We start from the raw sequence: 55682 nt of genomic DNA, 5'->3' as shown, positions 1-55682 counted from the left end.
CATCTGGATCCTCTCGGACGACGTCTATGAACGGCTTTGCTTTCGGCCTGGCGAGGCCGTCGCACCCTCGATGCTGCGCCTCGCCGAGCCCGAGGATCGGCTGATGGTGGTCAACAGCTTTTCAAAAACCTGGCGGATGACCGGCTGGCGCATCGGTTGGTTGACCATGCCGGAGGAGTTGATGGCCGACCTGCCCAAGGTCATCGAATACAACACCTCATGCGTGCCCGGCTTCGTGCAGCGCGGCGCCGAGATGGCCGTTTCGGATCCACGGGGCGAGGCTTCGGTCGCAGCGCTGCACAAGGAACTGGTCGCCTCTCGAGCGATGCTGCTCGATGGCCTCAATGCCATTGGCGGCATTGAAGTGCCCGATGCCGACGGCGCGATGTATGCGTTCTTGCGCATCGAGGGACGCGCGGACAGCCTAGCGACCGCCAAGGCGCTGGTGGCGGAGGTCGGCCTTGGCCTCGCGCCCGGCAGCGCTTTCGGCAGCGAAGCCGAGGGATGGCTGCGTTGGTGCTATGCGGCCGAGAAAAGCAAAATCGCTGACGGACTGGAACGGCTGGGGCGCTTTCTCGGTTGAGCTGTAGCCGCTCTCTCTAACCTGTTCGTCAACACCGATCATATGCGGGGTGCGCGGCTGGGAAGGATGCCATGTTCACAGATCGCCGCGAGGCCGGACGACTGCTGGCACAACACCTCGAGGAGTTTTCGGGCAAGGATAGCGTGGTCCTCGCTCTGCCGCGCGGCGGTGTTCCGGTCGCGGCGGAAATCTGCGCCGCCATCGGCGCACCGCTCGGGCTCCTACCGGTGCGCAAGATCGGCTTGCCGGGGCAGAGCGAGCTGGCTGTCGGCGCCATCGCCCGCCACAACAAGGAAGCCCGGGACATCAATGCCGATATCCTCGCCGCGACAGGCCTTGGCGAAGACGAGATCAAAACGCTTACCGAGCGCGCCCGCCAGGAACTCGAAGTGCGCACCCGCAAACTCTTGCCCGACGGTGCGGCTCTACTCGATCCAAAGGGGAAGACGGCGATCCTTGTCGATGACGGGATCGCGACCGGTGCGACGATGCGCGCGGCGATCGAGGCCATGCGGCTTGAGGGCGCGCGCGAAGTCATCGTCGCCGTGCCGGTCGGTGCCCCGGACGTCGTCGCCGATATGGCAAAAAGGGTCGACAAGATCGTCTGTCCGTCCCAACCTCGGCCGTTCCGATCGGTCGGCGAACACTACCTGCAGTTCGGCCAGGTCGAGGATGAGGAGGTGCGCCAGACGCTCGATCAGTTCAACCGCCGCCAGCAATGACGCTCGCTTATCGCCGCGGATTGTCGCGAAAAACCGGTTCCCATCCCGGATCAAGTGCGGGCCAGGCGTTTTTGCATCCCGCTCGATGAATCCTGCGCACATCAGGCGGCGTGGGCGAGCATGAAGCGACCCCGACCGGCCTGCTTGGCTTTGTCCAGCATGGCCCGGGCCGTCCTCAGATAAGGTTCGATCATCCCCGGGCGTGTCATAGTGCCACCGATGCTGACCGAAAGTGCGCCGATGGTCCGCTGATCGCTGAGATAGATGGTGTTTTCGACGCTCTCGCAGATGCGTTGCGCGATCTGCTCCGAATCGGCGTCGTTCGCGCCCTTGAGGTAAACGGCGAACCGATTGGTGGCGAGGCGGCCCACGAGATCATCAGCGCGCACCGATGTCCTGATGGTGCCAGCGATCAGGCGCAGGGGCTCGTCGCGGCTGGCGATGCGATTGTGCGGCCGGCGCACCGAGAATTGCGTGGCATCAATCAGCAGCAGGGCGCCCGGTCCCTTGCCCAATTCATCGCCGACCGTGGCCATGAATGCCCGGGCATTCAGAACTCCGGTCGCCAGATCCAAGTTGTCCTCACTATGGGTGGGCTCCGGAGCGTTACGCAGGTGCAGAAACCGCAGACCTGCACTGCCACATCGGCGGTTGCGCACGAAAAGGAACAACAGCGCGGCGAGAACCCCGACAATCGGGAGGACGAAGACCACCTCAGACAGATAAGCGGGCGGAACACCACCCAGAGCCAGGTAACCGACAATCCAGAACATCGCCCCGCAGCTGGCGAGGGCGAGGATCACCAGAACAACCCGGACAGATACACCGGACATCGTTTGGTTTCCTGCAGTTCGAAATGAACCATTACTGCAACATGGGCGTCAACATAGGGTATCTGCGCGTGCCGCAATTTAATCGATCGCAGAAAACCTAGCGCTGTGTTTTGAAACTCGGCAGGCGGAGCGAAATGGCATTTATGCCGGTGGCATGCCTTACCACCCATGCCAGCGCAATGCTGCGGCCGGCCAACGCGAGAGCAGTGCCGACGGCGGCTCCGAGAAGCCCGAAGGCGAGCACGAGGGCGACGGTCAATGCGATGTTGAGCGTCAGCGCGACGAGGCCGAGCAGGATGCTTTCGCGCTGCCGGCCGGCAACGATCAACAGCTCGCCCGCCTGTCCGCTCGCGGCACGGGCGACGTGGCCGACGGCGAGGATCGCCATTACCGGATAGGCAGCGACGAAGGCCGGACCGAAGGCGCGCAGGAGCAGCGGACCGGCGGCAAGGGTGATTGCGACAGCAGAGATCGTCAGCCAAAAGGTCAGGCGCGAGGCCTCGCGAACCGACTGCTGGAGCCGTTGCTTGTCGGCGTCCGCCATGTCGAGGGCGAAGCGTCGGCCGGAAACAAGATACATGGCGTAATAGACGAAATTCGTCAGCGCCAGCGCCCGCGCGGCCGCGAAATAAAGACCGACCTCCTCTCCGGGAAGCATGAGGCTCAAGATCAGCACGTCGCAATAGGCCAGCAGATCCTCGAGACCGGACACCAGCAGCAGTGGCAGCGACGCGCGCAGCCATAGGCTGCCGCTCCCGGGCACGGGCTTCTGGGCGACGCTCGTACCGCTCATCCTGCGCGCAAGCAGGAGGGCGAGCCCGCTCGAGACCAGCGCCATGGCGCCGACCACGGCGGCACCGACAACCGGCAATGTCAGCGGCACGCCGGAAGCATATACGGCAAGACAGATCGCAGCGATCAGCAGCGGGCGCACGATATAGACGGGCACCGTCGTCAGCCGATACCAGCCGAAGCTGCGCGCCACGCCTTCGAGATAGTATTCGACAGCGAGGAACGGCAAGCCGAGGGCGATGTAGAGAATGATGAGGCCGGGCTCTGTGCCGGTATCGAGAACGAAGGCAAGGATGAGAGCGAAAAGCGCCAGGCCCAGCGATCCCATCAGCACCGCGCGGAACCCGTAATGCCAATACGCACGCACCTGTGCCTCGCGCCCGCGTGCCCGATAGCGGGGAAGAAAGCGCACGCTGGATTCGGCAAAGCCCAGTGCCGCAAAACTGCCGACGGCGAGAAGCCAGGTCCACAGCGTCACGAACCCGCCATAGCCTTCGAGCGGCATCAGCCGGGCAAGCAGCACCTGCAGCCCGAAGACGAGGCCCGCGCTGAGGACACGAATGCCGAACGCTATGGCCGCGTCGAGCATTGAATTGACATCACATACAGAGGATCAGGCACCCGACGCCCTGCCCGAAGATCACCAGCCGGCGCAGGCGCGCGGACACGGCCGTGTAGACGGTCTTGGCGGCCGGAAGCATCGGCAGCCAGGCGTTGAGATAGAGCCGGCCCTTCCAGCTCAGGGGCGCGGCAAAACCGAGGAGCCGGATCGCGGTATTGCTCCAGCTCTTCTTGTAGTCGGCGGGGTTGGCAAGAAGGTCGTAGGCGGTGACGCCGTTGTCGATCAGCCAGCAGACGGTCATCTCCATCTGCACCTTGCCAGGCGAGAGTTCGCGCAGCTCCCAATCGAACCCGCCGATATAGGCGTAGTAGGCGCGCTTGTGGATGAAACCGAGCTCGACCGCCACCACGCGTTCGCCGGCGCGCAACACTGAGAGGCATGCGCCCTCGAGCCGCTCGCGGTCGCCCGAGAGGTTGGCGAGAAAGTTCTCGTACCCTTTCATGGCGAAGCCGGTGCTGTAGCGCCCGGTCTCCTTCAGCCAGCGCCGCTTCATCTGCGTGCCCGCCGCCACGAGCGGGGCGAAATCCTTGTGGTCGGGCCAGATCACCTCGAAGGAGAGCTCGCCCAGTCGCGCCAGATGATTGCGCCGCCGGTTGCGATTGCGCTTTTGCAGTTTGCCGAGGCCCTGCACATAGGCGTCCGAGGAGTCGAACGCCGAAAGGTCGAGGATCGAGGATTCGTTGTCATAGCCGGCAATGCGCGGCACGTCCCCGAGCGCTGCAACGAGCGGCGAGCTCTCCGGGATGGGCCGGAAGAGTGCAACGTCGCACCTGCCTGTCTCCAGCGAACGGGCGAGAAGTGAGCGCACTGCATCGGAGTCGCCGTGATCGGGATTGCAGATGGCATTGCAATATTGGGAATGCGGATCACCGAGCGCCACGATCTTGCGGATGCCCCAGCGGCCGGTCAGCATCAGCGGCCAGACCGCAACCAGCGTGTCGCCGCGCCAGGCAGTCTGGATAATCGGCTGTCGTCCGCTCGACTTGCCGGCAAAATGCGCCACCCAACTGCGGCACCAGGCATAGGTCTGGAAATAGGACAGGGCGTCGGTGGACGCGGCCTCGAGGGCGCGCCAGTCTGGAGCGACCGCCTCGATGTCTTCGAGCGTGCGGACCGTTCTGACGGTCAGGTCCGGCTCCTCCATGATCGTCGTCATCGCCCCATCCCTCGGCGCGGACTTCTGCCCGTCCATCCTGGCCACAGTGTTAGCGTCTAACAATGAATAACCCATTGCCTTCCCTTGCTCAGGCAACAACACGGCGCCGCGCCGCGGCGGCGAGCCCCATCACCACCACCCAGACGAGAGCCGCGCCCGCCGCGACGATGGCGACGGCAGCAAGGACCAGTCCGGTGCGCGGCGAGATCGTCCCGGACGCCTCCATCGCGTGGGTGACGATGCGCATATCGGGCAGCACCCCGCCCGTTGCGGCCAGCGAGCGCGCCGCATCGAGCCGCGTCAGATACTGTTCGAGGAGGCTGCGGCCGGCGGCCGCCTCGCGCTCCAGCGCTGCAAGATCGACGCTATCGACGATACCTTGGGAGGCCGATCGCTGGAGCGTCGCCAGATCCCGGCGCAGTGCGTCCGCCAGCCCCGCGTCGGCCCCTGCATCTCGCCTCAGGTCCCCGGCGATGCGCCGCCCTTCGGCAACGACCAGTTGGTCGATCTCGTCGACGCGGGCGCGCAGGGCAGCGAGCCGGGGGTGATTGGCGAGCAGCGTGCTCGCCTCACGAGCGAGCTGCACCTGCACATCCGAACGCTGCCGCAGGAGTCCATCGACGGTCGGGTACCGCGCGAGCTCAGCCAGTCCGTCGATCGGCGCACCGGTTTCGATCATGCGCGTAAGGACATCGGCGCGAGCGTTAAGCGCAATGCGCCGCTCGCTGGCGGCCGCGATGCGTTCCGAAAGGCTCGTCATCTGCTCATCGACAAGGCTGCCACGGGCCGTTGCGCCCAGCATGTCGCGGTCGATCCGGTAATCGGCGACCGCCGCCTCGGCGGCACGCACACGCTCGGTCAGGTCGGGTAACTCGCCTTCCAGCCACTCGATGGCGCGCCGCGCGTCCTCCACTATGAATTGCGAGCGGCGGGCGATGGCGGCTTGCGCCACGCCGTTGGCGATGTGCATGGCCAGTTCCCCGTCACGCGAGCGTGCCCGGATGTAAAAGACCGCCGTGCGCCGGTCACCCGCAACCACCACCTGGTCGGAAAGCGTCGCAAGTGCCGCTTCGAACGCGGCGTCCCCGGTCTTGCCGCCGTTGAACTCGGGCAGCTGCGCAAGACCAAGTTCTTCGACAACCATGGCGAAGGTTTCCGGCGCCCGAGCAAGCTCGAGGCGACTCGCCACCAGCGATCCGGTCACTTCCCCCACCGCCTCGCCGGGCCAGAGATAGATGTTGGAGCGCGGCTCTACGAGCATGGTCGCGAAGGACTCGTAAAGCCGCGGCATGCGGGATACGGCGAAATAGGCGATAGCGAGCGTCAGTCCGAGGACGAGCACGATCGAAATCCCGCGCGACCATATGGTGCGCAGGAGCTGATAGAGATCGATTTCGGCGTCGTATCGGGGCAAGTCGGCGGCCTCTTCGTCGGCTTGCGCGAACCTACACGGCAAGTCTGCCCGCCCGGTTAATCGAAGAGATAGCTTTCTATCGCTTCGGCCTGAAGGTTGTCGAATCGTCAACGCGAAGCGGCCATTTGTGCCGCTGTTTGGACGGATTATTCATATTTTCGCGCCACCCTGCGCCGCGAAAATCAGGGGGCGGCATGCATAGTCGGCGCATAGCGATTTCGGTGATTTTGGGCGGCCTCGCCCTAGCGTTCCTCGCCGTCCTCGCGCTCGCGGTACTGCGTGAAGCGCCGGGCACCAACACCTATGCCCAGCTCGCCGCGTCGTGGCTGGAGGGCAGGCTAGACAGTGCTGGTCCCTGCTTCGACAACGACTGCGCACTCTTCGAGGGGCGCACCTACATCATCTTCCCGCCGATGCCGGCGGTGATCACGTTGCCGTTCGTGGCGCTCTTCGGGATCGACTTTCAGTTCTTCGTGCCCTTGAGCCTTGTCGCCTTTGCGCTGACCGGCCTCATCTGGTGGCGGATCGGTGAGCGCGAGACGGGCAACGAGCGCGACCTCACCGCGCTCGCAACGCTATTGGTGCTCTTTGCAACGCCGCTGGCGTTCGTCACCTTGCGCGGAGACCACGTGTGGTTCTTCGCCCAGAGCTGGGGGATGCTGTTCTCGTCGGCGGCGATCTATTTCGCGCTGAAGCGCCAGGTGCTGGCGGCGAGTCTCTTTATCGGCATGGCGTTCCTTTGCCGGCAGATGACCATCCTTTACCTGCCATTCCTCTACGTGCTGCTGCTCGATCGGGAGACGCCGCTCTTCCGGATCGACCTTGCCGCGCTGAAGCGCGGCTTCTCGCTCGCGGCAGTGCCGATCCTCGCGGTGCTGATCTACTTTGCCTACAACTATGCGCGGTTCGGCTCGATCGGCGAGACGGGCTACAGCTACATCTTTCCACCCGAGTTCGACCCGGCGGTCGCCACAGCGGGCGATTTCCTGCAATATCGCGTGCGCGAGCTCGGTATTTTTGCGCCCGATTATTTCCTGTTCAATTTCATCTACATGTTCATCGCCGGCCCGCATGTCGAGTTCGCCGGCCGCTACATGACCGAGCTTGCTGCCTTCGACATCAACGGCGCCTCGGTCTTCCTTGTCACGCCCGTGCTGTTGCTGGCGCTGCTCGCGCCCTGGAGCCGGGCCTTCTGGTTCGGGCTCGGCACCTGCGCACTGATCCTCGGCCTGACCCTCTTTTATCATTCCAACGGCTTCTCCCAGTACAGTGCGCAACGCTATGCACTCGACTGGCTGCCGGTGCTGCTGGTGCTGCTGCTGCGCGGCATGAAGCGCGAGCAGGTGCCGATCCTTTCCATTCTCATCGCCTATTCAATGATGGTGACCCTCGCCATGATCGCCTTCGGCGGCATCCTCGGGAACGCATGAGATGCTGGCAGACCTCGAAACGCTAGAGGCAGGGACAACCCTGCGCGCGCCGATCTGCATTATCGGTGCCGGAGCGGCCGGCATTACCATGGCGCTGGAATTGGCCAGGGCCGGCGTCGAGGCGATCCTCCTCGAAGGCGGCGGGCTCGAATTCTCCGACATGTCGCAGGCGATCTATGAGGGGCAGGTGACGGGTGAGGGCCACACCGACATCGCCTTCTCCAGGCTTCGCCAGTTCGGCGGCACCACCGGGCACTGGACGGGGCTCTGCGCACCGCTGGCGCCCATAGACTTCGAGAAGCGCGAGGGCGTGCCGCACAGCGGCTGGCCGATCACGCGGGCCGCCCTCGACCCGTTCTACGAACGTGCCCAGTCTTACCTGCAGCTCGGCCCATTTGCCTATCGGCCGGCGGACTGGGACGAGCTCCTCTCGGGCACAGCCTGGCCGCTCGACAATTCCATGGTCGAGCCGGCGGTCTATCAAAGCAGCCCGCCCACGCGGTTTGCGGAAACCTATCTGCAGGCGATCACCGATGCACCGAGCATAAGCTGTCTCTACCACGCCAACCTCAAGAACCTGGAGCTTGGCGACGGTGGTGCGGTGACGCGGGCCGAGGTCGCTTCCTATTCCGGCAAGACGATCTTCATCGAGGCAGAGCGGTACGTGCTCGCCTGCGGCGGCATCGAGAACGCGCGGCTGCTGCTCAATTTCGACAGCCAGCGCACGGACGGCATCGGCAACGAGAACGACCTCGTCGGGCGCTATTTCATGGACCACATGAACTGCACCCTCAGCGAGCTGGCGCCGGCCGATCCGCAGGGCAATATCGACTACTACCTGCCGCACGAGACCGATACGGTGCCAGTCCACATCGGCCTCAAGCTCACCGAGGACCTGATGCGGCGCGAAGGTCTCCTCGACAATACCGTGTTCCTCGATCCTGTCTGGGAGAGCGAGAGCCACAACGACGATTTCCGCGACCACGCCTGGCTGGCCTTCTCGGCCATGGCGCGCGCCTTCTCGCGGGGCCATGTGCCCGATCAGTTCTGGGCGCGCACCTGCACCATCGCCGATGCGCCGGGGGCGGTGTTCACCGGCGTCTACCGGAACATCAGGCGCCGCTTCGAGCCGCCAGGGACCGTCACCACCATCCGCTTCCGGCAGGACGCCGAGCAGGCGCCGAACCCCGACAGCCGCGTGACGCTCAACGGCGAACTCGACCAGTTCGGCATGCGCCGGGCAACCCTCGACTGGCAATTGAGGGAAGAGGATCTGATCTCGCTGCGGCGCACGCATGAGCTCATAGGACAGGCGGTCGGCGCGGCGGGCATCGGCCGGGTGCGGCTGGGGCTCGACATCCCGCCGGCGTTCGATGCGATCTACACCGGCTACCACCATATCGGCACGACGCGCATGCACGATGACCCGCGCCAGGGCGTCGTCGATGCCGACTGCCGGGTACACAGCGTAGAGAATCTTTACATGGCCGGCAGTTCGGTGTTCACCACCAGCGGCACAGCCAATCCGACGCTCACCATCGTCGCGTTGGCGATACGGCTTGCCGACCATTTGGCCGGCGAAGGGAAAGGGAGGGTGTGATGGTCAGGATCAGCCGCCGCAAGGTGCTTTTCGGCGCCGTCGGCGTGATGTCGGTGCTCGCCGCCCGCGACTTTTTTCTCCTCTACTGCCGAAACGTCTCGCGCAATACGCCGGATTTCTTCGCCAGCCTTGGCGACGAGAGCGTGTTCGGTGCGGCAAAGGCAGTCGGACGACAGGTCAGACGCCTCCATCCGGACTTCGGCACGGAGACCATGCTCGCGCGCTTCTATGGTGAGCGGCCGCTGCTCGTCGAAGCGGCCGAAGAGACGTGCCTCGACACCAGAAAGGCCATGCTGCAGAACCAGTGCGCCGAGGACTTCGCCAACGGCCGCTGCCTCGTGATCGATGGCTGGGTGATCTCGGAGACCGAAGCACAGCTCTGCGCCGCGGTGGCTTAGAGCGCTTTCAAAACGTAGCGCCCGTTCGCTCCAGAGCGCCCATCCGCCCCTTTGGATTGGCGTTGACCGTGATGCCCCAGATAAGCCCGACGACAAGGAAGTAGTGCCGCCAGTGGTCTGTGTCGATGAGGCCTGACTGGATGGCGAGCGGGATATAGACGGCGATGACCGGGATGAGGAGCGCGCGCTTGGCCGGATCTCGCAGACCCGAGATGCCGCGCCAGAGGGTCGCCAGCACCAGCAGATAGTAGCAGATGCCGCCGCCCCAGCCATAAGCCTGCAACACCGTCACGTAGGTGTTGTGCGGCTGCTCGCTGATGAGGAGGTTCTCGAACTCGGTTGGCCCCAGACCCCAGGGATGGGCCAGTGCCAGCTCGAATGCGTAGCCCTGGCGACCGAACCGGCCGGTCTCGCCGGTGTCGTATTCCTGCGTGGCACTGGCGCGCTGTTCAAAAAGGGCACCGACTTCGGGAATGCTCACGAGCCCAGCGAGGGCAATGAGGATGACCATCAGCCCGACAAGGGCGAGGATGATCATGCGCACCTTGTCCCGCGCGTGCGCCTCCAGAAAGAAGGAGAGCCCGAAGACGAGGAGGCCGGACGCGGCGAAGTGCCCCCAGGCGGCGCGCGAGAAGCTGACGAATACGCCGACCATCACAACGAGGAAGGCTGCTGCCGCAAACAGCAATGCGCGCCTGTGGCCGAAGAACACGTCACGCAGCAGGAACATCGCGGGCAGGATCAGGAATGGCCCGAAGACGTTCGGATCCTTGAACATTCCTTTGGCGCGGTCGAAGCGCAGGAAGAACTCGGCATTGGGAACGAGCCCGAGATAGGCGAGCGTACCGACGCCGGCAGAGACCACACCAATGGCGATATAGGCACGGCGGATGACGGCCATGCGCCGGTGCGGCGCCTCTCCGACATAATTGGCGAGAAAGCACGAGGTCAAAAACAAAAAGACCGTGACGGCGACAAAAAGAAACGCCTGCGTTAGCCCGGTGTAGCGCACCTGGAATGCGCCGATCATGGCAAAGCCGGCGAATATGACGGTCAGGGCAAGGAGCGGCATGGTGGAGCTGTAGATGCTCATGCCGGCGGCCACTGCCAGAACCAAAACGAGAATGAAGGCAAACTCGTAAAGCGATGGCTCGAAGAGGATGATGCCGCCGGCAAAGATCCAGAAGGCGACGACGGAATCGAGGAGCGACGCGGTACGCGCGCGCAGGACGGCGCGGCCAAGTTGCCCGGCCCGGGTTGCCGCGAGGGGAGCGAACGCGCCTGATGTTCCTGCCATTGCCGGATCCTGCTGGCGGCGAGCCGGCGCCGCCGATATGGATGCCAACATAGAGAGGCCGCCGTGAAGGAAATGCTAAGCCGCTGGCGCGACTTTGCCGGATTTCAGGCCGGGCTGCCGTTCTTGAGGCGGAAGGTCAATGTCTTGTGGCCGACGAAGTTGACGACTGAGCCGATACCGATGGCAAAGCCATGGGCGAGGCCTTCCCTAATGAAGGCCGGATAGGAAAAGCCCGCCTGCGCTTCGATCAACGCATAGGTCAATGCCAGGACGACGCCCGCTCCGACGAGATTGACGGCAAGAAAGATGAGGCTCTGCTCGAAGACCGGCCGCGTGGAACCGGGAAAGACGTATTTGCGGTAGAGCGTGAAGCCGACCGTCATGCCGATGACGTAGGCGAAAATGATGGCGAGGCCCATCGGCAGCACAGCCGAGAGCGGGAAGCGGACCAGCCAGTTGACGGCCGCGGCGAAACCGCCGAGAGCCAGGAACCGGACGATCTGGTTGCCGGCGAGTGCCTTGATCTGCGCGACCATCAGAGCAACCATCCGCTGAGGAAAGCCACGCCCATCAGGCCGCCGAGCCCGATGCTGACGCGGTCGCGGATAGCGAAGGCAACCGGATCGTCGTGGAGTTCCTCGCGGTGGCAGAGCAGCCAGATGCGCGAAACCCACATGAAGAGCGCGGCCGGAAACACCCAGAGGAACAGTGGCTGGCCATAGAATTCGGCGCTGTAGACGTCGTTCATGATGTAGAGGACCATGATGGTGATCGCCGCCATGGCCGTCGCCACGCCCATGGCCACCACCAGGCCCGCGTCGCTCCCCAGATAGCCGCGCCCGCTGACCGAAGTGCGCCCCTTGGCGACGCTCTTCTGGATTTCCGTCTGCCGCTTGGCAAAGGAAAGCGATGTGAAGAGGAACATCGAGAAAACCAGGAGCCAGGGCGAAGGAATGGCACCGACCGCCGTGATACCGATGCCGAGACGCAGCGTGAAGAGCGCAGCCAGCGTGAATGCGTCAACGATCGGCTGACGCTTCAGATAGAACGAATAGGCCAGGGTCGTCGCCATATAGACGACGAGGAGGGCGAGCGAAGGCAGGCCCAGCGTCGCGGCGGCGAGAAGACTTGCGCCGATAAGACCGGCTGCGGCGGGCACACCGTGCTTGATGCGCAGGGCCCCGGAGGCGAGCGGGCGGTCGCGTTTCGTCCAGTGGACGCGGTCATCTGCAAGGTCGGAGAGATCGTTGAGCAGATACGTCCCAGAAGCCATCAGCGACATGGCGACGAAGGCGACGAGCGCCTGGACGACCGCCATCGGCTCGTCAGCCATGCCCGAAAGGATGAGCGGCACGAAGACGAGTGCGTTCTTGGCCCATTGGTGGACGCGCAGGGCCCTCGCCCAGCCCTTGAGGCCGAGGGCGGGGCGCACGAATTCGGCTTCGACCGGCTTGCCGAGGGCTTTTGCCTTGCGGGCGGTGGCGGGAGCGGCGCCAGCCAGCACGATGGACTGTGCCTTCGACCACACCTCGAGATCCGAGCGGCTGTCGCCGGCATAGGCAAAGCCGTTCGGCAGGCGCTCGGTGAGGGCCCTCGCCTTGCAGGCGCCCTTCATGTTCTCGACGCCGTCGCTGGCGACGACGAAGTCGACGAAGTCGAAGCGCCGGGCAAGGCGGAGCGTCAGGAGTTCATCGGCGGCGGTGGCAAGTCCCACCTCCCGGCCTTGCGCATGGGCTTGCCGCGCGAATTCGACAAGGTCTTCGTTGACCGGCAGGTTGTCGACGTCGAGCGGCACGCTTTCGCTGAGGCGGCGCTTCAGCGTCGCCTTGCCCTTGAGCAGCCAGACAACGAGGTTGAAGATGCGCAGCGGGTTGGTCTTGATGTAGGCCACGGCCGTTTCGTGCAGCATGTCGGTGCGCAGCAGCGCGTCGTCGACATCGAGCACCAACGGCAGGTCGCTGCCGGCGAGTTGTTCATCGGAGTGCTTGAGAGCGACACCCGGCAGGGGAAATGAACTCATCTGAAAAAAAGCCCCCGATACTGAATCGGGCCACTAACTAGCGTAAGTTCATCGCCCGCGACAGTCACCGTCACACGATATGGTCAATATGTAAAATTGCATGTAAAATAGTGTTAAGTTGTTGTTCAGTATTCGCCGCAAGCCCACCTGCGTCAGGCGAGCTTTCTACCGAAGACCACGCCCGGCAGGGCCTCGAGGCGTGAAAACCCGACATGCTGATAAAAGCCGATGGCGCGGTGGTTGGTCGGACTCACCCCCAGATGCACGCCCGGCACGCCGGCAGCGCGCTGGCTGTCGAGCTCGGTTTCGATCAGCTTCCTGCCCCATCCGCCGGACTGGACGTGCGGCAGGATGTTGATGTGAAGGTGGCCAGGGTACTCGCTTTCGAGCCAGGCGTCGGGAGCGGGCGGATTGCGGATATACTCCAGCACCCGCACGTCATGCGGGGCCTCCGACACGCGGCCAGCGAAGCGCTCACGCCATTGCGGCCACCATTCGGCCTCGAGCCGCTTGGCAAAGCGCGCCGAGTCCGGCGCTCCGACGATATAGCCGACCACCCCATCGGGCCCGGCGAGCACGAAGGCATGGCGCGGCTCCAGTTCGAGATAGGGCACCGACCAAATGACGCCCGGATAGAGGGGATCGCCATAAAGCGCGGAGGCGTCCTTGCCGGAGTCAGCTGTCCTGAGGCAGACGTCGAACAGCGCCTGTCTGTCAGCAGGCTCGGCGGAACGGATGGTGTAGGACATGTGGTCATCTCCGCGGGGAAGAAACGGGCGTGCAGCGGACTGCCGCACCAAAGAGGGTGGTTCCCGACAGGGGCAGATTACTGTTATCGCGGCGGGCGTTGAAGCCGCGGCGATTCCCATCTCGCTTCAAAGCTCGAGATAGGACATGAGCCCGGTGGCGGCGGCCGAGCCGGCCCGGTTGGCGCCGATGGTCGAGGCGGAGGGGCCGTAGCCGACGAGATGGATCCTCGGATCGCGAGCAACTTGCGTCGCAAGCCGGCCGGTCATGGTGATGCCGCCGCCCGGCTCGCGCAGCATGAGCGGGGCCAGGTGATCGAGCGATCCGCGAAAGCCCGTGCACCAGAGGATGACGTCGGCGGTGAGCTGCGTGCCGTCCGCCCAGCGCACGCCGTCCTCGGTGATCTCGCTGAACATCGGCAGGCGTTCGAGCACGCCGCGGGCGCGCATGGCCTCGATGGCGGGCGTGACGGGCAATCCCGTGACCGAGACCACCGAGTTGGGGGGCAAGCCGGCGCGGACGCGTTCTTCCACCAGGGCGACTGCCTTTCGTCCCGCCTCCTCGTCGAACGGACCCTGCCGGAACCGGGGCTCGTGCCGCGTCACCCAGGTGGTGGTCGTTACGCCCGATATCTCGTTGAGGAGCTGGATGGCAGAGATGCCGCCGCCGACGATGACGACGTGCTGGTCGACGAACTCGTCGGCCGTGCGGTAGTCGCGCGTGTGCAGTTGGCGTCCTTTGAACCTATCCTTGCCCGGATAGTCGGGAATGTAAGGCGTCTCCCAGGTTCCGGTGGCGTTGATCAGGCCGCGGGCGGAGAAATTGCCGCGGTCGGTTTCGACACGCAGGCGCCCGCCGCGCTCGCAGACGACCTTGACGTTGACGGGCCGGAAGACCGGCAGTTCGAACGCCTCTTCGTAGGCGGCGAAATATTGCGGTACGGCGACCGCCGCCTGGACGGTATCCGACTGCTTCTCGACGGCGTCGGCGAATTTCATGCCGGGCAGATCGTGGATGCGGTTGACGGTACTGAGCGTCAGCGACGGCCAGCGATGCTGCCAGGCGCCACCAGGCTCCGGGTTGCGGTCGAGGATGATGAAGCCTTTTCCCTGCGCGAGCCCGCGCCGTTTGAGGTGATAGGCGCTCGACAGGCCCGCCTGGCCGGCACCGATCACCAGTATCTCGGTCTTGATCGCGACATGGGCGTCTGGCGCCACTTGGTCAGGTTCGAAGACTGTCTCTATCATGGGCGCTCGCTGGGATCGCGGCCGGACAGGCCGCAAGGCTGGAGAGGCTCTCAACATAGGTGCCTGGGCCCCCAGAGACAAAGGGGGTGCGCCAATGGACGGTCAGGCCGGCGCGGTCCTCAGCCTTTCGACCGCCCTATGCACGCCGCGCAGCTCCGCCAGGCCCTTCAGCCGACCGATGAGCGGGTATCCCGGCTGCGCACCCCGGCCGATGTCGTCGAGGATGTCCTGGCCGTGATCGGGGCGCATGGGGATCGAGTGGTCGCGGCGGCCCTCCCGGCGACGGCGCGCCTCCTCGTAGACGATGGCCGCAATCAGCTCGACCATGTCGACGTTCCCCTCCAGGTGCTCGCATTCGTGGAAGGAGGCGCCGACCGCATCCCCCTCCAGCCGCACATTGCGCAGGTGCAGGAAATGCACGCGTGCCCCGAGATTGCGCATGATGGCCGACAGATCGTTATCGGGACGCGCGCCCAGGGCGCCCGAGCACAGCGTCATGCCGTTGGCCGGGGACTCGATGTGATCGAGAAGCGCACGGTAGTCACCCTCAGTCGACACGATGCGCGGCAGGCCCATCAGCGGGAAGGGCGGATCGTCCGGGTGACAACAGAGCCGCATCCCCAAACGCTCGGCAGTCGTCACCACGACTTCGAGGAAATCGAACAGATGCCGGCGGAGCCGCGCGGCATCGATATTGCCGTACCTGTCGAGATGCTGCTGGACGCTATCGAGCGAGAGCGTGTCGGCGGCGCCGGGCAGGCCGGCAAGTACGCTGGCGGCGAGCGCGTGCTTGTCGTCCTCGCTCATCGCCGCAAAACGCCGGCCGGCTGCCTGCGCGATCTCGGGCGACACGTCGCCCTGAGCGCCCTTGCGCTTCAGAAGGTGAATATCGAATGCGGCGAAGTCGACCGCGTCAAAGCGCATGCAATAGCCGCCATGGGGAACCCGCCAGGCAAGCTGCGTACGCGTCCAGTCGATGACCGGCATGAAATTGTAGCAGACGGTCTCGATACCCGCGGCGGCGAGGTTTTCGAGGCTTTGGCGATAGGCGGCAAGATGGGCCTTCCAATCGCCGGTCTGGCGCTTGATGTCCTCGGACACCGGCAGGCTCTCGACCACCAGCCATTCGAGGCCCGTCGGCGTGCCGTCGGCGGTCAGGCGCACCTCCTGCTGGCGCCTGGCGATCTCGCCCGGCGTCCACACGGCGCCGTCCGGCAGGTGATGAAGCGCTGAGACGATGCCTTGCGCACCCGTCTGCATCACGTCGGCAATGGTGGTGATGTCGCGTGGGCCGAACCAGCGCCAGGTTTCGATCATCGCGGCCCCCGACAGGCCATGCCGGCCAGCGCGATCATGAGAGGCGGGGGTTGCCGAGAGCCAGCCCCTCGGCATCGAAAAGATGCCAGCGTCCGGCGGGCGGCGCGACGTGGATCACGTCTCCCCGGCCGGCCTTGCTCTGACCCGGCTCGTGGATCAATACCGGCCGGTCGCCCGGCAGGGTGCAATGGAGATAGCTGCTCGCCCCATACTGCTCGGCGATGCTGACCGTTGCTGGCCAGCCCTTCTCTGCCGCATGTGAGACGAGAAAGTCCTCCGGCCGCACACCGAGCGTCACCGGCGCGCCGGTGGCCGCGCCCTCGACCGCCCCGTCGAGAACGAGCGGCGGCAATCCATCGGCAGCAAAGGTGATGGTGTGCTCGCCCAGCGCCTCGATACGGCCTTCGACGAAATTCATGCGCGGGGAACCGATGAAGCCGGCGACGAAGAGGTTGCGCGGATGATTGTAGAGGTCCAGCGGTGCGCCGACCTGCTCGATCACGCCCTTCCTCAGCACGACGATCTTGTCGGCCATGGTCATGGCCTCGATCTGGTCGTGCGTCACATAGATCATGGTGTTGCCGAGCCGCTCGTGAAGCTTGGTGATCTCGACACGCATCATGACGCGCAGTTCGGCATCGAGATTGGACAGCGGTTCATCGAAGAGGAAGATCTTAGGATCGCGCGTGATCGCCCTACCGATGGCGACACGCTGGCGCTGACCGCCGGAAAGCTGCTTGGGGCGGCGTTCGAGCAATTGCTCGATCTGCAGGAGCGTCGCCGCCTCGGTCACGCGCCTCGTGATCTCGGGCTTTGCCATGCGAATGTTCTCGAGCCCGAAGGAGAGGTTCTCGCGCACCGTCATATGCGGATAGAGCGCATAGGACTGGAAGACCATGGCGACACCCCTGTCGGCAGCGGGGATACTAACGACACTGTCGCCCTCGATGCGGATGTCGCCATCCGAGACGTCCTCCAGGCCGGCGATCAAGCGCAGGAGCGTCGACTTTCCGCAGCCCGAGGGTCCGACGAAGACGACGAATTCACCGTCCTTGATATCGAGGTCGACGCCGGGGATGACTTCGACCGCGCCGAAGGACTTCGTGACTTTGTCGAGGGTGAGGCTGGCCATTTCGCGTTTCTCTACTTGATGCCCGTCGAAGCGATGCCGGTGGTGATGTAGCGCTGAAGGAAAATGAAGGCGCAGGCGAGCGGCAGCGCGGTCAGCGTCGTCATCGCCAGGAGAATTTCGTACTGGATGCCGTATTCGGTCTGGAACGAAGCGAGCGCGAGCTGGAGCGTATAGGACTCGCGGCGGTTGAGAACCACGAGGGGCAAGAGGAAGTCGTTCCAGCGCGAGAGGATCGAGAAGATCGCCACCACCGCCAGCGCCGGCGACGACAAGGGCAGGATGATACGCCAGAAGATGCGCCACTCGCTGGCATGGTCCATGCGCGCTGCCTCGATCAGTTCGTCGGGGATGGTGAGCATATATTGGCGCAGAAGGAAGACGCCGGTCGGCGTGGCGACGGTCGGCAGAATGACGCCCCAGAGATTGCCGACAAGGCCGAGCTGGGCAACGATCATGTAGGTGGGCACCAGCACGACCGTGGCCGGGATCATCAGGGTGGCAAGGATCGAGACGAGGGCGACATTGGAGCCGCGAAAGCGGTATTTGGAGAGGGCGAACGCCGCCATCGAATTCATCACCAGCGTGATGACTGTCGCGACCACGGTGATGAAGAGGCTGTTGAAGACATAGCGCCAGATCTGGTTGCCGGAGCTGGCGAGGAGATTGGTGTAGTTCTCGAAGGCAAGGTAGACGCGGCGCACCGGCGTCGCATTCTCGACAGGCACGACGATACGGCCGGCTTCCGGATCGGCCGGATCGATCATCTGCGCCTGAATGCCGACGCGCCGGATCTGCGCGAGCCTTACCGTCTCGCCATCTTCACCGACCACATCGAAGAGCGGCAGGGGCTCGTCGAAGCCCTCGACCACGGCCGTCTCGGCGGAAAACGGCAGGATGGTCGGAGGGAATTCGGCAAGGTTTGCGGGCGTCTTGAACGAGGAGACGACGACCCACAACACCGGGACGAACATCACCACGAGCCCGAGCAGCAGGTAGGCGTAGGTCAGGCCGTCGGTCCAGTGGAACCGCCCGCGCCCGCGCCGGCGCATCAGGAATGCCGAGACCGACATGTCGGTCTTGGTCATGCTGGCTTCAGTCATCCCTGCCACTCCGCGAAATACGCATCTGGATGCCGGTGAAGATGAGGAGCGCGACGCCGAGGAGCAGCGAGGCGGCGGCGGCGAGACCGAAGTTGCGCGGCTGGCTGGCAAAGCCGACCTCGAAGATGTACTGGACCATTAGCATCGTCGCCGAGCCCGGACCGCCGCCGGTCAGGACGTAGAGTTCATCGAACGTCTGCACCGAGCGGATGACCGCAAGGATGAAGACGACCAGCAGCACAGGCTTCAAGAGCGGCAGGGTGATGCGGGTGAAGACGCGCCAGGGCGTGGCGCTGTCCATCCTTGCCGCCTCGTAGACGTCGCGCGGGATCGCCTGCAGTCCGGCAAGGAGGATGATGGTGTAAAAGCCCATATGCGCCCAGACGGTGACGAACACCGACCAGAAGAAAGCGGTGTTGGGAAACACCAGCCAGTTAACCGGCGTCAGACCCGCACTCGAGATCAGGCCGTTGAGCGCGCCATTGCGCTGCAGGATCCACTGCCAGGTCAGGGCCACCACCACCGGTGAGAGCATGACCGGAAAAAAGAAGATGCCGCGAAAGAATCCGCGCGCGCGGATGTCGCGGTTGAGGCAGATGGCGGTCAGGAGCGCGATGAGGATCATCGCGGTCACCTGAACAGGTACGAATACGAGGCTGTTGCCCAGAGCGCGCCAGAAGAGGTCGCGCGAGCAGGTCGAGGGATCGAGGAAGTTGTCGCAGTCGAAGAGCGTTGCGTAATTGGCGCCGCCAACGAGCGGGCGATCCCAGGGGAAGAGCCGGTCGCTGCCGCTGACCGAATAGAAGACGTTGATGAAGACCGGCAGCAGCGCGAAGAGGATCACCGCCACGAGGTTGGGCAGGAGGAACACCCAGGGCATGCGCCTGATGCCGAGCAGCCGCTGCAGGCCGTACATCACCGGCTCGACAAGGCGCGCGGGCAGCGCGACCACCGCTCCGGCCGCCGCCGCGAACTGGGTTCCAGCGCTCATAGGGTCCCTCCTCCCGATCAGGACCGGGCGACCGGATCGCGTCCGGCCGCCCGCGACCACTACGATTGGCCTTCGGCCGCTTCGATGGCGAGGTTGACGTCCTCCTCGATGCGCTCCAACGCGCCGTCGACATCGAGTTCGTTGTTGAGCACCTGGCTGATGCGGGTCGTCAGCGCGTTCATCATGGCGCGCTGGTAGCGCCACCCCTGGAAGCGGTAGGCGGCGTCAGCCATCTTGGGGATTTGCGCGGTGAACGTGGCCAGGGCCTCCTTTGTGCGCTCGGACGCATCGGGATATTCGACGCCATTGGCAATCTGAGAGGCAGCCGAGGGAATTTCTACCTCGTTGGAAATGTAGAAGTCGAGGTTCTCGGGCTGGGCAAAGTGGTTGATCAGCTTGCCGGCAAGCTCGGGGTGCTCGGTATGGGCGAAGGCGGTCATGGCGCCACCGCCGGGCATGACCGTGCACGAGGACGGCCCGCAGGGCGCCGGCATTACTGCCCAGTCGAAAAGGTCCCCGACTTCGGTATCCATCTGCGCCAACGTCCACGAGCCGCCGAAATAGAGGACGACATTGGCGTTGAGGAAGTCCGAGAACAGTTCGCGGTGGGTCGAGCCGCCGACAGCTCCCCAGAGGTCCATGGGCATGGTGCCATTCTCATGCCATTCGACGAACTGCTCGATCGCCGCGCGCAGGCCATCATCGACGACGGGCTTGCCCTCTTCGTCGACGAGTTCGGCTCCGTAGCTGATGGCCAGGCTGGCGAAGCGATGGCCGGACCGGTCCATCTCCATAGCGAAGTCGGTGCCTGTCGCCTCGGCGACCTGCCGGGTTGCCTCGGCCCACTCCTGCCAGGTCGCACCCTCCTCAGGCACCGGCACGCCCGCCTGTTCGAACAGGGTGAGGTTCACATAGGCGCCATTGACGGTCAGCGTCGTCGGCATGCCGAATATCGCGTCGGTATCGCGGCCGCCACGCAGCCATGCCAGGGTCTGGCCCCACTCCTTTTCGAAATAGTCCGCATCGACATAGTCAGTGATGTCGAGATAGAAGCGGCTAAGGCCCCCGAGGTCGGTGATGATGGCGATATCCGGCCCCTCGCCAGCCTCGAGCTGGACGGGCAGGCTCTCGACGATCGTCTGGTAGCTCACCTCCTCGACAACCACATCGACGCCCGGATTGGCCTCCTCGAAGGACTTGGCCATCTCTTCAAAGAGCGCCCCGCCAGTGCCGGTGTCGCCGGCCAACAGTCGAATTTCCTGGGCTTGCACGCCCGTCAAGGCCGCCGCCGCAACCATGAGCGCCAGAGCGCCCGTCGCCGTCATCATGCCACGTTTCATTTCCAGTTCCTCCTCCCGGAATGTGATGCCAGGCAGCGTGTTCTGGTAAGACCAGGTTGTCAACCCTCTGGCCAGACCAGAATGATCGATCCTATTCTTATCGTTGTGATTGGCCACGAAATCTCGTCTTTCACGCCTCTTGACATCATGGGCACGACGTAATCTGGTTTGACCAAATTCGTCGAAATGGCGGCGAGCCATCAGGCGACTGATCGAGAGGAGAGCAATTCCCGTGCTGAAATTTGCGGTCGTCGGCATCGACCACGGACACATCTTCGACCACGTCAAGGGACTGACACGCGCCGGGGCCGAATTCGTCGGCTACTGCCCGCAGAGTTCGATCCCCGGTCTCGTCGAAAGCTTTGCTCAAACTTATCCGGACGCACCCCGGCTCGACCGCGACGCGATTTTTGCCGACCCAAGCATCGACGTCGTCTGCTCGGCCGCTATTCCCCGCGACCGGGCGGGGATCGCGATCCGCGCCATGCGCGCGGACAAGGACGTGATGGTCGACAAGCCCGGCGTCGTCACCGATGAGCAGCTTGCCGCCGTCGAGGCAGCGGTGGTCGAGACCGGCCGCATCTTTTCGATCTGCTTTAGCGAGCGGCTCTGCGTGCGCTCGGCGGTCAAGGCCGGCAAGCTCATCGCGCAGGGCGCGATCGGGCGGGTGGTGCAGACGCTCGGCATGGGTCCGCACCGGCTTGGCGGGTCACGCCCGGATTGGTTCTGGGAGCGCGATGCGTTCGGCGGCATCATCGTCGACATCGCCTCGCACCAGATCGACCAGTTCCTGTTCTATACGGGTTCGGAAACCGGCGAGGTGGTTGCGTCCTCGGTCGGCAATTTCGGAACGCCGAAGGCGCCGCAGTTCCAGGATTTCGGCGAAGTGCTGCTGCGCAGCGACAAGGGCTCGGGCTATGTGCGCGTCGACTGGTTCACGCCGGACGGTTTGCCGACCTGGGGTGACGGCAGGCTGACGATCCTCGGCACCGAGGGCTATATCGAGCTGCGCAAATACGTCGACATCGCCGGACGCGAGGGCAAGGACCACCTCTTCCTCGTCAACAAATCCGGTGTGGAATATATCGACTGTTCGCAGGAGCCGCTGGACTACTTCACCCAGTTCATCGATGACGTGCACAACCGCACGCAGACGGCGATGTCCCAGCGCCACGTCTTCGAGGTCTGCCGGCTCTCGCTTGAGGCACAGACCAAGGCAACTTTGATCACCAAGAATTAAGCGTCCAAGGAAATCGGAATATGACCAGGAAATTGCGCGTCGGCGTCGTTGGAGCGGGCATCGCCCAGCGGCACCTCGTCGGCTACAAGTGGAACGAGAACCTCTTCGACGTGCCCGTGCTTTGCTCGCTCGATGAGGATCGTGGCCGGGCGCTCGTTACCGAGTATGACATTGGCGAATACACCCAGGACGTCGACACCCTGTTTGCCCGCGACGACCTCGACATCATCGACATCAGCACGCCGCCGCACTCGCATTTCGACCTGTCGCGCCGCGCAATCGAGGCGGGCAAGCACGTGATCTGCGAAAAGCCTCTCTTCGGTTCCATTGCCGAGGTCGACGAGATGACGCGGATCGTCGCCGGCAGCGACCGCAAGTTCATGCCGATCTTCCAGTACCGGTACGGCACCGGCCTGCAGAAGCTCAAACGCCTTATCGAACTGGAGCTTACCGGCCGCCCGTTCCTCACTACTATCGAGACCCACTGGTGGCGGGGCCCGGCCTATTACGAGGTGCCCTGGCGCGGTAAATGGGCAACGGAGCTGGGCGGCGGACTCCTTGGTCACGCCATCCACGCCCATGACATGCTCAACTACGTGCACGGGGCCTGTGCCGAAGTCTTCGCCTATGGCGAGACGCTGGTGAACAGGATCGAGGTCGAGGATACCATGGCGCTTGCCGTCAAGATGCAGAACGGCTCGCTTGCCTCCCTCTCGATGACGCTCGGCTCGCGCAAGGAGATTTCGCGGCTGCGCTTCTGCTTTGCCGATATGGTGGCCGAGAGCATAATCGAGCCCTACACCATGGGCCGCGACCCTTGGGTCTTTACAGCCGGCGAACCCGAGCATCAGGCGCGGATCGATGCGGCGCTTGCCGACTACGAGGTCACGGAGGATGGCTACACCCGCCAATTCGAGCTCTTCCACCAGGCGATCGTCGAAGACCTCGACCCGCCGGTGACGCTCGAGGACGCGCGCAACTCCCTCGAGCTGGTGACAGCCGCCTATCATTCTCAGCGCACCGGACAAGCGACGCCGCTGCCGATCACCGCGAAGCACCCGCTCTATCGCTCGTGGCTGCCATAATGGATGGTGTGAAAGGCGGCTACGAGCGCAAGAGGACACGCAATAGTGCAGCATGACCGGTATTCCACCCGTCTGCAGGCCAACCAGCGCCTCTACCAGGTGGTGGCGCGCCAGATCGCCCGGATGATCGAGGAGAAAGCCCGGGACAAGAACTGGCGCATGCCGTCGGAACGGGAACTGGCGGAAGAACTCGGCGTCAGCCGGCCGGTCATCCGCGAGGCGGTGATCGCGCTGGAGATGCGCGGCATCGTCGAGGTCAAGGGGCGCGCCGGCATCGTCGTGCTGCCCGCGCGGGTGAGCCAAGTCTCGTTCGAGCTGCCCGAGACCGATATCGGGCCCGGTCCCTTCGAACTGCTGGAAGCGCGTCTTGCCATTGAAGCGAGCGCGGCCGCGCTCGCGGCCGAGCGCGCCACCAGTTACGACTTGCTGGTTCTCGAGGAATGCATCGCGCAGATGGAGCAGGAGACCAATGTGGTGCTGCTCCAGGAAAAGGGCGACCGCGACTTCCACATGACCATCGCGCGGATGACAGGCAACGCCATCATCGTGTCGATGATCGAGGCGCTCTGGGCCCAACGCGATGAATCGGTGATGTGGAAGAAGCTTCACGAGCATATCCACGCCGAGAGCGTGCGCCCGCTGTGGATCGGGGACCACCATGCGATCCTGTCGGCCCTGCGCATGCGGAGCCCCGACGCCGCCTATAGGGCCATGGCGCGCCACATCCGCAACGTGATCAACGAATTGCTGGAGGCCGACGAGCGCGGCCGGTTCGCGCCCGAGGGATCGAGCTACGAAGATGCGCCCAGATAGAGTGCCGCTCGCGGTCAATCGAGCCGCAGGTAACGGGCCGTATCCGGATCGACGGGGATACCCATCCGCGCCCGCCTGTCGCTTTCGGTCCATTCGCGATCACCTGGCGCCATGGTGCGGGCGCCCCGGCGAGGCGGCGAATCGCGCAGCGCCTCTAGGTAGCGCAGGATCATTTCACCGAAGACGGCGGCGCCGGCGAATTTTTCAGGATCGATGGCAAGGACGAAGTGGCCCATGTTCCTTGGCGTCGAGATGTCGGTCGCGTCGTACATGGGGATGAAGTCGGGATCGAGCGTGGTGCCGTTGAGCACAGCCGAGAGCATGGTGGCAATGCCCGCCAGGCCTGCGCCCTTGTAGCCATATCCGGCCCCGCCGAGCGGCAAGAGCATCTCGACCGCCTCGGGGCGCATCGTCGGCACGCCCGCGGCATCGGCCGCCACGCCTTCGGGCAACGGCTTGCCGAGCGAGCGGTGCAGCAGCACCCGGTTCATAGGAATGGATGAGGTCGCCATGTCGAGGAGCCACGGAAGTTGGCCCGGCACCGGCGCGGCAAAGGCCAGTGGATTGGTGCCGTGGAAGCGTTCGGCTCCGTCGAAAAGCGCCACCATGGAATCGGTATTGGTGGTGGCGAAGGCGATCATGCCTGCCTCCGCGCCGGCAAGGGCATAGGCACCTGCTGCCCCCAGATGCGAGGAGCGGACCACGCCGACCCCCGCAACACCGGACGTCGCTGCAAGCTCGCAAGCCACCTCCATGGCCCTGTAGGCGGCGAAGTGCCCGAGGCCGTCGTTCCCGTCGACCACCGCGCTACCGGGGGCCCTGATGTCGACAGTAAGGTTCGGCGTCTTGTTGAGCCGCCCGCCGGCGAGCATACGGCAATAGTGCTCGGTGAGCCGTACGCCATGGCTGTCGACGCCGAGACGAGAGGCATGCATCATCGCCCGCGTCGCCGCATCGGCGGACTCCGCACTGGCGCCGGCCGCGAGCAATGCATCACGCACGCGCCCCTCGAGCCGCGCGGCCTCGACACGGAATTGCGCCGCGCCCTCCACCCTCGACCTATATCGTTGCGCCGCCATCGGCGACGTAGACGGCGCCGGTGGTGAAGGCAGATTCATCGGAGGCCAGATGCACTGCGAGCGCGGCGATCTCTTCGGGTCGGCCGAGGCGGCCCATGGGTTGGCGGGCGATGAAGGCCGCGCGGGCGGCTTCGTAGTCGCCGGTCGCACGGGCGCGCTCATCGAGCGAAGGAGTATCGGTCGTGCCCGGGCAGATGAGGTTGGCGCGGATACCCCTGCCGACGAAATCGGCGGCGATCCCCTTGACCAGCCCGACCAGTGCCGCTTTGCTCGCCCCATAGGCGAAGCGTCCCGGCGTTCCCTTGATCGCCCCGGCGATGGAACCGACGCAGACGATGTTGCCGCGCCCCTTGGCCAGCATGGCCGGCAGGAAGGCGCGCACGGTCTCGTAGATGGCCGTGACGTTGACGGCAAAGCTCCCCTCCCACTCCTCGCGGGAGCAGTCGAGTATGGTGCCGGCGTGCACATAGCCGGCGACGTTGGCGATGATGTCGACGGTGCCGAGCTCCTCAGCAAGTGCATGGATGCCGGCGGTGTCGGCAACGTCGAGCCGTCGCGTGGCTATGCCTTCGCCGAGATCGAAGGCGGAGCGGCTGATCGCGGTCAGCTTGGCGCCCTCGCCTGCGAACGCCAGGGCGACGGCTCGGCCGATGCCAGCCCCGGCGCCGGTCACCAGCGCCGTCTTGCCCGCGAGCCGGCCGTTCACGACACCATCTCCACGCCCAGCAGGTCTCGTTCGGCCAGGACGGCAAGATAGGAGGATTTGGTCTGGTCGATATGAGTGGCGAGCAAGGTTTTGAGCCTATCGACCTTTCGGGCTTTTACCAGTCGCAGCATCTCCTCGTGGTCGCGCATGGATCGCGAGTTGAGGGCGGCTTCGTTGGAGAGCCGTGAACGCAGCGCCTGGATACGGAAGCCGATCTGATTGTAGGCGTCGGCAACATACGGATTGCCGCAAAGATCGATGATGGCCTGGTGGTAGCGCCCGTCAAGCTTGTGATAGGCCACCGTATCTCCGGCCTCGTAGGCCACTCGCATGTCGGCGTAGAGCCGGGTCATCCGCTCGAGGAGGGCCGGGTAGTTACGCTCCATGGCCTTTTCGACGGCCGGCAGCTCGAGGATGGACCGCAGCTCGCTGATCAGCACCACTTCATCAGGTGCCATGCGGAAGACGTAGGTGCCGCGCTGCGGCATGACTTCGACCAGGCCTTCGAGCCGCAACTGCTGCAGCGCTTCGCGCACTGGGGTTTTGGACATGCCGAGGTCAGCGGCGAGCGCGTTCTCCGAGAGGGCCGCACCGAGCTTGAGGCGGCCGTCGATGATGCGGTTGCGCAGCTCGTCCACCACCAGCTCCTTCAGCGATTTCGGCCGCTCGATCTTCATGCCCTCTCCGTCCGGTCCTCGAATCCCCGCCCGGTCATAGCGGTTGGTTGCGCGAAGCGCTACCGGCACCGCATCCGCCTTGTGTCTGACACCTGGCATCTGATATATGAGATTGTAGGTCGCCGGGCAAGTGCGGCTGCCGGCAAGGCCGCTAAGGCCATCACGGGAGGAGAGATTATGAAAACCGGACGACTTCTCGCATCGTTCTGCGCGACCGTCGGGCTTTTGGCCGCGACAGGCGCACAGGCGCAGGAGACCTATACGCTGCGTTTCAATCACGTGCTGGGGCCGAGCGAGCCATTCCACGAAGGGTTCCTCGCCTGGGCCGAAGCGGTCAACGAGCGCACCAATGGCGGGTTGACCATCGAGGTCTTCCATTCCGCCCAGCTTGGCGTCGAGGAAGACATCATCGAGCAGATCCGGCAGGGCGCCAATATCGGCCAGAACACCGATGCGGCGCGGCTCGGCAATTATGTACCGGGCATCGCGGTCATCAACGGTCCCTACTTCGTGGCCTCAAAGGAGGAGGCGTTCGCCCTCACCGACCTGCCCGTCGTCGAGCAGTGGCAGCAGGAACTGGCCGATGAGCACGGGCTCAAGGTCGTGTGCTTCGATTGGGTGCAGGGCTTCCGCCACTTCTTCACCAACAAGCCGATCCGCACCCCGGAAGACCTCGCCGGTCAGCGCATCCGTACCCCGCCTGCGCCGATCTGGCAGGAGTCGATCCGTGCACTCGGCGCCGAGCCCGTTGCCATGGCATTCGGCGATGTCTATCCGGGCCTGCAGCAGCAGGCCATCGACGGGGCCGAGCTCGTCTATCCCAACATCACTGCCGGCAACCTCCATGAGGTGCTGGATTATGCCAACGAGACGGCGCACATCCTGCTCGTCAACTTCCAGGTCGTTTCCTCGCAGTGGTTCAACGGCCTGCCGGAGGACTACCAGACGGCGCTCGTCGAAGAGTGCCGGGCCGCCGGGCAGGAGACCTCGCAGGTTATCGCGGAGGCGACCGAGGAGGCCAAGCAGGCGGTCATCGAAGCGGGCATGGAAGTCGTCACCGACGTTGACATGGAGGCGTTCCGGCAAGCCGGTAACGCCGCCTACGAGGCCCTGGGCCTGGCCGAAGCGGTCGAAGAGGTCCGTGCTCAGATGGGTACCAACTGAGACCGGAGAGCCCGATGACGGCAGACCATGGGGAGCCGCAATCGCCGTTGGAGCGCGCCTATTTCGCCCTGGGGCGGGCCGAGGCGGTGCTGGCAGCGGTGCTGCTAGTGGCGATGGTCGTGCTGATCTTCTCGGGCGGGGTGGCGCGCATGTTGCGCCACCCCATCAACTGGACAACGGACTTCGCCACTTGTTTTTTTGCCTGGGCGGCGTTCCTTGCAGCCGACATCGCCTGGCGCAACGACGCGCTGATGAATATCGACCTGTTGACTGCACGGCTGCCGCAAGGCTGGCGCCGTGGCGTCGAGATGTTCAACCACCTCATCATCCTCACTTTCCTCGGCTTCCTCGTCTATGCCGGCGTCCAGCTCGCCTGGGTGTCGTCGGCCCGCAGTTTCCAGGGCATCCCCTGGATCAGCTATTCCTGGATCACCATGAGCCTGCCGGTCGGCGCGGCGCTGCTGGCGCTCACGACCCTCGTGCGGATGCGGCGCGGTTCCGACAGCCGAGAGACGGCATAGCCCGGGATGCTGATCGTCGCGGCCACCTTCGTCGTCCTGTTGCTCGCGGGCATGCCGGTCGCGTTCGCCATCGGTATCTCGGGCGCGCTGTTCTTCCTCCAGCACCCGGAGCTCCCCTACACTATCCCGGTGCAGGTGACGGTCTCGCAGACGCAGAACTTTGCGCTGCTCGCCGTGCCGCTGTTCATCATTGCCGGAAACCTGCTCAACAAGTCGGGCATCACCGAAGCGTTGCTGAACCTTGCGTCGGTGCTGACCGGACGGCTGAAAGGCGGGCTGGCGCAGGTCACCATTGCCATGTCGGCGCTGATGGGGGGCGTGTCGGGCTCAGCCATCGCCGATGCGGCCATGCAGGCACGCATCCTGGGGGACGGCATGGCCAAGCGCGGCCTCAGCCGGGGCTTCTCGGCTGCAGCGATCGCCTTCAGCGCGGTCCTCACACCTATGATCCCGCCGGGCATCGGCTTCATCCTCTACGGCACGATCGGCCAGGTCTCGATCGGGCGCATGTTCGCGGCCGGCATCCTGCCGGCGGTCGTGCTCTATGTCGCTCTCACCGCCACGGTGCTGTTCATGGCCCACATCCGCGGCTATGCGCCGGAGCGCGAAACCCGGCCGTCGTTGGGCGAGATCGCCCTCGCCTTTCGCGGCGGCATCTGGGCATTGCTGTTTCCGGTCATGCTGCTGTTCGGGTTGCGCATGGGGGTATTCACGCCCTCGGAGATCGGCGCCTTCGCGGTTGTCTATGCCGTATTCATCGGCACCCTCGTCTATCGGCAGATGCGCCCGGCCTCCTTTGCCGAGGCCATGCAGGGCAGCCTTGCCGATGTGGGGGCGGTGATGTTCCTCATCGCGCTCTCGGCGATCTTCACCTACGGCATTGTGTTCGAACGGGTGCCCGAACTCATTTCCGGCTCCATCCTCGGACTGACGGACAATCTTTCCGCGGTGATGGTGATCGTCGCGCTCCTCGTCCTCGTCATGGGCCTCTTCATCGACGCCACTGTGCTGATCATCATGCTCACCCCGATCTTCCTGCCGCTCATCCGCCAGCTCGATGGCGATCCGGTGCATTTCGGCCTCGTCTTCATCCTCGCCGCGACCATCGGCAACTTCACCCCGCCGGTGGGGGCGGCGATGTATGCGGTATGCTCGATCATGAAGGTGTCGGTCGCGCACTATACGCGCGAGGCCCTGCCCTTCTTCCTGACGGTGACTGCGGTGACCATCGCGCTCGTCTTCCTGCCCGACGTTGTCCTGGCCATTCCCCGGTTGATCTTCGGCTGAGCTGTGTGAGCCGGTACCCATGCGAACTGGCATTTGCCGGTCCCCGGCCTGCCCTGCTAATCTCTTTTTCATGTGTGCAGACGATCTTCGCCGCTACCGCGAAAAGCGGGATTTTTCGAGGACGGCGGAGCCCTATGGTGCCGGCCGCGGCGAAGGGAGCCGTTTCGTGGTGCACAAGCACCATGCGACCGCCGACCATTACGATCTTCGCCTCGAGCTCGATGGGGTCTTGAAGAGCTGGGCGGTGCCGAAAGGCCCGTCGCTCAACCCGGCCGACAAGCGCCTTGCCGTCGCCACCGAAGACCATCCGATCGACTATATCGACTTCGAGGGGGTGATCCCGGAGGGCGAATATGGCGGTGGGCCGATGATCGTCTGGGATACGGGCGTGTGGGCGCCGATGGGCGATCCACGGTCCGACATCGACAAGGGCAGTTTCAAGTTTCGCCTCGCCGGCGACAAGCTCAACGGCGGCTGGATGCTGACGCGCCTCAAGGGGCGGCCCGAGGACGGCAACAAGCAGAACTGGCTGCTGTTCAAGGAACGCGATCCCGCCATGGACACCGAGATCGACATTCTCGAGGCGCGGCCGGAAAGTGTCAAATCCGGACGGCGTATCGAGGAGCTCGTCGCACCTCCACCTGCCCCGCAGCCGCCGGCAAAACGCACGCGGCCGCAGCCGGGCAAGCTTGCCGGCGCAGCCAAAGCGGCCATGGCGCACAAGCTGGAGCTGCAGCTGGCGACGGCCGCCTCCGAGCCGCCCAAAGCAGATTCGCGCTGGCTCCACGAAATCAAGTTCGACGGCTACCGCACCGCTGCCTTCGTCGAGGACGGCACGGCAAAGCTCATTACTCGCGGCGGGCTCGACTGGACGCGGCGTTATGGCGACCTGCCGCGCGCCTTCGGAGCCCTCTCCTGCAAGCAGGCAGTGATCGACGGTGAGATCGTCGTCTTGGATGAGAAGGGCATAAGCCGTTTCGGCATGCTGCAGGAAGCACTCGGCAACGGGGAGGGTGACAAGCTCATCTTCTATGCCTTCGACCTCGTCCATCTCGACGGCTGGGACCTCAAGGCGGTGCCGCTCGTCAAGCGCAAGGGCCTGCTGGCGCAGCTGCTTTCCGGCTACGTCACCCCGAGCTCGGCGATCCAATATAGCGATCACGTCGAGGGCGACGGGCAGCCGCTCTTTCAGCAGGCGTCGGAGATCGGGCTCGAAGGCATTGTCTCCAAGCGCTCCGACAGCGTCTATCAAGGGGGACGCACGTCCACCTGGCTCAAGATCAAGGCGCCCAAAACGGGCGATTTCGTCATCGCAGGCTACAGTCAGTCCGATGCCGCCGGGGGCATCGGGGCCTTGGCCATGGCCGAGTGGGTCGGCGACGACCTCGTTTATCGCGGCAAGGTGGGGACCGGGATGGACGCCGCCACCATGCGCCCCCTCCACGCCCGGCTCGAGCGCATGCGCATCCCCGACAAGCTCGAAGGCGCGCCCAAGGAAATCCTTGCCGTGCGACCGGTGCTGACCGCGCGCATCCAGTACGGGAGCATCACCACCGACGGCATGCTGCGCCATGCCACCTTCAAGGGCCTGCGCGAAGCCGAGCTGACGACGGCACCCGAACCGACGCGCCAGCGCATCATCTCGGATGCAGACCTTGCCGGCATCTGGGTCACCAACCCGACGCGACGCCTCTTCGGCAAGTCGGGACCGACCAAGCTCGATATCGCCGTCTACTATGCATCGGTCGGTGACTTCATGCTGCCGCACCTCTTCAACCGCCCGGTCTCGCTCTTCCGGTGCCCGTCGAGCAAGCTCGCTGAGTGCTTCTTCCAACGCCACCCGTTCACCGGCATGCCGCCGACGGTGAAGAGCTTTGCCACCAAGAACTCGGAAGGCGAGACGAAGACCTTCATCACCGTCGAGGACGCCAAGGCTTATCTCGCCCTCGCCCAGTTCGGCGTCATCGAATACCATGCCTGGGGCACCCATGAGCGCCACCTCGACAAGCCCGACAGGGTGGTTTTCGACCTCGACCCGGGAGAGGGCATCGCATGGCGCGAGGTCGTCAATGCGGCGGTGTACCTCAAGGGCGAGCTCGAGGGGATCGGCCTCGTCCCCTTCGTCAAGACCACCGGGGGCAAGGGTGTGCACATCGTCGTGCCGATCACCCAGAAGCTGGGTTGGAAGGAGATGCACCGGGCGAGCGCCGCGGTTGCCGAGCGGCTCGCCGCTTCGGCCAAGGATGCGTTCGTCACCACCATGGGCGCGCAGAACCGCAAGGGGCGGATATTCATCGACTATCACCGCAATGCGCGGAGCGCCACCGCGGTCGCTGCTTATTCGCTGCGGGCCCGGCCGCACTTGCCGGCCTCGACGCCGATAAGCTGGCGGGACCTTGAGTCTATCGACTCTCCCCAGGACCTGAACTACACTTCTCTTCCGCCTTTATTAAGCACGTCTGGCGATCCCTGGGCGGACATTAACGAGTCCTCCCGGGATCTTAAGCCATGATGTCTTCGTTTGTGCAGTGTTTCGCGCGTAGGAGGTTGCCATGGCCGCAAGAGCGAGTTGGAAGGGACATCTGAGGCTCAGTCTCGTCAGCTGCGCGGTCAAAATGTATCCGGCCACTAGCGGCGCCGATCGGATCAGCTTCAATCAGCTCCACAAGGACACGCACAACCGGATCAACATGAAGCCGGTCGATCCGGAACTGGGGCTCGTCGAACGCTCGGACCTCGTGCGCGGCTACGAATACGAGGACAAGCAGTACATCATCATTGAGGATTCCGATCTCGAAGCGGTCAGAATCGAGTCCAACCACACGCTCAATATCGAGGCGTTCGTCGACGAGGACGAGGTGGACGTCGTCTACCAGGACGCGCCCTACTATCTCGCTCCCGACGGAGCAATGGCCGAGGAGACGTTCGTCGTTTTGCGCGAAGCCATGCGCCGGAGCGGGAAGGTTGCGATCGCGCGGCTCGTCTTCTCCAGCCGCGAGCGGGTTGTGACGATCGGCGCGCGCGAGACCGGCATGCTGATCACCACGCTGCGCAACCCAAATGAGGTGCGCGGTACGGCTGAATATTTCGGCAATATCCCGGTCGGCAAGCCCGACGCGGAAATGCTCGAGCTGGCGGAAAAGCTCATCGAGCAGAAGGTCACGGCCTTCGATCCCAAGGACTACGAGGACCGCTACGAGGCTGCTCTGATGGCCATGATCAAGGAAAAGCTCAAGGGTCACAAGCCGATCATTGCTGCAGCGCCCGAGCGCGGCAACGTCATCAACCTCATGGATGCGCTCAAGGCCAGCCTTGGCGAGGCAAAGCCTGCCGCCAAGAGCAAAGCGAAGGCCGCTCCGGTGAAGGAGTCTCCGGCCAAGGCCTCGCTGAAGGCGGCACTGGAAGCATCGAAGGCTGCAAGCCCGAAAGCCACGTCCAGAAAGAAAGCCTAATTCCTGATGAGAAAGAGCGGCGAGAGCTATGGCGTCGTCGGGGCGCTGAGCGCTTTCCCGCTTCGCCTTGCTGCCCGCCATGTCCAGCGCCTCGGGGGGCGCCTGCACCGCACGGTCACGCGCGGCACCACGGTTGCCGTGTTCGGGCGCACGCTTCTCGCCCGCCAAGACGAAGCCGAGATCGAGCGCCGGGTAGCCGCGGCGCGCGCGGGCAGGACGCGGCTCCTCAGCGAGAACGAGTTCCTGCGTGAGGTCGGCAGCCTGCCGGCGCCCGCGCCCGCCAATATCGGCCGGCAGTCGCTTCTCGACCAGTCGGGCCTCGCCGCCGAGACCCTTGACCTCCTCACCCTCTTCGATGCCTTCGAAAACCACGTGGAGCCATATTCCTTCCGCGATGCGATTCTTGCCAGGAAGTACATGGGGCTCGTTGCCGGCGGCGCGAGCTGGAGCGCGATCGCGCGGTCGGTGCACCAGATCGGCCCGGTCGGGTCGCTGACGGCGCTGACGCTGCAGGCGGGCGGAGACAAGATCCTTGCCCGCGATGCGCATTCGTTTACCGAGCTCGACGGCCAGCGCCTGCTGGCGCTGGAGGAGCCGACGGACGAGGCCGAGGACTATTTCATCCATGCCGAGATCGCCGAAGCTGCCGAACTTTTCGGCGATGCCGCGCGCCTCTACGAGCATTGCGCGGCCCTCGACCAGACCGATGCGACGGCGCCCTTCAACCTCGGTAATTGCCTGCGCCATACCAACGAGCTGGAAGCAGCGGCCCACGCCTACGTCACGGCGCTGAAGCGCGATCCGCTGTTCGTTGAAGCCTGGTTCAATTTCGGCGGATTGCTGCGCGACATGGGCCGGACCGAGGCAGCGCGCGACCATCTGCGAAAGGCGGTTGAGATCGATCCCGGCTATGCCGACGCGATCTACAACCTTGCCGCTCTCGAATACGACACCGGCAACCTCGCCGCCGCCCGGGACTGGTGGCAGCGGTATCTCGAACTCGACGGCACCTCCGAGTGGGCGCGGCGTGCTCGCGCCGGCATCGGGCTTGTCCACCGGCTCCTCAACAAGACGGCGCGGCGATGACGGAATTTCTCTTCGACGGCCCGCAGGAAGCACGCTTCACCGTGCTTCTCGCCCATGGCGCGGGCGCGCCCATGGATTCGGCGGCCATGAACGCGACGGCGAAGGCCCTGGCGGCGCAGGGGTTGCGCGTTGCCCGCTTCGAGTTCGCCTATATGGCAAGCCGGCGCACCGAAGCGGGCCGCAAGCCGCCGCCCAAAGCCGAGACGGTGATGCCGGAGTATGTGGCGGCGGTCGACGCGCTGGGGCCGACGGCCGGCCCGCTCATCATCGGCGGCCAGTCGATGGGCGGGCGTGTTGCCAGTATGGTGGCCGACGGATTGTTCGATGCCGGCAGGATCGCCGGGCTTGTCTGCCTCGGCTATCCGTTCCATCCGCCCGGTAGGCCCGAGCAATTACGGACCGCCCACCTCAAGGGCCTCAAGACGCCGGCGCTTGTCTGCCAAGGGACGCGTGACGAATTCGGCACGCGCGACGAGGTCGCCCGCTATGAGCTGTCGCCCACCATCGAGATGCTCTGGCTCCAGGACGGAGACCACAACCTGACGCCGCGCAAGTCCGTCTCCGGCTTTTCGGCGGCCGACCATATGAAGACCGTCGCCACTACTGTCGAGGCGTGGCTCGGCCGCATCGCCAGGTGAAGATCGCCACCTTCAACATCAACGGCATCAACAGGCGTTTCGGCAATCTGATGGCCTGGCTTGCCGATGCGGCGCCCGATGTCGTGTGCCTCCAGGAAACGAAGGCCACGGATCGCCAGTTTCCGGCCACGGCCCTGGCGGACGCCGGGTACGGCGCCGTCTGGCGCGGGGAGTCCGGCTGGAACGGCGTTGCCATCCTGGCGCGCGGCGCCGAGCCGATCCTGACGCGCGAGGAGCTTCCAGGCAATCCCGACGACGGCCAAGCGCGCTATATCGAGGCGGCCGTCAACGGCGTTCTTATTGCCTGCCTCTATGCGCCCAACGGCAACCCCCGCCCCGGTCCGAAATTCGACTACAAAATGGCCTGGACCGGACGGCTTCTGGCGCACGCCGGCGAACTCTGGGCCACGGACCTGCCCGTCGTCCTTGCCGGCGACTACAACATCGTGCCCGAGCCGCGCGACATTTACCAGACGACGTCCTACCGCGACAACGCGCTGGTGCAGCCGGAAAGCCGCGCACTCTTTGCCCGCCTCCTCGCCCAGGGCTGGACCGATGCCCTCCGCGCCCGGCACCCCGACGAAACCGTCTACACTTTCTGGGACTACATGCGGAACCGCTGGCCGCGAAACGCCGGCCTCCGGCTCGACCACCTCCTGCTCAGCCGGGAGTTGGCGCGGAAGCTGAAGGCGGCCGAAGTCGATCGGGAGGTGCGCGGTCGCGAGGGCGCGAGCGACCATGCGCCGGCGTGGATTGAGCTGAAGGTTTAGGGGTGACGGAGGGCGACGGCGGCAAGGCGCGTTCTCGATGAACAACGCCCGCCGCCGACGATTTATCCGGCCGGCATTCTGGAGTCGGTCTCCACCTCCAGGACCACCTCTCCCGACACCGGATCGGTCACGCCCAATCCGCCGCCAAGGTCTTCGAGGATATCCCGCATCTTGTCGAGCTCGCCGATCATGTCGGGCCGAGCCTGAACGATGCCGTCGAAGCTGTCCCATTCGCCGATGACGCAATAGGTGCGCTCGCCCGTTTTCACCAGCAGGAAGCGTTTCAGTCCGGCCTGCCGCATTCGGTCTTTCTTGGTCGCGTCGATCTGGCGATGGATGTCAAGGTATTGCTCCTCATGGCCGGGCTTCACCCGCATGCGCACGACATTGAAGGCTGTCATCTCAATCTCCTCTTCAAAAGCGATCGACGTGCATCACTGCATGGCGCCCTCTCCACCCAATTCGGTCTTGAAGGTCTCGAAGTCGACCTGGAGACCGTTGAAGTAGGTGCTCCAACTCCGTGTCAGGGCCGCTACGCCGACAGCTTCGGCGATCTCTTCGTCGGTGGCACCGGCTTGTTTTGCCGTGTTCGTGTCGGCCCAGACGCAGTAGTCGCAGGGGATCTGGGCAGCGACGGCAATGCCGATGAGCGCCTTGGTCTTGGCATCGAGCACGGTTTCCCCAAACTCCAGCGCCTTCAGTTCGGCCCAGGCCCCGGGCAAGGCTGCCTTGGGTATCTGGTGGATGAAGCTGGGCACCGAACCAAAGGTTGTTTCGATATCCTGGATGGTCGCGTCGTAATCCATCGTCACATCTTGCGCCTGGCCGGCAGATGCCATGACGATGGCAAGGCCAGCAACGGATGCGATCAACGCAAATCTCCCAGTCATTGGAATCTCCCTGATAGTGCCCCTCGAAGGGCGATCGGAATGTCTTTCCTCCTGATCCGCCGGTTTGGTGGATAGAGCAGCAGTTTACATGCGGCCGGGAATGGCGAAAAATGCCGAGAATTCATCGTGCCGATGCTGCGGCGACATCGGCGGGAGGCGCATCATGGAGATGCACGAGATCCGCTATTTCCTCGCCGCGTGCGAGACGCTCAACTTTCATCGCGCCGCGGACCTCGCCCACGTCACGCAGCCGGCCCTCACCCGGGCGATCCAGAAGCTGGAAGGCGATCTCGGCGGGTTGTTGTTCCGCCGCGAGCACAATCATGTCCAGTTGACGGACTTCGGCCGGCTGATGCGGACGCACCTGGAGGAGGTGTATCGGCGCTCCGAGCTCGCCAGGGAGACAGCCAGGAGCTTCCTGCGGCTCGAGGACGCGCCACTCACACTCGGTGTCATGTGCACTATCGGCCCGTTGCGTTTCATCGGGTTCCTCAACGCGTTTCGCGAGCGCTATCCGGGCATCGGTGTGACCATGATGGAGGGCGTGCCGAGCACGTTGACGCAACTTCTTTTGGACGGAAAGTTGGACATTGCTCTGATGGCCCAGCCACAGACGTTCGACGAACGGCTGACCTCCGAGCCGATCTACCGCGAGCGGTTTGGTCTCGCTTTCGCCAGTGGCCACCCCTACGCAAGCCGCAACACGCTGCAGTTGAGCGACGTCGAGGGGGAGCCCTATCTCTCGCGGATCAATTGCGAGTACCGCGGCTTCATTTCCGAGCTTTGCACCCAGCGGGGCATCGAGATCAGCGTAGCCTACCGCAGTGAACGCGAGGACTGGATCATGGCCATGGTCGCGGCGGGGATGGGCATCTGCTTTGCGCCCGAATTTTCGGTTACCTTGCCCGGCGTCATGCACCGGCCGGTGGGTGACCCGGAAATCGTTCGCGAAGTTTCTCTTGTCTCCGTCGCCGGCAGAACACTCTCTCCCGCGATTGCGGGTTTCGCCGAAACAGTGCGCAGTTACAACTGGGGCGCTTAGGACGCCGGCAGGACAGGTTAACCCCCCAGCGCTATCGTTGAACCGACAGCACTCGTACCCGTTCTCCGATTGCGGTGATCGCCGCTCGCTTGCAGGCGGGCCGTCGCGCAGCCCGACGAGGCACGACCATGCCACTCGATAGCGACGTTTCAGAAGTCCGTGTCGACCGCCAGGTCTTGAAGCGCTCCTCGGTGTGCCCGAGGGCGCGCGCGGAATTGTCGCCTTCGCGCATGGCAGCGGCAGCGGGCGGTTGAGTCCGCGCAACAACTATGTCGCCCGAGCCTTGAGACAGGCGGGCCTCGCAACTCTGTTGCTCGATCTGCTGACGCCGCAGGAGGAGGCCGATCGCGGCAATGTCTTCGATATCCCGCTGCTCGCCTCCCGGCTCACTGCGGCAACGGACTGGCTGGCCGGTCAGCCTCAACTTTCCGGTCTGGTGCCAGGCTATTTCGGGGCGAGCACCAGGGCGGGCGCGGCCCTGATGGCCGCAGCCGAGCCCGGCTCGCCCGTTGCCGCGGTCGTCTCCCGTGGCGGACGGCCCGATCTCGCTCTCGACTGGATCCCTGACGTGCGCGCACCGACCCTGCTTCTGGTCGGAAGCCTCGATGGACCGGTGATCGACATGAACCGCACGGCACTCGCCGCCCTCGCCACCGAAAAACGCCTGGTGATCGTGGAAGGCGCTGGGCATCTGTTCGAGGAACCAGGAACCCTCGATAGGGTGATCGAGGAGGCCGCGAACTGGTTTCAGACCCACCTCACTCCCGATCGCGCTTGACGGCGACGCACTCGGACAAGGGGCGAGAGCCCAGCCTATGGTCCAGTTCTCGGCTCGATGCTTGCGCCATCCTCGAGTTCGGGGCCGGGATAGAGGAGCACGGCATCGCCTTCCCCAACGCCGCCTAATATTTGCACCCTGGTACCGTTGTTGCGGCCGACCTCAACCGGGGTGAGGTTGGCTTTGCCGTCCGCGGCGGTAAAGACGGCCCAGCCGTTACCCTCGCGGAACAGCGCGCTTGAAGGGGCGATCAGAGCATCCTCCTCCTCCCAGACGACGATCTCGACTTCCACGCGATATCCTGCTCCCAGGCCCGCGCGCTGCTCGGAGGCGTCGCTGAATTCGACGATCACCCTGACGCGCTGCTCCTCGACACCCAGCGCGGAAACCTTGGTAAAGGCGCCCGGCTCGACCCTCGCCACACTGCCGTCGAGGCTTTTTCCGCCACCACCCCAACCGGTGATCTCGACGCGGTCGCCTGCGGAAACCTGCACCGCATCGGTCGAAAGCAATTCCGCAACCACCTCGAGGTCTCGTTCGATGTCGCCGATTTCCATGATCGGCGTTCCTGTGGTGACCGGCCCGGCATCTTGCCGTTCGACGCGGAGAACTGTTCCAGATATGGGCGCGGTGAGCGAAAGAACGCCATCGTCATCGCCCGCACCCAACGTATCGCCCACGCGCACCAGCCGGACCCGCGCGCTTTCGAGCTCAGCCTCGCGCATCGCGACCGCAGCGACGGCGGCTTCATAGGTCGCGTTTGCCGTGTTCCAGGTACGCTGGGCTTGATCGAGCGCCGACTGGGATGTGGCTCCTGTCATGCGCAAGCGGCGCGCGCGCTCGAGTTCCTCGGTCGCCAGGGTCCTGTCGGCCTCGGCACTCGCAAGCTCGGCGCGGGCCCCCTTCAGAGCGGCCTCGGCGACGCTGACGGCCGCGCGGGCTTCGGCGCGCGAGCGTTCGTCGAGGATCGGCGACGCCGAGGGCGCTATGCGCGCAACCGTCGTCAGGCCGCCTTCAACCTTGTCGCCAGGCTCGATGTCCACGCGCAGCAAGCGCCCGTCGGCCGGCGCAGCGACGACATGGGGCGTGCGCACGCGCGTTCGCGCTTCCTCACCAATCGTGACCGACATCGGCCCGCGCGTGACTTGCCCAATGTCGACGACCAGCGGCTGCGGCCAGAACGCATAGGCGAGGGCCGCCGCCAGAGCGATGCCCCCTCCCGCCATGATCCAGAAACGCGATCTCTTTTTCGCCAAGGCCCTAGCCTCTCGTTTTCAATGCCGCCACGGGATCGATCCGATCGACGTTGCGCTTGACCAGCCAGCCGGAGACGATCGCGGCGGCCAGCACCGCGATGGCTGCCGTGCCGTAACTCGAGGGCACGAAGATCGTGGGAATGCGGTAAAGATCGGTGCTGAAACCTGCGGCGATGGCCGCCGACATGTAGTAACCCAGCACCGATCCGACCGGCAGCGCGACGACGGTGATCACCGCGAGCTCACCCAGGAGGACGAAAGCGGCTTCGCCCTTGGTGAACCCGATCACCCGCAGGCTGGCGAGATCCCGCTCGCGTTCGGCGAAGGCGATCTGTGCACTGTTGTAGACGATGCCAAAGGTGATGATGCCGGCGATGGCCGCCATGATATAGCGGATCGCTCCGGCCCCCGTATCCATCAGCGTCTCGAACGATGCCCGCGCATCGCTCTTGAGGCTGACGCCGGCCACCGCCGGCATGTTCTTGAGGAGATCGTAAATCACGTCGCCATATGCGCCGTCGATGCGCAGATGCGCACCGGAAACGCGATTTTGCTCACCAAGGGAATGGTTGAGTGCGCCAAGCTCAAAGTAGGCGGGAGAGCCCAGAAGCGAACGGGCAACGCCTGCCACCGGCAGTTGCAAGACCGGTCGGGTTCCTTCCTGGATCTCGACCGTCAGCATTTCGCCCGGTGCGATCCGCAGGATCTCCGCAAGCGCTTCGGCGAGGATGATGCCGTCGTCACGGATATAGATGGCCTCCATATCGGCGTCGACGGCCCTGTTGAGTTCCGGTTCGGCAACAAGTCCGTTGATCGCGCCGCGGTAGGTGTGGAGCCCGTTGCGCAGAACCGCCGAAACATTCCGGAACGGCTCGACCACGAGCACACCCTCCATGCGTTGCAGCGCATATATGGCATCGCTACCCAGCGGCTGGGTAAAGGTGACCGTGACGTCGCTGCGGTCGATAACGCTGAAATTCAACATGAGCGTGCGGTCGAAGCCGCCCATCAGGCTCAGCATTGCCACCGAGAGCGCCATGCCAGCCCCAATGCCGGCGGTAGAAGCGAGCGAGCGCACCGGCTGCCGGATGAGGCGCCTTGCGACCATGCGACTAGGCTGATCGAGCAACGCCCTGAATACCCCGCCCAAACGCTCCGAGCGGCTATAGTCAGCCGGTGCGGGCGGGCGCATCGCCGTTGCCGGCGCGAGGGCGAAAACCCGTCGCAGGACAATGAAACTCCCGGCCGACGCGGTCAGGACGCTGACGATGAAACCGGTGATGAACGCCGCGGGATCGACTCTGAACAGCAGGAACGGGAATTTGTAGTAGGCTCGATAGAACTCGGCGACATTGATCCCGGAAACGATGCCCAGGAGGCATCCGAGAGCCGCTCCGGTCATGGCGATGGCGAGAACGAACTTGAGATAGTGCAGGCCGATCCCCGCGCTCGAATAGCCAAAGGCTTTGAGCAATCCGACCTGCTCGCGCTCGGACTCGATCATGCGGGAGATGACGATGTAGAGGAGAAACGCGGCGACGGTGAGAAAGATGGGCGGAACCGCTCTGCTCGATGCCCGCAGGCTGTTGATCTCTTCGGTGAGGAACCGGTTCGACATCTGGTTCTCGACCCCATAGGCCCCTGTGCCGCCAAAGGGGCGCAGGATGCGGTCGACGGCTTCGAGAACAGCCGGCAGGCGCGCATCGCGGCCGAGCGCCAGCAGCGCTTCGTTGAATGCGCCCTCGAGGTCGAAGGCCGCCTGCAGCGCCTTCTCGTTCATCCAGATGACGGCAAAGCGTGCATCGTCGGGCGCGAGCTCACCGGGCGGGGTCGTATAGAGAAACTCGGGCGATTGAGCGAGGCCGGCGATCTCAAGCGTGCGCCGCGCTCCGTTCATCGTAACCGTCAGAGCATCGCCGGGCACCAACCCATGCGCATTGGCGAAGCCCTCCAGCAGCAGGATCTGGTCTTGCCTCGCCGGATCGATCGCGCGTCCCGCGGCAAGGTAATCATCGTTGAGCGCAGGGGCGCGGAACTCGGGCACTGAAACGGCCTGGGCCCGGATCGGAACCTGCTGGCCCGGCAGATCGATGAGCGCAGCACCGTTGACCCGGCCCTCCACCGCCGCGACACCGGGAATGGCTGCAAGATCGTCCAGGGTGCGCCGGGGTGCCCGGGTGACCGAGGCAAACACATCGGCCAGCCTGTAGCGCTCGTAGTAGGCGGTCTTTGTCTCTACGAGCGAGTTGACCAGCCCATCCATCATGACGAGCAGCAGGACACCGACCGCGATCACCACGGCGATGGCTGCGGCCTGCCCCTTGATGCGCCAGAGATCGCGCAAAAGCTTGTGGTCGAGTGGGCTCATTGCCGGAACGTCACCACTGGATTTGTTCGGCCGAGACCTTGGCCTCGTTGACGGAGATCTCGCGAACACGGCCGTCGGCGAAGTCGATGACCCGGTCCGCCATTTCGGCAGTCGCTGCCGCATGGGTAATGATCACTACGGTGGCGCCGGTCTGCGTGTTGACATCCTGGAGCACGCGCAACACGGACCTGCCCGTGCGGATGTCGAGCGCTCCCGTCGGCTCGTCGCAGAACAGGACCGTGGGCCGCTTGGCAACGGCGCGGGCAATCGCGACCCGTTGCTGCTCGCCGCCGGAAAGCTGCGCGGGGAAGTGGTCGAGGCGCTCGGTGAGCCCGACAAGGGCAAGAGCCTCGGCGGGATCGAGGGGATCGCTGGCGATCTCGGTGACGAGCTCGACGTTCTCGCGCGCCGTAAGGCTCGGCATGAGGTTGTAGAATTGGAAGACGAACCCGACGTCCCGGCGCCGGTACCGGGTCAGCTGGGCATCGTTCATCGCGGTCAGTTCCTCCTTGAAGAACCGCACCCGGCCTTCCGTCGCGTGATCCAGCCCGCCGAGTATGTTGAGGAGCGTCGACTTGCCGCTGCCGGAGGGGCCGAGCAGCACGACCAGCTCGCCGGCCGGGATGTCCAGATCCACACCGCGCAGCGCATGGACCGCTGAATGGCCGGTACCGAAAACCTTTGTAAGGCCCTCAACCTTGAATGCGGGCTCCCGCGGAGCTTTGGAGCCGTTTCTCATCGCGACCTCTCGGTGGCGGCAGATCATAATCGCACCGGCGCCAGCAGGGACTTGTGCACCGTGACGTACATATGGAATATTCGACTTATGCCGAATATGTCAAATAACGAGCTCACGGACCAGCAGTTGCGTTTCATCGACGACGTGGCGCGCCTCTTTGTCCCTTGGGGCGTGCCGCAGACCGCAGCGCGCATCTACGGCTATCTGATCCTGATCGAAGAGCCCGTCAGCCTCGATCGGATCGCTGCAGACATGAAGATCAGCAAGAGCAGCGCCAGCGTCGCCGCGCGGCTGCTGGAGCAATATACGCTGGCCAGACGCCAGACCGTTCGCGGAAGCAGGCGCATTCTCTACGAACTGTCGGATGCCTACGCGGAAATGCTGGCTGGTCAGAACCGCATGCTTCACGACCTGACAGACCTGCTCAGGCGCGGCAAACAACTCGCCACATCGGAAGCGACAAGGAACCGCCTGGAGGAGATGGCCGAGTTCTACACTCTGACACGCGAAGCCATGGCAACGGTCAGGGAGCGTTGGCGACAGCGGCAAGACGGCAGCCAGTGAGCTTTTTTTGAGCCGCGGAGAGGACGAGAGCGGACGCGGCGTTCGGCTATCGACCCGCAAGCGACCGCAGGCGCGCCAACTGGTCAGTAGCGATGGGAATGCCCTTCAGGCTGTTGTGCCGCCGATTGGCATAGCGGCGCTCGCCCGGCAGTCGTTCGACGCCCGTCGCATGGAGCTGCCGGACCAATGTTTCGACCCGCTCCGCGAATGGACGCGTCGCGCCGCGGTCGGGATCTATGAGCAGGAAGAACTGGCCCGTATGCGGGGTCGCCGCGCCTGGGTGATCGCTCCAGTCGACTTCGAACGAAAATTTGCCACCCGTCAGCGCCGCTCCCATGACCTCGATCATCAGGGCGAGCGCCGAGCCCTTGTGGCCTCCAAAGGTGAGCAGCGCGCCCCCATCGAGCACGGCCTGTGGATCGGTCGTCGGCTGACCTTGCGCATCGACTCCCGAACCGGCAGGCAGGTCCTTTCCCTCCCGCGCGGCAATCTGCACGTCACCATGCGAGAGGGCACTGGTGGCAAAATCGAAGACCAGCGGGTTCTGGCCGCTGCGCGGCGCTGCAAACGCGATCGGATTGGTGCCGTACACAGCGTCGCGCCCACCGTGCGGGACCACATAGGCCATGGAATTGATCATCGAAAGCGCAACGAACCCCTCGCGGGCGAAGGGCTCCACATCCGGCCAGACCGCACTCAAATGGTGCGAATTACGCACAAGCAGGGTGGCGAGCCCGGTTCGGCGGGCCTTGGCGACGAAAAGCTCCCTTGCCGCAGCCGTCGCCGGCAGGGTGAAGCCATTCATCGCATCCACGCGCACCTGGCCGGGCGCGACGTCCTCGACCACCGGCACGGCCTGGCCATCGACCCAGCCGGCCTCAAGCGAGGCGATATAACCGTCGATGCGGAAAACGCCGTGGCTATGGGCGCCGTCGCGCTCGGCGATCGCGCAGGTTTCGGCGATACAGGCTGCGACTTCGGGTCGGCACCCATGGGCGGCGAGGATATCACGCAGGAGGGCCGACAACTCCTCGAAGGCGATATGTACGGTGCCGCTCATCGCCCGATCCGGGGCCAGGTGTCCGAAAGCGTGTAGCCGTGCGGCCAGGGGTCATCTGGATCGAGCAGCTCCTGGCGTGTGCCGGTGACCCAGGCGCGGCCAGAGATTTCCGGTACGATGGCCTTCAGCCCGTCGAGCTCGGTCTCGGCGGCGATACGACAGGAAAACTCCGAACCGATGATCGAGCGGCCGATGAAGCGGTCGCCGACCTTCATCTGCCCGCGCGCCGCCAGGACCGCCATCCGGGCCGAACAGCCCGTACCGGTCGGCGAGCGGTCGATTTTTCCCGGCTGGATAACGACAGCGTTGCGACCTGTCAGGACACCCTCTTCTTCGGTGACGGGCGCGGCGATCTGACAGAAGGAGATGTGGTTCCAGTCGGCATTGGTCGGGTGCCTGAAGCCCAATTGCTCATTGGCCGCGCGGGTGATCCGGATGCCGGTTTCGGCGATGTCGCGCGCTTCGTCCGGGGTGACGGCGAAGCCGAGGGCGGCTGCGTCGGCAATGACGAAACTGTCACCGCCATAGGCGGTGTCGACAGTCAAAGTGCCAAGGCGCTCGACCTCTATCGTGGCCCCGAGTTTGCCGGCAAAGCTCGGCACATTAGTCACGGTGATGCGCTCGGCCTTGCCATTGCGGCAATCGGCGGTGACCTCGATCAGCCCGCCCGGCGCTTCGAGCACCATGCGGGTCTGCGGCTCCTGCATTTCGATGATGCCGGTATCGAGCAACACCGTCGAAACGCAGATGGAGTTGGATCCGGACATAGGCGGCGTGTCCTCGGGCTCCATGATGATGAAGCCCATCTGCGCCCGCTTGTCCTTTGGCGGCACCAGGAGGTTGATATGCCGGAAGACGCCACCGCGCGGTTCATTGAGGACGAACTGGCGCAGGGTCTGGTCCTTGGCGATGAACCGCGACTGCTCCCAGAGCGTCTCGCCCGGCGGCGGCGCGACGCCCCCGACGATCACATCGCCGACCTCTCCTTCGGCGTGGCAGCCGACGATGTGGATGGTCCTGGTCGTGCGCATCTTCGCCCCCTCTCAGATCACCTGGAAGCCGTGGGCGAACGGGTCGCGATCGTCGATGAAGATGGTGTTGAACCCGGTCTGACGCGCCCAGCCACCGACGGAGGGGACGATGCCATCGCGCTCGCCGACCTTGACGACCTCCTCGACGCGCCCCGAAAACAGCGAGCCGATGATGCTTTCGTGGATGAATTCCTCGCCGACCTGCAGTCTGTCGAGGGCGGCCCATTGCGCCATGCGCGCCGAGGTCCCCGTGCCGCAGGGCGAGCGGTCGATGGCCTTGTCGCCATAGAACACGGCATTTCGGGCCGTCGCGCCTTCGGTCTGCGGTGCCCCGGTCCAGAGAATGTGGCTGAGGCCGCGAATGTCGGGCGTTTCGGGGTGTACGAACTCGTATCTGGCATTGAGGGCCCGGCGGAGCATGGGACTCCAGCGGACAAGGTCGCCCGCAGTCACGTCGGCGATATCGGAGAAGTTCTCCTGGGGCTCGACGATAGCGTAGAAATTGCCGCCATAGGCGACATCGACCTTGATCGTGCCCAATCCGGGCACCTCGGCCTCGAGATCGCGGGCATGGAGGAATGCCGGCACGTTGGTGATCCGCACCTCCTCGACATATTGCCCCTCCTCCCGGTAGGTGGCGGTAACAAGCCCGGCGGGCGTATCGAGCCGCACGACACCCGGCGTTTTGGGCCGGATCAGCCCGTTCTCGAGCGCCATGGTGACGGTGCCGATGGTGCCGTGCCCGCACATGGGCAGGCACCCCGAGGTTTCGATGAAGAGGATGGCGGTGTCGCAGTCCTCGCGCGTCGGCGGATAGAGGATGGAGCCCGACATCATGTCGTGCCCACGCGGTTCGAACATCAGCCCGGTGCGAATCCAGTCGTATTCGGCAAGAAAGTGCGCCCGCTTTTCGAGCATGGTCGCACCCTCGAGGCTCGGGCCGCCACCCGCGACCAGCCGCACCGGATTGCCGCAGGTGTGTCCATCGATGCAGGTGAAGGTGTGGCGTGCCATCTTGTCTTCTAGAACCTTTGCGGATTGAACGGGGCAATGTCGATGGCGGGGGTGCGGGCGCAAACAAGGTCGGCCACCAGCCGCCCGGTCGCGGCCGACTGCGTCAACCCGAGATGGCCGTGCCCGAAAGCGTAGACGATCCGGTCCGAGGCGCGCGAGGCGCCGATGGCCGGCAGGCTGTCGGGGAGCGAAGGGCGGAACCCCATCCATTGCGTTCCGCCCTCGATCCTGAGGCCGGGCAGAAAGCGCGCGGCTTTCTTGAGCATCGCATCGGCGCGGGCGAAGTTTGCATCGAGGTCGAGTCCGCCAAGCTCGACCGCGCCCCCCACCCGCAAGCCGGTCGCAAGCGGCGTGATGACGAAGCCATGCCCGCCGAAGATGAGTTGCCGCTTAACGTCGAAGGCGCCTGGCGGAAGCGTGGTGTTGTAGCCGCGCTCGGTTTCGAGCGGAATGCGGTCGCCCAGAGGCTCGGTCAGCCGGTGCGACCAGGCGCCGCCCGCGATTACGGCGGCCACCGCGTCGAGCGACCGCCCGTCCGCGAGCACGACCTGCACGCCGCTTTCTCGCGGCCGGACCGCCGCGGCTTCGGCGCGCAAGAGCCGGGCGCCACGCGCTTTGACATGCTGCGCAAGGGCGAGAGCGAACTGGTAAGGCTCTTCGACCGACTGCCATTGCGGGACGAACGTTCCGGCAACGATTTGCGGCGAAAGCCCAGGCTGCAGTTCGGCCAGCCTCTCGCCGCGCAGATGCTCGAAGCCAATGCCCGCCTCGGCCCGCGCGCGCCAGCCTGGCTCGGCGGCGGCAAGTTCGGCATCGCTTTCATAGAGTTCGAGCGAACCGTCGTGCCGGACCATGGCAGTCAGTCCCGCCGCCTCGACCATCATCGCCATTTCGGCTCTGGCCAGCTGCATCAGCGCCGTCTGCGCCGCGATGCTGCTGGCGGTCCGGTCCGGCCAACCAGCCCGCCAGAAGCGGATGAGCCAGGGCAGGATGCGCGGGAAATAGGCCGGCGGAATGCTCAAGGGGCCAAGCGGGTCCATCAGCCATCCCGGCACCTTGGCCAGCATGCCCTTGCTTGCGAGCGGCAGGATGTCCGAGAAGGCGAAGGCGGCTGCGTTGCCGCGGCTCGTCTCCTCGGCGATGCCCTTGCGGTCGATCAGCGTGACCTGTCGCCCCGCCTCGATCAGCTTCTGGGCTGTGGCGAGGCCGACAATGCCGGCCCCGACGACGATCACGTCGTTGGGGCCGGCTGGCAGGTCGGTTTCGAGGTGGACGCAGGTCATTCACGCAGTCCGTGGTGGGGGTCAGCGGGCAAATGCCCGCGTCGCGACGTTCAGGCCGCAGCCTTGAGCGTGGGGCGGGTTTCCAGCGCCTTATTGACGAGGGCTTCGACCCGGGCGCGTTCCTCGCCGATCAGGGTCAGGCGCGGCGCGCGCACCCATTCGGCACCCTCACCGGTCATCTGGTTGACGAGCTTGATGTACTGGACAAGCTTCACTTCGGTGTCGAGGTGAAGCAACGGCATGAACCAGCGATAGAGGGCAAGTGCTTCCTCGAGCCGGCCTTCGCTTGCCGCGCGGAAGAGCGCAACGCCTTCGCGCGGGAAGGAATTGACGAGGCCGGAGACCCAGCCGACAGCGCCGAAAAGGATGTTCTCAAGCGCCAGGTCATCGACGCCGCAGAAGAGCTTGTAACGATCGCCGAGGACATTGACCATGTCCGTCATGCGGCGGCTGTCATGGCTCGATTCCTTGACGGCGACGATGGTCTTCTCGTCGGCGAGCTCGGCAAAATCCTCGGGGCTGAGATCGACTTTGTAGGCCACGTGGTTGTTGTAGATCATGACCGGCAGGTCGACGGCGCGGGCGACGGCGCGGAAATGCGTGATCGCTTCGCGGGAGTCCTGCTGGTAGACCATCGCCGGCAGCACCATCAGGCCGGCCGCACCAGCCGCGCCCATACGCTTCGAGGTGGCGATGGCAAGATCGGTGGTATATTCGGCAATGCCCGCCAGAACCGGCACCCGGCCATTGGCTGCTTCGACGGCAGTCCTCACCACCTGTTCCTTCTCGTCGAGGCTGAGCGAGGAATTTTCGCCCAGCGTCCCGAGCATCACCAGGCCTTCGCACCCTGCTGCTATGCAGCTCTCGGCGTGCCGGGCAGTGGCTTCGAGATCAAGCCGGCCATCCTTGTGCATTTCGGTCATCAGGGCCGGGATCACGCCCTTCCAGGTCACAGTCATCTGTTTTCGTCCTCAGCGTTGGTCGTTGGTGCTGGCGTTTAGCCGCCGGCGATTGTCAGGAATGGGTGGCGGAGCGACCTTTGCCCCGCCTTGCCCCGGTTTGATTGAAGCATCGCCCGGCTGGTCGGTCAGTCTCCGAGATAGGCCTGGACGATCGAGGTATCGGCGCGCAGGACTGCCGCATCGTTTTGCATCCGCACGTGTCCGCCTTCGAGAACATAGCCGTAGTGGGCAAGCTTGAGGGCGAGCCGGGCATTCTGCTCGACCAGAAGGATGGTGGTCCCCTCCTGGTTGAGGCGCTTGATGATCCGCATGGTGTCGAGCACGAGCTTGGGCGCAAGGCCCATCGAGGGCTCGTCGAGCAGCAGCACCCTGTGGCCGTGCATCAGCGCGCGTCCAATGGCCAGCATTTGCTGCTCGCCCCCGGAAAGCAGCGAGCCATCCTGGTGCTGGCGCCGTTCGAGAATGGGAAAAAGCCGGAAGACCTCGCCCATACGCTGCCGCCGCAGATTGGCATCGCGCACGGTGAAGGCTCCGAGCTCGAGGTTCTCGCGCACCGAAAGACCCTTGAGGATATGCCTTCCTTCCGGCACGTGGACGAGACCGAGGCGGGCGATGTCGCTGGCCCTGCGGCCGGTGATATCCTCTCCTTCGAACTCCACCGTTCCGGAGGTCGCACGCACGAGGCCCGAAATGGTCTTGAGGGTCGTGGTCTTGCCGGCCCCGTTGGCGCCAAGTAGCGCAACGATCTGCCCCCGCCGCACCTCGAGATCGACCCCGTTGAGTGCCTGGATGCGGCCATAACCGGCTTCGACGCCCTTCAGGCGCAGCACGACGTCGTTGTTCATCGTCTCAGAGGTCAAGGCCGGCCTCCGCGTCTTCCTGGCCGAGATAGGCTTCAATCACCTTGGGATTGCTCTGGATTTCCTTTGGCTTGCCCTCGGCGATCATCACCCCGTGGTCGAGCACGCTGATGCGCTCGGAAACCTTCATTACGAGCCCGGTATCGTGCTCGATCAGCAGCACCGAAACGCCCCGCTCGTCGCGGATGCGCCCGATCAGCTCGATAAGTTGCTGCTTTTCGCCGGCATTGAGGCCGGCAGCCGGCTCGTCGAGCAGCAGGAGCTTCGGCTTGGTGGCGAGCGCACGGGCAATCTCGACCCGCCGCTGATGGCCATAGGCAAGGGTGGTCGCCTCGCGATCGAAACCCTCCCTGACGCCAACGAACTCGAGACACTCGCGCGAGAACTCCTGGATCTCGGCCTCCTCGGCACGCTGCATGGGCGTGCGCAGGATCGCCGCGAATGCACCGGCGCGTGTGCGGCAATGCATGCCCGACATGACGTTCTCGAGGACGGTCATCTCCCGGAAGAGCCGCAGGTTCTGGAACGTGCGAGCAATGCCCGCCGCTGTCACGTGGTGCGGTTTCAGTCCCCTGATTTCGCGACCATCGAACCGTATCGAGCCCTTTCGCGGCCGATAGAAACCCGTGATGCAATTGAAGAGCGACGTCTTGCCGGCCCCGTTCGGCCCGATCAGGCTGACGATCGCGCCTTTGGGGACGGAAAAGCTGGCATCTTCGAGCACCGTATAGGCGCCGAAGGCGAGCTCTATGCCAGAGAGTTCAAGAAGCATGTCGCTCATTTGGCCGCACTCCGTCCGGGCCATATGCCGCTGGGGCGGAACAGCATGATCAACAACAGTCCCACCGCGAAGACCAGCAGTCGCAGCGGGCCGAGATCGCGCAGCAGCTCGGGCCCGAGGATGACGATGAAGGCGCCCAGGATCACGCCGGGGATCTTGCCCATGCCGCCGAGAATGACGGCCATCAGGATCAGCACGGATTGGGTGAACGAGAAGCTCTCGGGAGAAATGGCCCCGAGATTGACCGCGAAGAACGCGCCGGCAATCGAGCCGTAGATCGCGCCGATGATATAGGCGGCGAGCTTCACCTTGACCCGGTCTATGCCCATGGCCTCGGCCGCGTCCTCGTCATGGCGCACATAGAGCCAGGCGCGGCCGAGCCGTGAATTGGCGAGCCGGGCCGCAGCGACCACGGCGATGATCGCAAGCACGCAGAAGACGTAGTAGAAGTCGGTCGCCGAGCGGATCTGCCAGCCGAATATCCAGGGCTGTTCGATGCCGGAAAGCCCGCTGGCTTTGCCGGTGATTTCCAGATTGCGTGCCGAAAAGCGCACGATCTCGCCAAAGCCCAGTGTGACGATGGCAAGATAATCCGAACGCAGACGCAGCGTCGGACCACCGATGATCACGCCCGCGATCGCGGCCGCGACCATCGCAAAAGGCAGCGCCAGCCAGAAATTGAGGCCGAAATCGAGGGTCAGGATGCCGACCGTATAGGCTCCGACGGCAAAGAACGCCGCATAACCGAGGTCGAGAAGCCCGGCATAGCCGACCACCACGTTGAGCCCCAGCGCCAGCACCACATAGAGCAGCGCATTGGTCAGGATCACGGTGGCGTACTGGCCAAAGATCATCGGCGCCACGGCCATCAGCACGAGGATGGCGACGATCGCCGTCCACTTAGCCCGCGGATCGACCAGCACGCCCGACAGCGGCCCATAGAGCCGGGAGGCGACAACGTTCTTCTCGCTCATCACATCCGCTCCTGTTCGGGTTTGCCGAGAAGCCCAGTGGGCTTCAGGACAAGAACCAGGATCAGCACGGCGAAAGAGAAGACATCCTTCCATTCGCTGCCGATGCCGGGGATCTGCGTGCCGAAGGCTTCGAGAAGACCGAGCACCAGTCCGCCGAGCATGGCGCCGGGAATGGAGCCGATGCCCCCGATCACGGCGGCGGTAAAGGCTTTGAGGCCGATGAGGAAGCCCATGAAATACCAGATCGAGCCATAATAGGCGCCCGCCATCGTACCCGCTGCTGCCGCCAGCGCCGAGCCGATGAAGAAGGTGACCGCGATCACGACTGGCACGTTGATGCCCATGAGCTGGCACATGTCCTTGTCGATCGAAACCGCCCGCATCGCCCGCCCAAACTGGGTCCGGGTGACGAACAGCTGCAGAGCGACCATCAGCAGTGCGGCTGTGCCCACCAGCACCATCTGATTGTGCTGGATGAACAGGCTGCCGATATCGAACCCGCCGAAGCCGAGATCGGCGCGGAACGCCTGATATTGCCCGCCGGTCAGCCCGAGCACGGCGTTCTGGAGGACCAGCGAGACCGCCAGCGCGGTGATCAGGATCGAAAGGCGCGGGGCCGCCAGCATCGGGTGGTAGGCCACCCGCTCGATGACGACGCCGAGGCACCCCACCGCGATCATGGCGAACAGCATGGCGATGAACACCCCCGGCCAGTCGCCCCCCACGACACCCGATATGGCCGAGAGCGCAAGAAAGCCGACGAAACCACCGACCATGTAGAGGTCGCCATGGGCGAAGTTGAGAAGTTTGATGACCCCGAAGATCATCGTGTAGCCAAGTGCGACCAGGGCATAAAAGGAGCCGAGCACCAGGCCGTTCACCAGTTGCTGGGCAACAATGTCAGAAAGGTTCATGTCCGTCCTTCCGGCAAGGCGGCACGCAGGCCGCCTCTCAAGGCGGCGGGACGTGCCTGGACCGTTGACCGACAGGACCGGCGGCCTCTGGAGGCCACCGGCACCGTTGGTCAATCTACGGCGGTCAGTCGGCGCGCGTCCAGGCGCCATCCTTGCCTTCGAGAACGATGAAGTTGGACCGTGCAAGCGTGTTCTGCTCGGTGAACGAGATCGGTCCAGCGAGCCACTCCTCGCCGTCGGCAGTCGCAAGTGCCTCGATGATCGCATCGGCATCGGTCGAGCCGGCCTTTTCTATCGCCCAGGCCAGAAGGCGCATGCCGTCATAGGCCAGCGGCGCATAGGGACCGGGCGCAGCGTTGTACTGCTGGGTATAGGTCTCGGCGAAGTCCTGGGCCGCGGGAAGGAAATCGGCGGTCGGGTTGGAGAAGGCGAAGACGCCTTCGGCGGCGCGCCCGGCAATATCGAAAAGATTGGGCGAGTTCGAGCCGTCGCCGACGGCGATGATGCCCTGATAACCGCCCTGGCGAAGCTGACGGATCAGGAGGCCGCCATCGGCGAAATAGGCGGTCCAGAATACAGCATCCGGGTTGGCGCCGCGAATGGCGGTGACAATGGCCGAGAAGTCCTGCTCGCCCTTGTTGGCGGTTTCAAACGCGGCCACGGTGTGACCGGCCTCGGTCCACGCGTCGCGGGTGAGGTTGGCAAGATCCTGAGAATAGGCGTCGCCCTGGTTGACGATGGCAAGGGTCGTTGCGCCCTTGGAAGACAGGAACTCGACCGCGCGGGTCGCCTGCTGGTCGCCCGTCGAATTGATCATGAAGGCGTTGCCCGGGTTTGCCGGAATAAGCTGCGTCGAATTGGCCGCCGCGATCACGAAGGGCACATTGGCATCGCCGTAGATCTTGAGGGTCGGAAGCGTCGCCCCCGAGCAATAGCCGCCGACGACGCCGACGACATTGAGCGAAACCAGCTTGCTTGCTGCATTGACCGACTGCTGCGGATCGCAGGCCGAGTCGCCAACCACCATCGATAATTGCTGACCAAGGACGCCACCGTTGGCGTTGATCTCGCCCTGCGCGATAGCAATGGCATTGGCCATGTCCTGACCGTAGGTTGCCTCGGACCCGGTCGTCGGCACCTGCACGCCGATGGCTATGGCGTCCTGAGCCAAAGCCGGCGAACCGAATGCCAGCGCCAAGACGCCGGCCGCTGCGGCTTTCTTTATGATTTGCATGTGGATCCCTCTCGTTCCCTGCTCATTTGAATGGGAACCCGGCTCGGTCGAGCCCGACGCCGGGTTTGTCGACTACCTCCAGCGCTTCACCAAGCCCATAGGACCGCTTGGTGCCGTCGAATGGCAATCCCTTTTTTCGCGCGCCCGATGACTCATCGGCGCGCCGGCCGTCACATCTGCCTAGAGGACGTTCGTTCTCGCCCCTCCAGCCTGATCAGACTAGTGATGCATTTGAGATATATCAAGATTGAATCTAGCTGCGGAAAGGGTCATACTGCTGGAGGCAGGGTGCTCGCGCGTTGGATATATTTTAAGTATGCTAGGAACTGGTTCAGTCACCCGACAGGATTCTACCGGCTGCGTCGCCCGGCCTGATCTCCTTCAAGACAGGTTCAAGGCACCAGGTTGTCTGTCCGCGGCGGATGACGAGCACGCCTTCTCAAGCAAGCCACCGGCGCGGATATGTTGCTGCCGGGTCGGCGCAATTTCATGAGCACGGTCTTGAACACTCAACCTTCCCTGCCTCAGTTGCGAAACGCGTATCTGGCCATCGAAGCCAAGATCGTCCTCTTGGAGTTTCGCCCGGGCGCGATGCTGACCGAGAAGACCATCATCGAAGCCGTCGGCTTCGGGCGCACCCCAGTGCGCGAAGCGTTGCAGCGCCTGCATCTGGAGGGCCTGGTGGAAATCCACCCACGTCTCGGCATCAAGATCGCCGAGATTCGACCCGAGGACTATCCGCGCGCCATCGAACCGCGGCTGACCCTCGAGCCGCTGCTGGCGCGCTCGGCCGCCCGTTATGCGGGGCCCCACGATCGCGAGATCATAACGGCAAGCGCTCAACGCATGGTCGACGCTGCACAGCGCAATGACGTCAGCGCGTTTCTTTGGGAAGACAAGGTTCTCGATGCCGCCATCAGCAGCGCAGCGGCAAACTCGTTCCTGCCCCGGGCCCTGTCTCCGCTCGAGGCCCACTCGCGGCGCTTCTGGTACCACTATCATGGCGCCGATGGCGTGGTCGAATGCGCCGAGCATCATGTCGCGGCCTGCAAGGCCATCGTCTCCGGCGATCCCGAGAGAGCCTCAGCGGCCATGAGGGAGTTGATGGAGTACCTTTTCGTCCAGTCCAAGAGGATCTGAGAACACTTACGACCGCTGTCGAGCAGCGCACGCGCCGTTTTCGCCAGTCCATAGCTTGATCGGGTCTGAGCTTTGCGCGCCGAGTGTCAGGCACTGGTTGTCCGCGCACAGGCGCCAAACGGAATGACCCGCGCCGGACGCGGCAAGAACGAGCTGCTCGACCGGGGGCACGGTTGGCTCGTAGATCCAGCCATCCCCTGTGGACGTCGCATTCTCGGGCGGTTCGATACCCGCCCCGGAGCCTTGCACTTTTGCCTGCGTCACCTTCAACCCGCCCTCGAGAACCTGCCATTGTTCCCACCACTGCGTGCGCTCGACCGTGTGGGTCCAGGACAGGGTGAACGCGCTGACGGCGAGGGTGAGGACTTTGCCCGCCGTCAGAATGCAAAGCGGCTCACTCATTTGGGGCCGGCCGGCGCCGCTTGGCTGCGCCTCGCCCCGACAACCTGCCAGCCAAGGAACGCGGCGGCCAGAACGAAACCGAGGCCGTCGGTCACCGGCAACGCGGTGACGAGGAGAAAGGCGGCGACCATCGCCACGGCGCGTTCGGGCCAGCCGATCCGGCGATAGAGGAAGCCGACGACGGCGATGCCCCAAAGGCCGACGGCCAGCATCGTCTTGAGGACGATATAGACTACCGCCGGCACGAAGCCGATGGCGGTCGTCAGCTCGCCGCCGTCCTGGAGCATCAGCGCCGGAGTGAACACGGCCATATAGGGAATGACGAAGCCGGCCGCAGCGATCTTGACCGCCTCGAGCGAAATCCGGAGCCCGTTCTCCTTGGCGATGGGCGCGGCCGCAAAGCAGGCCAGCGCCACTGGCGGGGTGAGATCGGCCAGGATACCGAAGTAGAAGACGAACATGTGGCTGACGAGCAGCGGCACGCCCAGCTGCAACAGCGCCGGACCGGCAATGGTCGCGGTAATGATGTAGTTGGGAACCGTCGGAATACCCATGCCGAGCAGCAGGCAGGTGACCATGGTCAACACCAGCGACAGGAAGAGGTTGGTCTCGCCGACATGGACGATAAACTGGCCGAATGTGTTGGCCATGCCGGTCAGCGTCATGGTGCCGACGATGATACCGACGATGGCGCAGGCAATGCCGACCGGGAGCGCTGTGCGGGCGCCCTCGGCCAGCGAATCCCGGCAGATCGCCAATGTCTCCCGGCCGCTCCTGGAGAACACGTTGAGGGCGATCAGCGCCAGCACCGCCGCAACGATGACATAGGTGCCGAAACGCAAAAGCGCGGCGGCGATCAGGCCAAGCCCGATCCAGAAGATCAGCCGGATGACCCGGCCGGGCAGGCGCAGCGCCACCGATCCGCCGAGGATCAGCAGCACGGTCAGCGCCAGGCCGATGGTGCCGGCGTAGAGCGGGGTGTAGCCCGAAAACAGCAGGAAGATCAGCGCTGCGAGCGGCAGCACCAGATACCACTGAGCCTTGAGAGCGGCGAGCGGCGAGGGCAGTTCGCTGCGCGGCAGGCCGTAGAGCGCACGCCGGCCCGCTTCCAGATGCACCATCCAGAACGCG

Annotated in this window: 54 protein-coding genes and 1 pseudogene (2 of these 55 cut by a window edge); 20 read left to right on the top strand and 35 right to left on the bottom strand. The window is 64.5% G+C overall.

Going from position 1 to position 55682, the window contains the following annotated elements:
* On the top strand, positions 1 to 583 hold the 3' portion of the coding sequence (locus QQK18_RS10315) for a pyridoxal phosphate-dependent aminotransferase (protein WP_284340249.1). It extends 677 nt beyond the left edge of the window; only the last 583 of its 1260 coding nucleotides appear in the window; its start codon lies beyond the left edge, outside the window; it ends in the stop codon at positions 581 to 583.
* 71 nt (positions 584 to 654) lie between these two features.
* A complete protein-coding gene (locus tag QQK18_RS10310) occupies positions 655 to 1305 on the top strand; it encodes a phosphoribosyltransferase (protein WP_284340248.1) in 651 nt (216 codons plus the stop codon).
* Between the two features lie 101 nt (positions 1306 to 1406).
* Here QQK18_RS10310 and QQK18_RS10305 read toward each other — a convergent pair whose 3' ends face one another.
* From QQK18_RS10305 to QQK18_RS10290, 4 genes are all read right to left on the bottom strand, one after another.
* On the bottom strand, positions 1407 to 2108 hold the full coding sequence (locus QQK18_RS10305) for a GGDEF domain-containing protein (protein WP_284340247.1): 702 nt from the start codon (positions 2106 to 2108) through the stop codon (positions 1407 to 1409).
* A 127-nt stretch (positions 2109 to 2235) separates the two neighbouring features.
* Positions 2236 to 3519: an oligosaccharide flippase family protein gene (locus tag QQK18_RS10300; protein WP_284340246.1), complete on the bottom strand. Its 1284-nt coding sequence runs from the start codon at positions 3517 to 3519 to the stop codon at positions 2236 to 2238.
* 10 nt (positions 3520 to 3529) lie between these two features.
* Positions 3530 to 4708 carry a GNAT family N-acetyltransferase gene (locus tag QQK18_RS10295; protein ID WP_284340245.1) on the bottom strand — a complete coding sequence of 393 codons (1179 nt, stop codon included), beginning with the start codon at positions 4706 to 4708 and terminating at the stop codon, positions 3530 to 3532.
* A gap of 88 nt (positions 4709 to 4796) precedes the next feature.
* Entirely contained in the window at positions 4797 to 6122 is a 1326-nt protein-coding gene (locus tag QQK18_RS10290; RefSeq protein ID WP_284340244.1) for a GumC family protein, read from the bottom strand.
* A gap of 194 nt (positions 6123 to 6316) precedes the next feature.
* On the opposite strand from QQK18_RS10290, the gene QQK18_RS10285 reads away from it, so the two are divergent.
* The 3 genes from QQK18_RS10285 to QQK18_RS10275 are packed head-to-tail and all read left to right on the top strand — an operon-like array spanning position 6317 to position 9550.
* Positions 6317 to 7552, top strand: coding sequence for a hypothetical protein (locus QQK18_RS10285; protein WP_284340243.1), 1236 nt, complete (start codon positions 6317 to 6319; stop codon positions 7550 to 7552).
* Between the two features lies 1 nt (position 7553).
* Positions 7554 to 9152 carry an FAD-dependent oxidoreductase gene (locus QQK18_RS10280; RefSeq protein WP_284340242.1) on the top strand — a complete coding sequence of 533 codons (1599 nt, stop codon included), beginning with the start codon at positions 7554 to 7556 and terminating at the stop codon, positions 9150 to 9152.
* On the top strand, positions 9152 to 9550 hold the full coding sequence (locus QQK18_RS10275; protein ID WP_284340241.1) for a hypothetical protein: 399 nt from the start codon (positions 9152 to 9154) through the stop codon (positions 9548 to 9550). Before QQK18_RS10280 ends, QQK18_RS10275 begins: the two co-directional genes overlap by 1 nt.
* 7 nt (positions 9551 to 9557) lie before the next feature.
* On the opposite strand, the gene QQK18_RS10270 is transcribed toward QQK18_RS10275, so the two are convergent.
* The 10 genes from QQK18_RS10270 to QQK18_RS10225 all read right to left on the bottom strand — a co-directional run bounded on the left by QQK18_RS10270 (position 9558) and on the right by QQK18_RS10225 (position 20741).
* Positions 9558 to 10847 carry an O-antigen ligase family protein gene (locus QQK18_RS10270; protein WP_284340240.1) on the bottom strand — a complete coding sequence of 430 codons (1290 nt, stop codon included), beginning with the start codon at positions 10845 to 10847 and terminating at the stop codon, positions 9558 to 9560.
* Between the two features lie 104 nt (positions 10848 to 10951).
* The gene (locus QQK18_RS10265) at positions 10952 to 11383 is read right to left on the bottom strand and encodes a GtrA family protein (RefSeq protein WP_284340239.1); all 432 of its coding nucleotides are present in this window, start codon (positions 11381 to 11383) and stop codon (positions 10952 to 10954) included.
* Entirely contained in the window at positions 11383 to 12867 is a 1485-nt protein-coding gene (locus QQK18_RS10260; protein WP_284340238.1) for a UbiA family prenyltransferase, read from the bottom strand. Before QQK18_RS10260 ends, QQK18_RS10265 begins: the two co-directional genes overlap by 1 nt.
* 152 nt (positions 12868 to 13019) lie before the next feature.
* A complete protein-coding gene (locus QQK18_RS10255; protein ID WP_284340237.1) occupies positions 13020 to 13616 on the bottom strand; it encodes a GNAT family N-acetyltransferase in 597 nt (198 codons plus the stop codon).
* A 126-nt stretch (positions 13617 to 13742) separates the two neighbouring features.
* Positions 13743 to 14861 (bottom strand): NAD(P)-binding domain-containing protein, encoded by a 1119-nt coding sequence (locus QQK18_RS10250; RefSeq protein ID WP_284340236.1) that lies wholly within the window; start codon positions 14859 to 14861, stop codon positions 13743 to 13745.
* Positions 14862 to 14963: 102 nt separating this feature from the next.
* Entirely contained in the window at positions 14964 to 16178 is a 1215-nt protein-coding gene (gene uxuA / locus QQK18_RS10245) for a mannonate dehydratase (protein ID WP_284340235.1), read from the bottom strand.
* Between the two features lie 34 nt (positions 16179 to 16212).
* Positions 16213 to 17310, bottom strand: a complete 1098-nt coding sequence (locus QQK18_RS10240) for an ABC transporter ATP-binding protein (RefSeq protein WP_284340234.1) — start codon at positions 17308 to 17310, stop codon at positions 16213 to 16215.
* Positions 17311 to 17321: 11 nt separating this feature from the next.
* The gene (locus QQK18_RS10235; RefSeq protein ID WP_284340299.1) at positions 17322 to 18380 is read right to left on the bottom strand and encodes a carbohydrate ABC transporter permease; all 1059 of its coding nucleotides are present in this window, start codon (positions 18378 to 18380) and stop codon (positions 17322 to 17324) included.
* A 22-nt stretch (positions 18381 to 18402) separates the two neighbouring features.
* A complete protein-coding gene (locus QQK18_RS10230; protein ID WP_379993720.1) occupies positions 18403 to 19401 on the bottom strand; it encodes a carbohydrate ABC transporter permease in 999 nt (332 codons plus the stop codon).
* A gap of 59 nt (positions 19402 to 19460) precedes the next feature.
* Entirely contained in the window at positions 19461 to 20741 is a 1281-nt protein-coding gene (locus QQK18_RS10225; RefSeq protein WP_284340233.1) for an ABC transporter substrate-binding protein, read from the bottom strand.
* 232 nt (positions 20742 to 20973) lie between these two features.
* Here QQK18_RS10225 and QQK18_RS10220 point away from each other — a divergent pair, with 232 nt between their 5' ends.
* Genes QQK18_RS10220 through QQK18_RS10210 form a run of 3 tightly spaced genes read left to right on the top strand, consistent with a single transcriptional unit; the run spans position 20974 to position 23879 of the window.
* A complete protein-coding gene (locus QQK18_RS10220; protein ID WP_284340232.1) occupies positions 20974 to 21981 on the top strand; it encodes a Gfo/Idh/MocA family protein in 1008 nt (335 codons plus the stop codon).
* A gap of 20 nt (positions 21982 to 22001) precedes the next feature.
* Positions 22002 to 23066 carry a Gfo/Idh/MocA family protein gene (locus QQK18_RS10215; RefSeq protein WP_284340231.1) on the top strand — a complete coding sequence of 355 codons (1065 nt, stop codon included), beginning with the start codon at positions 22002 to 22004 and terminating at the stop codon, positions 23064 to 23066.
* Positions 23067 to 23111: 45 nt separating this feature from the next.
* Complete coding sequence (locus QQK18_RS10210; protein WP_284340230.1) at positions 23112 to 23879, top strand: FadR/GntR family transcriptional regulator; 768 nt, start codon at positions 23112 to 23114, stop codon at positions 23877 to 23879.
* A gap of 14 nt (positions 23880 to 23893) precedes the next feature.
* On the opposite strand, the gene QQK18_RS10205 is transcribed toward QQK18_RS10210, so the two are convergent.
* From QQK18_RS10205 to QQK18_RS10195, 3 genes are read right to left on the bottom strand one after another with little or no spacing between them, the layout of a single operon-like run.
* The gene (locus QQK18_RS10205; protein WP_379993717.1) at positions 23894 to 24958 is read right to left on the bottom strand and encodes an Ldh family oxidoreductase; all 1065 of its coding nucleotides are present in this window, start codon (positions 24956 to 24958) and stop codon (positions 23894 to 23896) included.
* Positions 24939 to 25664, bottom strand: a complete 726-nt coding sequence (locus QQK18_RS10200) for an SDR family oxidoreductase (RefSeq protein WP_284340228.1) — start codon at positions 25662 to 25664, stop codon at positions 24939 to 24941. The genes QQK18_RS10205 and QQK18_RS10200 overlap by 20 nt, the downstream gene beginning before the upstream one ends.
* The gene (locus QQK18_RS10195; RefSeq protein ID WP_284340227.1) at positions 25661 to 26341 is read right to left on the bottom strand and encodes a GntR family transcriptional regulator; all 681 of its coding nucleotides are present in this window, start codon (positions 26339 to 26341) and stop codon (positions 25661 to 25663) included. Before QQK18_RS10195 ends, QQK18_RS10200 begins: the two co-directional genes overlap by 4 nt.
* A 177-nt stretch (positions 26342 to 26518) precedes the next feature.
* Here QQK18_RS10195 and QQK18_RS10190 point away from each other — a divergent pair, with 177 nt between their 5' ends.
* The 8 genes from QQK18_RS10190 (at position 26519) to QQK18_RS10155 (ending at position 35259) form a co-directional block, all read left to right on the top strand.
* Positions 26519 to 27505, top strand: coding sequence for a C4-dicarboxylate TRAP transporter substrate-binding protein (locus tag QQK18_RS10190; protein ID WP_284340226.1), 987 nt, complete (start codon positions 26519 to 26521; stop codon positions 27503 to 27505).
* A 14-nt stretch (positions 27506 to 27519) separates the two neighbouring features.
* Entirely contained in the window at positions 27520 to 28026 is a 507-nt protein-coding gene (locus QQK18_RS10185; RefSeq protein WP_284340225.1) for a TRAP transporter small permease, read from the top strand.
* A gap of 6 nt (positions 28027 to 28032) precedes the next feature.
* The gene (locus tag QQK18_RS10180) at positions 28033 to 29313 is read left to right on the top strand and encodes a TRAP transporter large permease (RefSeq protein WP_284340224.1); all 1281 of its coding nucleotides are present in this window, start codon (positions 28033 to 28035) and stop codon (positions 29311 to 29313) included.
* Between the two features lie 70 nt (positions 29314 to 29383).
* Positions 29384 to 31825, top strand: coding sequence for a DNA ligase D (ligD, locus tag QQK18_RS10175; RefSeq protein ID WP_284340223.1), 2442 nt, complete (start codon positions 29384 to 29386; stop codon positions 31823 to 31825).
* A 40-nt stretch (positions 31826 to 31865) separates the two neighbouring features.
* Positions 31866 to 32765 carry a non-homologous end joining protein Ku gene (gene ku, locus QQK18_RS10170; RefSeq protein WP_284340222.1) on the top strand — a complete coding sequence of 300 codons (900 nt, stop codon included), beginning with the start codon at positions 31866 to 31868 and terminating at the stop codon, positions 32763 to 32765.
* Between the two features lie 6 nt (positions 32766 to 32771).
* The gene (locus QQK18_RS10165) at positions 32772 to 33851 is read left to right on the top strand and encodes a tetratricopeptide repeat protein (RefSeq protein WP_284340221.1); all 1080 of its coding nucleotides are present in this window, start codon (positions 32772 to 32774) and stop codon (positions 33849 to 33851) included.
* Positions 33848 to 34489, top strand: a complete 642-nt coding sequence (locus QQK18_RS10160) for an alpha/beta hydrolase family protein (protein ID WP_284340220.1) — start codon at positions 33848 to 33850, stop codon at positions 34487 to 34489. Before QQK18_RS10165 ends, QQK18_RS10160 begins: the two co-directional genes overlap by 4 nt.
* Positions 34486 to 35259, top strand: coding sequence for an exodeoxyribonuclease III (locus QQK18_RS10155; protein WP_284340219.1), 774 nt, complete (start codon positions 34486 to 34488; stop codon positions 35257 to 35259). Before QQK18_RS10160 ends, QQK18_RS10155 begins: the two co-directional genes overlap by 4 nt.
* Before the next feature lie 62 nt (positions 35260 to 35321).
* Here QQK18_RS10155 and QQK18_RS10150 read toward each other — a convergent pair whose 3' ends face one another.
* Positions 35322 to 35660, bottom strand: a complete 339-nt coding sequence (locus QQK18_RS10150) for an antibiotic biosynthesis monooxygenase family protein (RefSeq protein WP_284340218.1) — start codon at positions 35658 to 35660, stop codon at positions 35322 to 35324.
* Positions 35661 to 35693: 33 nt separating this feature from the next.
* A complete protein-coding gene (locus QQK18_RS10145; protein ID WP_284340217.1) occupies positions 35694 to 36149 on the bottom strand; it encodes a carboxymuconolactone decarboxylase family protein in 456 nt (151 codons plus the stop codon).
* 163 nt (positions 36150 to 36312) lie between these two features.
* Between QQK18_RS10145 and QQK18_RS10140 the strand changes: the two genes are divergently transcribed.
* A complete protein-coding gene (locus tag QQK18_RS10140; protein ID WP_284340216.1) occupies positions 36313 to 37191 on the top strand; it encodes a LysR family transcriptional regulator in 879 nt (292 codons plus the stop codon).
* Between the two features lie 250 nt (positions 37192 to 37441).
* Positions 37442 to 37969: a dienelactone hydrolase family protein gene (locus QQK18_RS10135; RefSeq protein WP_284340215.1), complete on the top strand. Its 528-nt coding sequence runs from the start codon at positions 37442 to 37444 to the stop codon at positions 37967 to 37969.
* A 35-nt stretch (positions 37970 to 38004) separates the two neighbouring features.
* Here the strand turns inward: QQK18_RS10135 and QQK18_RS10130 are convergent, their stop codons facing one another.
* The 4 genes and pseudogenes from QQK18_RS10130 to QQK18_RS10120 all read right to left on the bottom strand — a co-directional run bounded on the left by QQK18_RS10130 (position 38005) and on the right by QQK18_RS10120 (position 42332).
* Positions 38005 to 39225 (bottom strand): efflux RND transporter periplasmic adaptor subunit, encoded by a 1221-nt coding sequence (locus QQK18_RS10130; RefSeq protein ID WP_284340214.1) that lies wholly within the window; start codon positions 39223 to 39225, stop codon positions 38005 to 38007.
* A gap of 4 nt (positions 39226 to 39229) precedes the next feature.
* The gene (locus tag QQK18_RS27535; protein WP_379993750.1) at positions 39230 to 39610 is read right to left on the bottom strand and encodes an FtsX-like permease family protein; all 381 of its coding nucleotides are present in this window, start codon (positions 39608 to 39610) and stop codon (positions 39230 to 39232) included.
* A gap of 834 nt (positions 39611 to 40444) precedes the next feature.
* Positions 40445 to 41593 (bottom strand): annotated as a pseudogene (locus QQK18_RS27530) (ABC transporter permease); the annotation flags it as partial.
* Positions 41594 to 41603: 10 nt separating this feature from the next.
* Positions 41604 to 42332: an ABC transporter ATP-binding protein gene (locus tag QQK18_RS10120; protein ID WP_284340212.1), complete on the bottom strand. Its 729-nt coding sequence runs from the start codon at positions 42330 to 42332 to the stop codon at positions 41604 to 41606.
* On the opposite strand from QQK18_RS10120, the gene QQK18_RS10115 reads away from it, so the two are divergent.
* Positions 42255 to 42896, top strand: coding sequence for a GbsR/MarR family transcriptional regulator (locus QQK18_RS10115; RefSeq protein ID WP_284340302.1), 642 nt, complete (start codon positions 42255 to 42257; stop codon positions 42894 to 42896). The two genes, QQK18_RS10120 and QQK18_RS10115, sit on opposite strands and share 78 nt — an antisense overlap.
* Before the next feature lie 46 nt (positions 42897 to 42942).
* Here the strand turns inward: QQK18_RS10115 and QQK18_RS10110 are convergent, their stop codons facing one another.
* From QQK18_RS10110 to QQK18_RS10065, 10 genes are all read right to left on the bottom strand, one after another.
* Positions 42943 to 43956, bottom strand: a complete 1014-nt coding sequence (locus QQK18_RS10110; protein ID WP_284340211.1) for an Ldh family oxidoreductase — start codon at positions 43954 to 43956, stop codon at positions 42943 to 42945.
* Positions 43953 to 44987: a trans-3-hydroxy-L-proline dehydratase gene (locus QQK18_RS10105; protein WP_284340210.1), complete on the bottom strand. Its 1035-nt coding sequence runs from the start codon at positions 44985 to 44987 to the stop codon at positions 43953 to 43955. The genes QQK18_RS10110 and QQK18_RS10105 overlap by 4 nt, the downstream gene beginning before the upstream one ends.
* 12 nt (positions 44988 to 44999) lie before the next feature.
* Complete coding sequence (locus tag QQK18_RS10100) at positions 45000 to 46001, bottom strand: 4-hydroxyproline epimerase (RefSeq protein ID WP_284340209.1); 1002 nt, start codon at positions 45999 to 46001, stop codon at positions 45000 to 45002.
* A gap of 8 nt (positions 46002 to 46009) precedes the next feature.
* The gene (locus QQK18_RS10095; protein WP_284340208.1) at positions 46010 to 47284 is read right to left on the bottom strand and encodes an NAD(P)/FAD-dependent oxidoreductase; all 1275 of its coding nucleotides are present in this window, start codon (positions 47282 to 47284) and stop codon (positions 46010 to 46012) included.
* A gap of 50 nt (positions 47285 to 47334) precedes the next feature.
* The gene (locus QQK18_RS10090) at positions 47335 to 48243 is read right to left on the bottom strand and encodes a dihydrodipicolinate synthase family protein (protein ID WP_284340207.1); all 909 of its coding nucleotides are present in this window, start codon (positions 48241 to 48243) and stop codon (positions 47335 to 47337) included.
* A gap of 128 nt (positions 48244 to 48371) precedes the next feature.
* Positions 48372 to 49091 (bottom strand): ABC transporter ATP-binding protein, encoded by a 720-nt coding sequence (locus QQK18_RS10085; protein WP_379993748.1) that lies wholly within the window; start codon positions 49089 to 49091, stop codon positions 48372 to 48374.
* A gap of 4 nt (positions 49092 to 49095) precedes the next feature.
* On the bottom strand, positions 49096 to 49887 hold the full coding sequence (locus QQK18_RS10080) for an ABC transporter ATP-binding protein (RefSeq protein WP_284340205.1): 792 nt from the start codon (positions 49885 to 49887) through the stop codon (positions 49096 to 49098).
* Positions 49884 to 50861 (bottom strand): branched-chain amino acid ABC transporter permease, encoded by a 978-nt coding sequence (locus QQK18_RS10075; RefSeq protein ID WP_284340204.1) that lies wholly within the window; start codon positions 50859 to 50861, stop codon positions 49884 to 49886. The genes QQK18_RS10080 and QQK18_RS10075 overlap by 4 nt, the downstream gene beginning before the upstream one ends.
* The gene (locus QQK18_RS10070; protein ID WP_284340203.1) at positions 50861 to 51775 is read right to left on the bottom strand and encodes a branched-chain amino acid ABC transporter permease; all 915 of its coding nucleotides are present in this window, start codon (positions 51773 to 51775) and stop codon (positions 50861 to 50863) included. Before QQK18_RS10070 ends, QQK18_RS10075 begins: the two co-directional genes overlap by 1 nt.
* 124 nt (positions 51776 to 51899) lie before the next feature.
* Positions 51900 to 53009: a branched-chain amino acid ABC transporter substrate-binding protein gene (locus QQK18_RS10065; RefSeq protein ID WP_284340202.1), complete on the bottom strand. Its 1110-nt coding sequence runs from the start codon at positions 53007 to 53009 to the stop codon at positions 51900 to 51902.
* Between the two features lie 489 nt (positions 53010 to 53498).
* On the opposite strand from QQK18_RS10065, the gene QQK18_RS10060 reads away from it, so the two are divergent.
* The gene (locus tag QQK18_RS10060; RefSeq protein WP_284340201.1) at positions 53499 to 54149 is read left to right on the top strand and encodes a GntR family transcriptional regulator; all 651 of its coding nucleotides are present in this window, start codon (positions 53499 to 53501) and stop codon (positions 54147 to 54149) included.
* Between the two features lie 6 nt (positions 54150 to 54155).
* Here QQK18_RS10060 and QQK18_RS10055 read toward each other — a convergent pair whose 3' ends face one another.
* Both QQK18_RS10055 and QQK18_RS10050 read right to left on the bottom strand, forming a co-directional pair.
* Positions 54156 to 54551, bottom strand: coding sequence for a DUF1850 domain-containing protein (locus QQK18_RS10055; RefSeq protein WP_284340200.1), 396 nt, complete (start codon positions 54549 to 54551; stop codon positions 54156 to 54158).
* Positions 54548 to 55682, bottom strand: partial view of a TRAP transporter permease gene (locus QQK18_RS10050; protein WP_284340199.1) — the 3' portion only. It continues 980 nt past the right edge of the window; 1135 of the gene's 2115 nt are visible here — the last part of the coding sequence; its start codon lies beyond the right edge, outside the window — the gene reads right to left on this strand; its stop codon occupies positions 54548 to 54550. Before QQK18_RS10050 ends, QQK18_RS10055 begins: the two co-directional genes overlap by 4 nt.

Origin of the sequence: Devosia nitrariae, from assembly GCF_030160115.1 — a bacterium.
GTDB classification, from domain to species: domain Bacteria; phylum Pseudomonadota; class Alphaproteobacteria; order Rhizobiales; family Devosiaceae; genus Devosia; species Devosia nitrariae.
This window is presented reverse-complemented; position numbering and strand designations above follow the sequence as displayed.

Excerpts from the sequence above, each read along its gene's own strand:
- QQK18_RS10190 (WP_284340226.1), top strand. The coding sequence starts at position 26,519 with ATGAAAACCGGACGACTTCTCGCATCGTTCTGCGCGACCGTCGGGCTT.
- QQK18_RS10065 (WP_284340202.1), bottom strand. The coding sequence starts at position 53,009 with ATGCAAATCATAAAGAAAGCCGCAGCGGCCGGCGTCTTGGCGCTGGCA.
- QQK18_RS10055 (WP_284340200.1), bottom strand. The coding sequence starts at position 54,551 with ATGAGTGAGCCGCTTTGCATTCTGACGGCGGGCAAAGTCCTCACCCTC.
- QQK18_RS10120 (WP_284340212.1), bottom strand. The coding sequence starts at position 42,332 with ATGAGAAACGGCTCCAAAGCTCCGCGGGAGCCCGCATTCAAGGTTGAG.
- QQK18_RS10100 (WP_284340209.1), bottom strand. The coding sequence starts at position 46,001 with ATGGCACGCCACACCTTCACCTGCATCGATGGACACACCTGCGGCAAT.
- QQK18_RS10070 (WP_284340203.1), bottom strand. The coding sequence starts at position 51,775 with ATGAACCTTTCTGACATTGTTGCCCAGCAACTGGTGAACGGCCTGGTG.
- QQK18_RS10300 (WP_284340246.1), bottom strand. The coding sequence starts at position 3,519 with ATGCTCGACGCGGCCATAGCGTTCGGCATTCGTGTCCTCAGCGCGGGC.
- QQK18_RS10110 (WP_284340211.1), bottom strand. The coding sequence starts at position 43,956 with ATGAGCGGCACCGTACATATCGCCTTCGAGGAGTTGTCGGCCCTCCTG.
- QQK18_RS10225 (WP_284340233.1), bottom strand. The coding sequence starts at position 20,741 with ATGAAACGTGGCATGATGACGGCGACGGGCGCTCTGGCGCTCATGGTT.
- QQK18_RS10240 (WP_284340234.1), bottom strand. The coding sequence starts at position 17,310 with ATGGCCAGCCTCACCCTCGACAAAGTCACGAAGTCCTTCGGCGCGGTC.
- QQK18_RS10145 (WP_284340217.1), bottom strand. The coding sequence starts at position 36,149 with ATGACTGGGAGATTTGCGTTGATCGCATCCGTTGCTGGCCTTGCCATC.
- QQK18_RS10215 (WP_284340231.1), top strand. The coding sequence starts at position 22,002 with ATGACCAGGAAATTGCGCGTCGGCGTCGTTGGAGCGGGCATCGCCCAG.
- QQK18_RS10285 (WP_284340243.1), top strand. The coding sequence starts at position 6,317 with ATGCATAGTCGGCGCATAGCGATTTCGGTGATTTTGGGCGGCCTCGCC.
- QQK18_RS10235 (WP_284340299.1), bottom strand. The coding sequence starts at position 18,380 with ATGTCGGTCTCGGCATTCCTGATGCGCCGGCGCGGGCGCGGGCGGTTC.
- QQK18_RS10205 (WP_379993717.1), bottom strand. The coding sequence starts at position 24,958 with ATGGCGGCGCAACGATATAGGTCGAGGGTGGAGGGCGCGGCGCAATTC.
- QQK18_RS10250 (WP_284340236.1), bottom strand. The coding sequence starts at position 14,861 with ATGATAGAGACAGTCTTCGAACCTGACCAAGTGGCGCCAGACGCCCAT.
- QQK18_RS10095 (WP_284340208.1), bottom strand. The coding sequence starts at position 47,284 with ATGACCTGCGTCCACCTCGAAACCGACCTGCCAGCCGGCCCCAACGAC.
- QQK18_RS10295 (WP_284340245.1), bottom strand. The coding sequence starts at position 4,708 with ATGACGACGATCATGGAGGAGCCGGACCTGACCGTCAGAACGGTCCGC.
- QQK18_RS10080 (WP_284340205.1), bottom strand. The coding sequence starts at position 49,887 with ATGAGCGACATGCTTCTTGAACTCTCTGGCATAGAGCTCGCCTTCGGC.
- QQK18_RS10115 (WP_284340302.1), top strand. The coding sequence starts at position 42,255 with ATGGCCGGTACCGAAAACCTTTGTAAGGCCCTCAACCTTGAATGCGGG.
- QQK18_RS10160 (WP_284340220.1), top strand. The coding sequence starts at position 33,848 with ATGACGGAATTTCTCTTCGACGGCCCGCAGGAAGCACGCTTCACCGTG.
- QQK18_RS10260 (WP_284340238.1), bottom strand. The coding sequence starts at position 12,867 with ATGAGTTCATTTCCCCTGCCGGGTGTCGCTCTCAAGCACTCCGATGAA.
- QQK18_RS10255 (WP_284340237.1), bottom strand. The coding sequence starts at position 13,616 with ATGTCCTACACCATCCGTTCCGCCGAGCCTGCTGACAGACAGGCGCTG.
- QQK18_RS10180 (WP_284340224.1), top strand. The coding sequence starts at position 28,033 with ATGCTGATCGTCGCGGCCACCTTCGTCGTCCTGTTGCTCGCGGGCATG.
- QQK18_RS10270 (WP_284340240.1), bottom strand. The coding sequence starts at position 10,847 with ATGGCAGGAACATCAGGCGCGTTCGCTCCCCTCGCGGCAACCCGGGCC.
- QQK18_RS10150 (WP_284340218.1), bottom strand. The coding sequence starts at position 35,660 with ATGACAGCCTTCAATGTCGTGCGCATGCGGGTGAAGCCCGGCCATGAG.
- QQK18_RS27535 (WP_379993750.1), bottom strand. The coding sequence starts at position 39,610 with ATGGCGGCCATCGCCGGCATCATCACCTTTGGCATCGTCTACAACAGT.
- QQK18_RS10275 (WP_284340241.1), top strand. The coding sequence starts at position 9,152 with ATGGTCAGGATCAGCCGCCGCAAGGTGCTTTTCGGCGCCGTCGGCGTG.
- QQK18_RS10090 (WP_284340207.1), bottom strand. The coding sequence starts at position 48,243 with ATGACTGTGACCTGGAAGGGCGTGATCCCGGCCCTGATGACCGAAATG.
- uxuA (WP_284340235.1), bottom strand. The coding sequence starts at position 16,178 with ATGATCGAAACCTGGCGCTGGTTCGGCCCACGCGACATCACCACCATT.
- QQK18_RS10085 (WP_379993748.1), bottom strand. The coding sequence starts at position 49,091 with ATGAACAACGACGTCGTGCTGCGCCTGAAGGGCGTCGAAGCCGGTTAT.
- QQK18_RS10105 (WP_284340210.1), bottom strand. The coding sequence starts at position 44,987 with ATGCGCACGACCAGGACCATCCACATCGTCGGCTGCCACGCCGAAGGA.
- QQK18_RS10195 (WP_284340227.1), bottom strand. The coding sequence starts at position 26,341 with ATGAAGATCGAGCGGCCGAAATCGCTGAAGGAGCTGGTGGTGGACGAG.
- QQK18_RS10075 (WP_284340204.1), bottom strand. The coding sequence starts at position 50,861 with ATGAGCGAGAAGAACGTTGTCGCCTCCCGGCTCTATGGGCCGCTGTCG.
- QQK18_RS10185 (WP_284340225.1), top strand. The coding sequence starts at position 27,520 with ATGACGGCAGACCATGGGGAGCCGCAATCGCCGTTGGAGCGCGCCTAT.
- QQK18_RS10060 (WP_284340201.1), top strand. The coding sequence starts at position 53,499 with ATGAGCACGGTCTTGAACACTCAACCTTCCCTGCCTCAGTTGCGAAAC.
- QQK18_RS10280 (WP_284340242.1), top strand. The coding sequence starts at position 7,554 with ATGCTGGCAGACCTCGAAACGCTAGAGGCAGGGACAACCCTGCGCGCG.
- QQK18_RS10265 (WP_284340239.1), bottom strand. The coding sequence starts at position 11,383 with ATGGTCGCGCAGATCAAGGCACTCGCCGGCAACCAGATCGTCCGGTTC.
- ku (WP_284340222.1), top strand. The coding sequence starts at position 31,866 with ATGGCCGCAAGAGCGAGTTGGAAGGGACATCTGAGGCTCAGTCTCGTC.
- QQK18_RS10165 (WP_284340221.1), top strand. The coding sequence starts at position 32,772 with ATGAGAAAGAGCGGCGAGAGCTATGGCGTCGTCGGGGCGCTGAGCGCT.
- QQK18_RS10230 (WP_379993720.1), bottom strand. The coding sequence starts at position 19,401 with ATGAGCGCTGGAACCCAGTTCGCGGCGGCGGCCGGAGCGGTGGTCGCG.
- ligD (WP_284340223.1), top strand. The coding sequence starts at position 29,384 with ATGTGTGCAGACGATCTTCGCCGCTACCGCGAAAAGCGGGATTTTTCG.
- QQK18_RS10140 (WP_284340216.1), top strand. The coding sequence starts at position 36,313 with ATGGAGATGCACGAGATCCGCTATTTCCTCGCCGCGTGCGAGACGCTC.
- QQK18_RS10310 (WP_284340248.1), top strand. The coding sequence starts at position 655 with ATGTTCACAGATCGCCGCGAGGCCGGACGACTGCTGGCACAACACCTC.